This is a genomic window from Cribrihabitans marinus (assembly GCF_900109035.1).
GTDB classification, from domain to species: Bacteria; Pseudomonadota; Alphaproteobacteria; order Rhodobacterales; family Rhodobacteraceae; genus Cribrihabitans; species Cribrihabitans marinus.
On the sequence record NZ_FNYD01000002.1, the window covers coordinates 1 to 56,117 of the forward strand.

At 67.0% G+C, this 56,117-nt stretch carries 54 protein-coding genes and 1 tRNA gene (1 of these 55 running past the window's edge); 22 read left to right on the plus strand and 33 right to left on the minus strand.

Annotated features, from left to right (window positions below; all coding sequences use genetic code 11):
- The 9 genes from BMX57_RS02500 to BMX57_RS02540 all read right to left on the minus strand — a co-directional run.
- Positions 1–325, minus strand: a 325-nt coding sequence (locus BMX57_RS02500; RefSeq protein ID WP_143057869.1) for an IS110 family transposase, incomplete at its 3' end; no start/stop codon positions are given.
- A gap of 436 nt (positions 326–761) precedes the next feature.
- Positions 762–838: transfer RNA gene (locus tag BMX57_RS02505), tRNA-Met, on the minus strand.
- A gap of 72 nt (positions 839–910) precedes the next feature.
- Positions 911–1,906, minus strand: a complete 996-nt coding sequence (locus tag BMX57_RS02510; protein WP_092362242.1) for an alpha/beta fold hydrolase — start codon at positions 1,904–1,906, stop codon at positions 911–913.
- A gap of 16 nt (positions 1,907–1,922) precedes the next feature.
- Positions 1,923–3,410: a flavin-containing monooxygenase gene (locus BMX57_RS02515; RefSeq protein WP_092362244.1), complete on the minus strand. Its 1,488-nt coding sequence runs from the start codon at positions 3,408–3,410 to the stop codon at positions 1,923–1,925.
- Positions 3,411–3,455: 45 nt separating this feature from the next.
- Positions 3,456–4,259, minus strand: coding sequence for a PaaX family transcriptional regulator C-terminal domain-containing protein (locus BMX57_RS02520; protein ID WP_092362246.1), 804 nt, complete (start codon positions 4,257–4,259; stop codon positions 3,456–3,458).
- A 71-nt stretch (positions 4,260–4,330) separates the two neighbouring features.
- Entirely contained in the window at positions 4,331–6,361 is a 2,031-nt protein-coding gene (paaZ, locus tag BMX57_RS02525; RefSeq protein WP_092362248.1) for a phenylacetic acid degradation bifunctional protein PaaZ, read from the minus strand.
- Positions 6,362–6,470: 109 nt separating this feature from the next.
- Positions 6,471–7,823 (minus strand): TRAP transporter large permease, encoded by a 1,353-nt coding sequence (locus BMX57_RS02530; protein ID WP_092362250.1) that lies wholly within the window; start codon positions 7,821–7,823, stop codon positions 6,471–6,473.
- Positions 7,820–8,326, minus strand: coding sequence for a TRAP transporter small permease (locus BMX57_RS02535; RefSeq protein WP_092362252.1), 507 nt, complete (start codon positions 8,324–8,326; stop codon positions 7,820–7,822). The genes BMX57_RS02530 and BMX57_RS02535 overlap by 4 nt, the downstream gene beginning before the upstream one ends.
- Before the next feature lie 67 nt (positions 8,327–8,393).
- Positions 8,394–9,413: a TRAP transporter substrate-binding protein gene (locus BMX57_RS02540; protein ID WP_092362254.1), complete on the minus strand. Its 1,020-nt coding sequence runs from the start codon at positions 9,411–9,413 to the stop codon at positions 8,394–8,396.
- A gap of 230 nt (positions 9,414–9,643) precedes the next feature.
- Between BMX57_RS02540 and paaG the strand changes: the two genes are divergently transcribed.
- From paaG to BMX57_RS02565, 5 genes are all read left to right on the plus strand, one after another.
- Entirely contained in the window at positions 9,644–10,429 is a 786-nt protein-coding gene (gene paaG, locus BMX57_RS02545) for a 2-(1,2-epoxy-1,2-dihydrophenyl)acetyl-CoA isomerase PaaG (RefSeq protein ID WP_092363040.1), read from the plus strand.
- A gap of 2 nt (positions 10,430–10,431) precedes the next feature.
- A complete protein-coding gene (gene paaI, locus BMX57_RS02550) occupies positions 10,432–10,857 on the plus strand; it encodes a hydroxyphenylacetyl-CoA thioesterase PaaI (protein WP_092362256.1) in 426 nt (141 codons plus the stop codon).
- 15 nt (positions 10,858–10,872) lie between these two features.
- Positions 10,873–12,183 (plus strand): phenylacetate--CoA ligase PaaK, encoded by a 1,311-nt coding sequence (gene paaK, locus BMX57_RS02555; RefSeq protein WP_092362258.1) that lies wholly within the window; start codon positions 10,873–10,875, stop codon positions 12,181–12,183.
- 4 nt (positions 12,184–12,187) lie between these two features.
- The gene (locus BMX57_RS02560) at positions 12,188–12,784 is read left to right on the plus strand and encodes a TetR/AcrR family transcriptional regulator (RefSeq protein WP_092362260.1); all 597 of its coding nucleotides are present in this window, start codon (positions 12,188–12,190) and stop codon (positions 12,782–12,784) included.
- Positions 12,785–13,026: 242 nt separating this feature from the next.
- Positions 13,027–13,521 carry a hypothetical protein gene (locus BMX57_RS02565; RefSeq protein WP_092362262.1) on the plus strand — a complete coding sequence of 165 codons (495 nt, stop codon included), beginning with the start codon at positions 13,027–13,029 and terminating at the stop codon, positions 13,519–13,521.
- A gap of 142 nt (positions 13,522–13,663) precedes the next feature.
- Here the strand turns inward: BMX57_RS02565 and BMX57_RS02570 are convergent, their stop codons facing one another.
- From BMX57_RS02570 to pcaF, 7 genes are all read right to left on the minus strand, one after another.
- Complete coding sequence (locus BMX57_RS02570; RefSeq protein WP_092362264.1) at positions 13,664–14,422, minus strand: Phenylacetic acid catabolic protein; 759 nt, start codon at positions 14,420–14,422, stop codon at positions 13,664–13,666.
- 10 nt (positions 14,423–14,432) lie between these two features.
- Complete coding sequence (gene paaE, locus BMX57_RS02575) at positions 14,433–15,506, minus strand: 1,2-phenylacetyl-CoA epoxidase subunit PaaE (RefSeq protein WP_092362265.1); 1,074 nt, start codon at positions 15,504–15,506, stop codon at positions 14,433–14,435.
- 10 nt (positions 15,507–15,516) lie between these two features.
- A complete protein-coding gene (gene paaD / locus BMX57_RS02580; protein WP_092363042.1) occupies positions 15,517–15,990 on the minus strand; it encodes a 1,2-phenylacetyl-CoA epoxidase subunit PaaD in 474 nt (157 codons plus the stop codon).
- A 75-nt stretch (positions 15,991–16,065) separates the two neighbouring features.
- Positions 16,066–16,827, minus strand: coding sequence for a 1,2-phenylacetyl-CoA epoxidase subunit PaaC (paaC, locus tag BMX57_RS02585; RefSeq protein ID WP_092362267.1), 762 nt, complete (start codon positions 16,825–16,827; stop codon positions 16,066–16,068).
- Entirely contained in the window at positions 16,827–17,168 is a 342-nt protein-coding gene (gene paaB, locus BMX57_RS02590) for a 1,2-phenylacetyl-CoA epoxidase subunit PaaB (RefSeq protein WP_092362268.1), read from the minus strand. The genes paaC and paaB overlap by 1 nt, the downstream gene beginning before the upstream one ends.
- Before the next feature lie 118 nt (positions 17,169–17,286).
- Positions 17,287–18,264 carry a 1,2-phenylacetyl-CoA epoxidase subunit PaaA gene (paaA, locus tag BMX57_RS02595; RefSeq protein ID WP_092362270.1) on the minus strand — a complete coding sequence of 326 codons (978 nt, stop codon included), beginning with the start codon at positions 18,262–18,264 and terminating at the stop codon, positions 17,287–17,289.
- A 13-nt stretch (positions 18,265–18,277) separates the two neighbouring features.
- Positions 18,278–19,480 (minus strand): 3-oxoadipyl-CoA thiolase, encoded by a 1,203-nt coding sequence (gene pcaF, locus BMX57_RS02600; RefSeq protein ID WP_092362272.1) that lies wholly within the window; start codon positions 19,478–19,480, stop codon positions 18,278–18,280.
- Positions 19,481–19,712: 232 nt separating this feature from the next.
- Between pcaF and BMX57_RS02605 the strand changes: the two genes are divergently transcribed.
- Positions 19,713–20,363, plus strand: coding sequence for a GntR family transcriptional regulator (locus tag BMX57_RS02605; protein ID WP_092362274.1), 651 nt, complete (start codon positions 19,713–19,715; stop codon positions 20,361–20,363).
- Here the strand turns inward: BMX57_RS02605 and BMX57_RS02610 are convergent.
- Entirely contained in the window at positions 20,335–21,066 is a 732-nt protein-coding gene (locus tag BMX57_RS02610; protein WP_092362276.1) for a type 1 glutamine amidotransferase, read from the minus strand. The genes BMX57_RS02605 and BMX57_RS02610 overlap by 29 nt on opposite strands.
- Before the next feature lie 81 nt (positions 21,067–21,147).
- On the opposite strand from BMX57_RS02610, the gene BMX57_RS02615 reads away from it, so the two are divergent.
- From BMX57_RS02615 to BMX57_RS02625, 3 genes are read left to right on the plus strand one after another with little or no spacing between them, the layout of a single operon-like run.
- On the plus strand, positions 21,148–22,404 hold the full coding sequence (locus BMX57_RS02615) for a cytochrome P450 (RefSeq protein WP_092362278.1): 1,257 nt from the start codon (positions 21,148–21,150) through the stop codon (positions 22,402–22,404).
- Positions 22,405–22,447: 43 nt separating this feature from the next.
- The gene (locus BMX57_RS02620; protein ID WP_092362280.1) at positions 22,448–23,737 is read left to right on the plus strand and encodes a type I glutamate--ammonia ligase; all 1,290 of its coding nucleotides are present in this window, start codon (positions 22,448–22,450) and stop codon (positions 23,735–23,737) included.
- Between the two features lie 9 nt (positions 23,738–23,746).
- A complete protein-coding gene (locus tag BMX57_RS02625) occupies positions 23,747–24,061 on the plus strand; it encodes a 2Fe-2S iron-sulfur cluster-binding protein (RefSeq protein WP_092362282.1) in 315 nt (104 codons plus the stop codon).
- A gap of 39 nt (positions 24,062–24,100) precedes the next feature.
- Here the strand turns inward: BMX57_RS02625 and BMX57_RS02630 are convergent, their stop codons facing one another.
- On the minus strand, positions 24,101–24,724 hold the full coding sequence (locus BMX57_RS02630) for a class I SAM-dependent methyltransferase (protein WP_229724194.1): 624 nt from the start codon (positions 24,722–24,724) through the stop codon (positions 24,101–24,103).
- Between the two features lie 165 nt (positions 24,725–24,889).
- On the opposite strand from BMX57_RS02630, the gene BMX57_RS02635 reads away from it, so the two are divergent.
- Positions 24,890–25,582 (plus strand): FkbM family methyltransferase, encoded by a 693-nt coding sequence (locus BMX57_RS02635; RefSeq protein ID WP_092362284.1) that lies wholly within the window; start codon positions 24,890–24,892, stop codon positions 25,580–25,582.
- Positions 25,583–25,694: 112 nt separating this feature from the next.
- Positions 25,695–26,693 carry a Hint domain-containing protein gene (locus BMX57_RS02640; RefSeq protein WP_092362286.1) on the plus strand — a complete coding sequence of 333 codons (999 nt, stop codon included), beginning with the start codon at positions 25,695–25,697 and terminating at the stop codon, positions 26,691–26,693.
- Between the two features lie 15 nt (positions 26,694–26,708).
- Here the strand turns inward: BMX57_RS02640 and BMX57_RS02645 are convergent, their stop codons facing one another.
- Together BMX57_RS02645 and BMX57_RS02650 are read right to left on the minus strand one after the other, a co-directional pair.
- The gene (locus BMX57_RS02645; RefSeq protein ID WP_092362288.1) at positions 26,709–28,067 is read right to left on the minus strand and encodes an aspartate aminotransferase family protein; all 1,359 of its coding nucleotides are present in this window, start codon (positions 28,065–28,067) and stop codon (positions 26,709–26,711) included.
- 28 nt (positions 28,068–28,095) lie between these two features.
- A complete protein-coding gene (locus BMX57_RS02650; RefSeq protein ID WP_092362289.1) occupies positions 28,096–28,875 on the minus strand; it encodes an IclR family transcriptional regulator in 780 nt (259 codons plus the stop codon).
- A gap of 172 nt (positions 28,876–29,047) precedes the next feature.
- On the opposite strand from BMX57_RS02650, the gene BMX57_RS02655 reads away from it, so the two are divergent.
- The 9 genes from BMX57_RS02655 (at position 29,048) to BMX57_RS02695 (ending at position 39,649) form a co-directional block, all read left to right on the plus strand.
- Positions 29,048–29,992 carry a tripartite tricarboxylate transporter substrate binding protein gene (locus BMX57_RS02655; protein ID WP_092362291.1) on the plus strand — a complete coding sequence of 315 codons (945 nt, stop codon included), beginning with the start codon at positions 29,048–29,050 and terminating at the stop codon, positions 29,990–29,992.
- 69 nt (positions 29,993–30,061) lie between these two features.
- The gene (locus tag BMX57_RS02660) at positions 30,062–30,592 is read left to right on the plus strand and encodes a tripartite tricarboxylate transporter TctB family protein (protein WP_092362293.1); all 531 of its coding nucleotides are present in this window, start codon (positions 30,062–30,064) and stop codon (positions 30,590–30,592) included.
- Positions 30,592–32,211 (plus strand): tripartite tricarboxylate transporter permease, encoded by a 1,620-nt coding sequence (locus BMX57_RS02665; protein WP_092362295.1) that lies wholly within the window; start codon positions 30,592–30,594, stop codon positions 32,209–32,211. Before BMX57_RS02660 ends, BMX57_RS02665 begins: the two co-directional genes overlap by 1 nt.
- A complete protein-coding gene (locus tag BMX57_RS02670) occupies positions 32,094–33,560 on the plus strand; it encodes an aldehyde dehydrogenase (protein ID WP_143057880.1) in 1,467 nt (488 codons plus the stop codon). Before BMX57_RS02665 ends, BMX57_RS02670 begins: the two co-directional genes overlap by 118 nt.
- On the plus strand, positions 33,557–34,846 hold the full coding sequence (locus BMX57_RS02675) for an aspartate aminotransferase family protein (protein ID WP_092362297.1): 1,290 nt from the start codon (positions 33,557–33,559) through the stop codon (positions 34,844–34,846). The genes BMX57_RS02670 and BMX57_RS02675 overlap by 4 nt, the downstream gene beginning before the upstream one ends.
- Positions 34,843–35,787: a phosphotransferase gene (locus BMX57_RS02680; RefSeq protein ID WP_092362299.1), complete on the plus strand. Its 945-nt coding sequence runs from the start codon at positions 34,843–34,845 to the stop codon at positions 35,785–35,787. The genes BMX57_RS02675 and BMX57_RS02680 overlap by 4 nt, the downstream gene beginning before the upstream one ends.
- On the plus strand, positions 35,784–37,013 hold the full coding sequence (locus BMX57_RS02685) for a Tm-1-like ATP-binding domain-containing protein (RefSeq protein ID WP_092362301.1): 1,230 nt from the start codon (positions 35,784–35,786) through the stop codon (positions 37,011–37,013). Before BMX57_RS02680 ends, BMX57_RS02685 begins: the two co-directional genes overlap by 4 nt.
- Positions 37,014–37,133: 120 nt before the next feature.
- On the plus strand, positions 37,134–39,230 hold the full coding sequence (locus BMX57_RS02690) for a 3-hydroxyacyl-CoA dehydrogenase NAD-binding domain-containing protein (RefSeq protein WP_092362303.1): 2,097 nt from the start codon (positions 37,134–37,136) through the stop codon (positions 39,228–39,230).
- A gap of 50 nt (positions 39,231–39,280) precedes the next feature.
- Positions 39,281–39,649: a PaaI family thioesterase gene (locus BMX57_RS02695; RefSeq protein WP_229724186.1), complete on the plus strand. Its 369-nt coding sequence runs from the start codon at positions 39,281–39,283 to the stop codon at positions 39,647–39,649.
- 6 nt (positions 39,650–39,655) lie between these two features.
- Here the strand turns inward: BMX57_RS02695 and rpe are convergent, their stop codons facing one another.
- The gene (rpe, locus tag BMX57_RS02700; protein ID WP_092362307.1) at positions 39,656–40,345 is read right to left on the minus strand and encodes a ribulose-phosphate 3-epimerase; all 690 of its coding nucleotides are present in this window, start codon (positions 40,343–40,345) and stop codon (positions 39,656–39,658) included.
- Between the two features lie 189 nt (positions 40,346–40,534).
- Between rpe and BMX57_RS02705 the strand changes: the two genes are divergently transcribed.
- Entirely contained in the window at positions 40,535–41,380 is an 846-nt protein-coding gene (locus BMX57_RS02705; RefSeq protein WP_092362309.1) for an EamA family transporter, read from the plus strand.
- A 12-nt stretch (positions 41,381–41,392) separates the two neighbouring features.
- Here BMX57_RS02705 and BMX57_RS02710 read toward each other — a convergent pair whose 3' ends face one another.
- From BMX57_RS02710 to BMX57_RS02745, 8 genes are read right to left on the minus strand one after another with little or no spacing between them, the layout of a single operon-like run.
- Positions 41,393–41,869: a class I SAM-dependent methyltransferase gene (locus BMX57_RS02710; protein WP_092362311.1), complete on the minus strand. Its 477-nt coding sequence runs from the start codon at positions 41,867–41,869 to the stop codon at positions 41,393–41,395.
- A gap of 5 nt (positions 41,870–41,874) precedes the next feature.
- The gene (locus tag BMX57_RS02715) at positions 41,875–42,630 is read right to left on the minus strand and encodes a polysaccharide deacetylase family protein (RefSeq protein ID WP_092362313.1); all 756 of its coding nucleotides are present in this window, start codon (positions 42,628–42,630) and stop codon (positions 41,875–41,877) included.
- Positions 42,627–43,769, minus strand: coding sequence for a glycosyltransferase family protein (locus BMX57_RS02720; protein WP_092362315.1), 1,143 nt, complete (start codon positions 43,767–43,769; stop codon positions 42,627–42,629). Before BMX57_RS02720 ends, BMX57_RS02715 begins: the two co-directional genes overlap by 4 nt.
- On the minus strand, positions 43,766–44,335 hold the full coding sequence (locus BMX57_RS02725) for a histidine phosphatase family protein (RefSeq protein ID WP_092362317.1): 570 nt from the start codon (positions 44,333–44,335) through the stop codon (positions 43,766–43,768). The genes BMX57_RS02720 and BMX57_RS02725 overlap by 4 nt, the downstream gene beginning before the upstream one ends.
- A gap of 14 nt (positions 44,336–44,349) precedes the next feature.
- Positions 44,350–45,426, minus strand: coding sequence for a glycosyltransferase family 4 protein (locus BMX57_RS02730; RefSeq protein WP_092362319.1), 1,077 nt, complete (start codon positions 45,424–45,426; stop codon positions 44,350–44,352).
- Between the two features lie 3 nt (positions 45,427–45,429).
- Complete coding sequence (locus BMX57_RS02735) at positions 45,430–46,662, minus strand: glycosyltransferase family 4 protein (RefSeq protein ID WP_092362321.1); 1,233 nt, start codon at positions 46,660–46,662, stop codon at positions 45,430–45,432.
- Positions 46,659–47,876, minus strand: a complete 1,218-nt coding sequence (locus BMX57_RS02740; protein ID WP_229724185.1) for a glycosyltransferase family protein — start codon at positions 47,874–47,876, stop codon at positions 46,659–46,661. Before BMX57_RS02740 ends, BMX57_RS02735 begins: the two co-directional genes overlap by 4 nt.
- A gap of 4 nt (positions 47,877–47,880) precedes the next feature.
- Positions 47,881–49,161: a nucleotide sugar dehydrogenase gene (locus BMX57_RS02745; RefSeq protein ID WP_092362325.1), complete on the minus strand. Its 1,281-nt coding sequence runs from the start codon at positions 49,159–49,161 to the stop codon at positions 47,881–47,883.
- Positions 49,162–49,380: 219 nt separating this feature from the next.
- Here BMX57_RS02745 and BMX57_RS02750 point away from each other — a divergent pair, with 219 nt between their 5' ends.
- Positions 49,381–51,744, plus strand: coding sequence for a mechanosensitive ion channel family protein (locus tag BMX57_RS02750; RefSeq protein WP_092362327.1), 2,364 nt, complete (start codon positions 49,381–49,383; stop codon positions 51,742–51,744).
- Positions 51,745–51,762: 18 nt separating this feature from the next.
- Here BMX57_RS02750 and BMX57_RS02755 read toward each other — a convergent pair whose 3' ends face one another.
- The 4 genes in view from BMX57_RS02755 to BMX57_RS02770 are tightly spaced (at most 24 nt apart) and all read right to left on the minus strand, a layout consistent with a single transcriptional unit that may run on beyond the window.
- Entirely contained in the window at positions 51,763–52,917 is a 1,155-nt protein-coding gene (locus BMX57_RS02755; protein ID WP_092362329.1) for an ABC transporter permease, read from the minus strand.
- A complete protein-coding gene (locus BMX57_RS02760) occupies positions 52,914–53,942 on the minus strand; it encodes an ABC transporter permease (RefSeq protein WP_092362331.1) in 1,029 nt (342 codons plus the stop codon). The genes BMX57_RS02755 and BMX57_RS02760 overlap by 4 nt, the downstream gene beginning before the upstream one ends.
- A gap of 24 nt (positions 53,943–53,966) precedes the next feature.
- Complete coding sequence (locus tag BMX57_RS02765) at positions 53,967–55,883, minus strand: ABC transporter substrate-binding protein (RefSeq protein ID WP_092362333.1); 1,917 nt, start codon at positions 55,881–55,883, stop codon at positions 53,967–53,969.
- A protein-coding gene (locus BMX57_RS02770) for an ABC transporter ATP-binding protein (RefSeq protein WP_092362335.1) crosses the window boundary here: on the minus strand, positions 55,876–56,117 show its final stretch. It continues 1,531 nt past the right edge of the window; 242 of the gene's 1,773 nt are visible here — the last part of the coding sequence; its start codon lies beyond the right edge, outside the window — the gene reads right to left on this strand; it ends in the stop codon at positions 55,876–55,878. The genes BMX57_RS02765 and BMX57_RS02770 overlap by 8 nt, the downstream gene beginning before the upstream one ends.

Here is a 56,117-nt window from a genome sequence, read left to right on the forward strand (position 1 = left end):
CGACAAATGACATCGTCGGACGCGTCGCGGCTTCGGCAATGGCCTCCGCGTCACGGTCGTCGTTCTTGTGAACCTTCACATAGGGACGGACATAGAGTGGCGACATCAGCCGAGGCTCATGCCCGTTCTGAAGACAAAATCGCCCGATGTGATGCGCCCCGCCGCAGGCTTCCATTGCAACGACGCAGCGCGGAAGCGTATCAAGAAAGTCCAGCAGCCGATACCGCTGGAGCCGTTTGCGAAACACGACCGCTCCCTCTTCATTCAGCCCGGCAAGACTGCAAACGGTCTTGCCCAGGTCAATGCCCAGAACCTTGATGTCCATCAGATGCTCCTCTCTCCACCTATGCCCGCCACGGTAGCAGCGGGTTGGTGGGAAGGCAGTTCATCCCATTAGCTTAGTGGTCGTGTATACTGTGAAGCATCTGGCAATGTGGTATTGCCGGATTGCCACAAAGCCGCCCGCGTGGCTGGCGAGAGGAGCCCGAATGATCGAACTCGCGATCTGCACCGGCAGCGAAACTGGCCTTGACAGTTTAAACACGTAACTGAAACGCCCCCAATTGAGCGCCATACTACATATATGGGGATGGCGCGCCAAGGGCACAAGAGCCGCCAGGTTCGTTTTTCGTTCTTTTTAGCGCAGGTTCAGTAGCAGTTCGGTGGGTGCTGAATGATACCCGAGTGATACCCGGCGCCTCCCAAGGCCTTCACGGCTCATGGTCGCCGACGATCAACATACTGACCTGATTAGGAAAATTTGGTAGCGGAGGAGGGACTTGAACCCCCGACACGCGGATTATGATTCCGCTGCTCTAACCGACTGAGCTACTCCGCCACGATGTGTGGCGATTTACGTCAGGCCGTTGGGGGGGTCAAGGGGCATTTTGGGCCGGGTGCCGATTGCCTATCAGGCCTTGCCGGCCCCATGTGTCGGAGGCGATGTCCGGGGTTCTGCGTGTTCGGCTGTGCTGCGAATGAAGGCCTCGCAGTCCTCGGGGGCGGTGAGGGGAATCATGTGGCCGCGTCCCGGAAGAAGGGTTGTGGGCAGGCCGTGGCGGGCCATCGTCGTTCCGTGTGCCGCGGGGGCGAGCACGGTATCTCCGGCCCCGAACAGGATCGCGCCTGGCACGGACAGCTCGTCATAGCGGGCGGCCTGACCGGCGATGCTCTCTCCGGAGGCCACGAGGTCGGCGCAGGCCGCGACATAGGCCTGCGGTCGCAGCCCCAATGCCCCGCCGGCGGCGACCAGGAAATCATCGGGCCAGTCCTCGGGTGCGAAAACCTCGGTCAGCACCGCCTCGGCGGTGCGTTCGCCCACCGGGATTGCGATCGTATGGCCCAGCGCCCGGCGCAGCCAGGCCGAGCGGACCGCCAGCGGGCGGAAGACGTCAGGCACTTCTCCGACCGGGTGCGTGAGCGGCGCCAGCAGCGCCAGCCCGGCCACCCGCTCCGGATGGTCGAGCGCCGTCGCAAGCGCCACCGCGCCGCCCAGAGAATGGCCGACAAGCACCGCGCGGTCGATGCCGCGCGCCTCAAGGAAGGCGGCGATCATCTCGGCCTGCCGGGGCAGGGCGGCCAGGTCATCGCCGTCTCGGGTGGAGTAGCCGCAGCCCGGCCGGTCCAGCGCGATGACATGGAACTCGTTCGACAGGCGGTCCGTGAGGGCGTAGGTGAATTGCTGCAGCTGCCCGGCCAGCCCGTGGATCAGCACCAGCGTCTGTCTTTCCGGGTCGCCGACCTTGACAAAGTGGATCATGCCGCCGGGCACCGGCTGAACCTGCCCGATACGGGGCACAAGACGTTCGGCCCGCGCGGCCAGAACCCGCGTGCGCCAGGCACCGCCGGCAAGGACCGCGAGAATGACGAGCAGAATCGCCAGGGTGATCCAGGCGCCGAGGCTCATGTCGCAGTGTCCGCCATCATTCGATCCCCTCGTATTGCTCCAGCCCGGCGCGTTTCATCCTGCGCCGGAATGCGCCGACCGTGCCGGGCCAGATGGTCGGGTTGCGCCCGGCCGCGTCCTGATACCACGATCTGCATCCGCCGTCCTGCCAGACCGACCCTGCCAGACGGTCGGCCATTTCGGCCTCGAAACCGGCCTGAGCGTCGGCGCAGGGCGCGATCGCCGTGAGGCCTTTCCGCTCCATGTCCGCGAGCAGCCTGCCGACATGGCCGACCTGGGCCTCGATCATCAGGACAACCGAATTGTGGCCCAGGCCCGTATGCGGGCCAAGCAGCAGGAACAGGTTGGGAAAGCCCGCAATCGCGGTTCCCAGATGCGCCTGCATCCCGCCCGACCAGGCCTCGCGCAGGGTCCGGCCGCCGGCGCCGGTGACATCCAGGCGTTCGGCGGCGTCGGTCACGCGGAAGCCGGTGCCCCAGATCAGCACATCCGCGTCGACCCGGCGGCCGTCCTGGGCCACCAGCGTACGCCCCTCGATCCTGTCGACGCCGCTGGCCACAAGGGTCACGTCGTCGCGCGCCAGCGTCGGATACCAGTCGTTCGAGCTGAGAATGCGCTTGCAGCCGATCCGGTAGTCGGGCGTCAGCCGGGCGCGCATATGCGGGTCGGTGATCGCGCGCTCCAGCCCCTTTCGCCACATCTTCATTGCGAAAGTGACCGCGTGGGGCTGGCCGCGAAAGACGGCGTGGCGCATTTCGTAGATCGCGTAGATCAGCGCGCGCCTGAGCTGCCGGAGTGGCGGGACCGCGCGGTAGAGGCGGCGCACCCGCTCCGGGATCGGTCCGTCCGGGCGCGGCAGGACATAGGGCGCCGTGCGCTGGAACACGGTGACATGCGCGGCCGTCCCGGCGATCTCGGGCACGAACTGGACCGCGGACGCTCCGGTCCCGACGACCGCGACCCGCTTGCCCGCGATCCTGGCTGCGTGATCCCATTCGGCGGAGTGGAACGCCGGCCCCGGAAAGGCATCGCGGCCGGGAATGTCCGGCACCAGTGGCACATGCAGCGCCCCGATGGCCGAGACCAGGAAGCGCGTGGACCAGCGGTGCCCGTCCGATGTCTCGACCTGCCAGCGCCCGTTCTGCCACCGGGCGCGGGTCATGGCGCAGTGAAAGCGGCAGAGCTCATAGAGCCCCTCGCGCCGCGCCACGGATTGCAGATAGGCCTGGATCTCGGCGCCGCCGGCATAGGCGCGCGTCCAGTTCGGGTTGGGATGCCCGGCCATGGAATAGAGATGCGAGGGAACGTCGCAGGCAACGCCGGGATAGGTGTTCTCGCGCCAGGTGCCGCCGACATCGCCGGCCCGTTCCAGGATGGTGATCTCCTTCACCCCGCGCCGCCGCGCCTCGATCGCCATCAGAAGGCCGGAGAACCCGGCGCCGATTATCAGCATCTCGGTCTGGTGGTCGGTGGTCACGTCTGCCTCCGGGCGGGTCGGTGCCATGATAGGCCGCAATCCCGGCCTGTGAAGCGTGTTCCGAGCGGCGGGCTAGGCGCTGCTGTCCAGGCGGGCCAGATCGGGGCGGGGCAGGGTGTCGAGCAGGGCAAAGACCTCGCTCCGGCAGGTGGGGCCGGCCCAGTCGGATGGGTGAAACACCGGCGGCAGGTCCGGATGGCGCAGCACCACGCGCCGCCAGCGATGCACAAGCAGCGTGCGCAGGACCGCGATCCTGAGCGGCGTCGGACGCCAGTTCGCCGGCTGGGCGGCGCGCACCGCGCGCACCGCGTCATGCAGGTCGCGGCAGGCGGCGACAAGTTCGGGCGGGAACAGGCGCGAGCGAAGCCAGTCGGGTACCGCCCGTGCCGAAACGTCCAGCGCGAGGAGATCGGCGCAATCCCCCGGCACCGGGCCCGGCCCCAGCGCCGTGTTGCGCCCCAGCGAGATGTAGTTCTCGGCCAGCAGAACCTCGTCCAGCGTGTGGATGCCGGGGCTGTCCTCGGCGACCAGCATGTGCCAGCGCGCCGGCACGTCCGGCGTGCGGGCATAGATTCGCGGTGTGACCGCGGCCGAGAGGCGCCGCCCGTAATCGGTCAGCGAATGGACCGAGGCCCGGCCCGATCGGCTGCTGTCGATCCAGCCGTCCTTGCGCAGCCGGTGCAGGGCCACGCGCATTGCCTCGGGGCGGATGCCCATCGGCTGTACGATCCGGGTCAGCGCCCCGCCCGAGATCCTGTCGCCCGGTTTCTGCGCCAGGTCCCCGAACAGCGAGACGATGACCGACCAGACCCGCTGGTTCTGCGGATCGGTCAGCCTTTCGGTCGCCATCGCGAACCATGTTTCGGCCTTGTCCATGCGTCAAGCCTAAGGGGCCGGGCCGCCGAGGGGAATCCGGAAAATGCGGGCCCGGGCCGGGGGGTGGCCGGTCAGTAGGCGTTCATGGTCAGCAATTCGTATTCGGCGACCTTCTCGTCCTTCTGGTTGGTCAGCGTGACGTGCCAACGCACCTCGCCATAATCCTCGGTGCGGCGGGTCTTGGCCTTGACCGTCAGGCGCACCTTGATGCTGTCGCCGGCCACGACCGGCTGCATGAAGCGCAGGTTGTCCAGCCCGGTATTGGCCAGCACCGGCCCCTCGTCGGGTTCCACGAACAGGCCTGCGGCAAAGGAGATCAGCAGGTAGCCATGTGCCACGCGGCCGGGAAAGAACGGATTTCGCGCAGCCGCGTCCTCGTCCATATGGGCATAGAACGTGTCGCCGGTGAATTCGGCGAAATGCGCGATGTCGTCCAGCGTGACGGTGCGCGACGCGGTGTTCAGCGTGTCGCCGATCTCCAACTCGCCGAAGCGCCGGGTGAACGGGTGCGCGCCCTTGTCGGCCTCGGCCGCGCCCGGCACCCAGCGTCCACCAATGGCCGCCAGCATCTCGGGCGAGCCCTGGATGGCGGTGCGCTGCATGTAGTGTTTCACGCCGCGCACGCCGCCCATCTCCTCGCCGCCGCCGGCGCGGCCCGGTCCGCCATGCACCATATGCGGCAGGGGCGAGCCATGCCCGGTGGATTCCTTCATCGAGGTCCGGTCGTTGATATAGATCCGGCCATGCCAGGCCGCGGCGCCCAGGACCACCTCGCTGGCAACCGCGCTGTCATGGGTGATGACCGACGTCACCAGCGAACCGCCGCCGCGGTTGGCGATGTCGATCGCATGGTTCAGGTCGCGATATCCCATGACGGTCGAGACCGGCCCGAAGGCTTCGGTGTCATGTACGCGTCGTGCGCGGTCGGGATCGGCACAATGGAACAGCATCGGCGGCACGAAGGCCCCCTTGTCGGCATCGGCGCCGTGGACGTCGAACGCGTCGGGATCGCCGAAGACGCGCTCGGCCTCCTGTCCGAGGATCGCGGCCTTCTCCAGCACGTCGCGTTTCTGACCCTCCGAGACCAGAGCGCCCATGCGTGTCGTCTCCAGCCGTGGATCTCCGATCACCGTCTTGGCCAGGCGCGCCGACAGCGCCTCGATCACCGCCGGCACCTGTGCCTCGGGGGCGATGATGCGGCGGATCGCGGTGCATTTCTGCCCGGCCTTCGCGGTCATCTCGCGGCTGACCTCCTTGACGAACAGGTCAAACTCGGGCGTGCCCGGCTGCGCGTCGGGACCGAGGATCGAGGCGTTCAGGCTGTCCTGTTCGGCCACGAAGCGCACCGCGTTCTCGACGATTGCCGGCGTCCGGCGCAGCTTGAGCGCGGTGTCGGCCGACCCGGTGAAGCTGACCACATCCTGCGCGCCCAGCCGGTCCAGCATGTCGCCCAGCCCGCCCGAAACCAGTTGCAGCGCGCCGTCGGGCAGCAGGCCGCTCTCCACCATGATCCGCACGGCCAGTTCGGTGACGTAGCAGCTGTTTGTGGCCGGTTTCACGATCGCCGGCACGCCGGCAAGAAGGGTGGGGGCCAACTTCTCCAGCATGCCCCAGACCGGGAAGTTGAAAGCGTTGATATGCACCGCGACGCCGTGCAGCGGGGTGCAGATATGCTGTCCCAGGAAAGTGCCGTTGCGGCTGAGCTGCTCGACATCGCCATCGAGATAGACATGCCCGTCGGGCATTTCGCGGCGCCCCTTCGAGGCGAAGACGAATACCGTGCCGATGCCGCCGTCGATATCGATCAGGTGGTCGCTCTGCGTGGCGCCTGTGTCGAAACTGACCTGGTAGAGTTTGGACTTGCGCGCATCCAGCGCCTGCGCCAGCGCCTTGAGCATCCGCGCCCGGTCGTGAAAGCCCATCCGGCGCAGGGCCGGCCCGCCGACACTGCGGGCATGGTCCAGCATCGCCTGCACGTCCAGCGCGCTGTTGCCCGCGGTTGCCAGCGGCGCGCCGGTGATGGCGCTGGCGATGGTGCGTGCGCCGTCACCGGGGGCGACCCATTCACCGGCGGCGAAGCTGGAGATCTGCAGAAGGCTCATGTCGGATCCTTTCGGTTCGGTTTCGGGGGCGCCGGCCGGCCGGTGGCGCGGCGCGCGTGACGTGCCGTGGCCCTGCGGCGTCGGGTCCGCAGGGCGCCGCTCCGGCGGGTCAGTGACCCAGCGCGCCCATCTTTTCGGGCAGGTAGAGCACCACGATGGGCACCAGGACGATCAGCGCCAGGCGGAAGATGTCGGCAATCCAGAACGGGGTCACGCCGCGAAAGATCGTTCCGGTCGTGACATCGCCCACGACCCCCTTGAGGATGAACACGTTCAGTCCCACCGGTGGCGTGATCAGCGAGATTTCGGTCACCACCACGACGACGATGCCGAACCAGATCGGGTCATAGCCCAGCGACGTCACCAGCGGAAAGAAGATCGGCACGGTCAGCAGCAGCATCGACAGGGATTCGAACACGCAGCCGAGGATGATGTAGATGCCCAGGATCATCAGGATCACCACGAAGGGCGACACGTCATAGGCGGTGACCAGCGAGATCAGCGCCTCGGGCAGGCCCGCGAGGTTGATGAAGTTGGAAAACACCTGCGCCCCGATCAGCACCGCGAAAAGGGCCGACGCGGTAAAACAGGTCTCCTTGAGCACTTCGAAGGTCGAGCCCAGCGTCAGACCGCCGCGCATCAGCGCGATCACGAAGGCGCCCGCCGCACCCATGCCCGCGGCCTCGGTCGGCGAGAAGGTCAGGTTGAGCGGTTCGATGTCGAACACGCCGTAAAGCCCGCCGATCACCAGGAAGAACAGCAGCAGCACCGCCCAGACGGATCCCAGTGCCTGGAACCGCGCGCGCCAGTCCGCGCGCTCTCCGGCCGGGCCGGCATCGGGGTTGCGCCAGACGGTCCAGCGCACCGCGAAGAGGTAGAACAGGATGCCCAGCAGACCGGGCACGATGCCGGCCATGAACAGCTTGCCGATCGAGGTCTCGGTCAGCAGGCCATAGATCACCAGGATCACCGAAGGCGGGATCAGGATGCCAAGCGTGCCGCCGGCGGCGATGGAGGCGGTGCTCAACTCATCGGAATAGCCATAGCGGCGCATTTGCGGCATGGCGACCTTGGACATGGTGGCCGCGGTGGCCAGCGACGAGCCGCAGATGGCCGAGAACCCGCCGCAGGCCGCTACGGTGGCCATGGCGATGCCGCCGCGCATATGGCCCAGAAAGGCGTTGGACACGGCATAGAGCTCGCGCGCCATGCCGCCCTTGTTCACGAAAAGGCCCATCAGGATGAAAAGCGGCACGACCGACAGCCCGTAGTCCTGCGCGGTGTCGGTGATCTGGCGGCCGACCATCGACATGGCGGCCTTCAGCCCACGCTCGTCGAAGATCGACCCGCCGCGCTCGTAGGCGAAGCCCAGCGTGCCGACCAGCCCCATCGCAAAGACGATGGGCAGGCGCAGAAGAACCAGCACAAGGACAAGGGCGAACCCGATCAGCGCTGCGGTCATGGGGCGGTCTCCCTGAGGTAGTGCGGGGCGAAGAGGTGCAAAAGGCCGGTGACCACCATCGCGATGGCGGAGATGGCGATGGCGATGGCGATGAACCAGCCGACATAGAAGGTGGGGATGGCCAGGTATTCGGTTACGTCACCGTAGTCGCGTGACCGTTCGGCCAGCACCAGAACGCGCCGCACGGGCCAGAACATCAGGACACCGCTCAGCAGGTGGATGACCCCGTCCCGCACGCGGCTCAGATGCAGCCGGTGAAACAGCCCGTCGGTCAGGTCGACGGCGATATGGCCGTTGGTAACCGAGATGATCGGCAGAACCGAAAACACCAGCACGGCCATCAGGATCCGCGTCAGCTCGGTCGCGGCCTCGATCGGGTTGTTGAACACCGATCGCAGGATCACGTCGAAAAAGGTCATCACCATCAGGATGAACAGGGCGATGCAGGCCACGAGGACGGGCACGGCGCTGGCGCGTCGCGCAAGGCGGATGAGTGCTGTCATGGGGCTCCTCCTGCGGGCAGGAACGGGTCCGGCGGCATGTGGCGCCGCCGCCGGACCCGGGATGCGATCAGTTGGCGCTCAGGTCCGACTTGATCTGCTCGTATGCGGCCTGGGCTTCCACGCCGGTTTCGGCGATCTCGGCCAGCACCTTCTCGCGGACCTCTGCCGCGATGGTCGAGAACTGTTCGAGATCCGAGTCGCTTGCGGCGTTGATGGCGTTATCATCCGCGTTTTCCGTCGCCTCGCGGCCGATGGTGTCGATCTCGTCCCAGATCTTGCCGATCTCGCGGCTGAGCGGTTCACCGAACACGTTCTCTTCCAATGCGGCCTGCAGATCCTCGGGCAGGTCGGCGAAGGTGCCCTCGTTCATGATGAAGGCGAAGGAGCCGCGATAGAGGCCGCCGGGCAGTTCATAGACGTTCTTGGCGACCTCGGTCAGCTTGAACCCCTGGCGCGATTCCATCGGCATGACCACGCCGTCGGCCGCGTTCGAGGCCAGCGTTTCATAGACCTTGGGGGCCGGAACCTGGATGCCGGTGGCGCCCAGGGCGTTGCCGACATCGCCGCCGACACCGCCGGGGATCCGCACCTTGAGGCCCGAGATCTGGTCCAGCGAGGTGACCGGCGTGTTCGAATGCAGCTGCGCCGGGCCGTGCGTGTGCAGGGCGATCACCTTGACGCCGCGGTGCTCGTCGGCCTCGGAGAGGTATTTCTCGTAGGCGCGCCAATAGGCCACCGAGGCCTCTTCGGCCGAACCCTCATAGCCCGGCAGTTCGATGATCTTGGTGGTGATGAACCGACCCGGCTGGTAGCCGTGGAAGATGATCGAGGCATCAGCGGCGGCGTCCTGGATCAGGTCCATCTGCGCCTGCGGCGGGGCCAGGCCCAGCTTCAGCTCGGCGGTGACCTTTCCGTCGGTGGCCTCTTCGACCATCTCGATGAACTTGGGCCACATCTTGGCGTTGATGCCGTGCGTCGGCGGCGCCCAGCTGGAAATGGTCAGCGTGTAGTCGGCGGCAAAGGCCGCGGCGCCCGATACGGCCAATGCGGCCGAGGCGAGCAGCGTGGACAGTCTGGTAAGCTTCATGGGTTCTTGTCCTCCCTCAGTGTCTTGTCCCGGGTCCCGTTGCGATAATGGTCCGATTTGCAACTATCAACGGTCGAATTCCTCGAGCTCTCTGCCGACGGGTCCATGCCCGATGCGTTAGAAGGCCCGCGCCGCGCGAAACCCGGGAATCGCTACGGATGAATAATTTATTGACCAACCGTTCGGTTTATGCAAGGGATTTGTCGTAAGAATTGGAAAGCGGGCTGATCATGACCGACACGATTGTTGCGCGAAACCATGGGAATTGGGTGGAAATCACCCTCAACCGCCCCGAGCGGCTCAACAGCTTCACCGACGAGATGCACCGTGCGCTGCGGGCCGCGCTCGAATCGGCGCGCGACGGCGGCGCGCGGGCGGTTCTGCTGACCGGAGCGGGGCGGGGTTTCTGCGCCGGGCAGGACCTGGGCGACCGCGATCCGTCGAAAACGGACGGCCCGCCCGACCTGGGAAACACGGTGCGCACATTCTATGCGCCGCTGGTGCGGCTGATCCGGGCGCTGGACATGCCGGTGATCTGCGCCGTGAACGGTGTCGCCGCCGGGGCCGGGGCCAACCTGGCGCTGGCCTGCGACATCGTCCTGGCCGCCGAGAGCGCGAAGTTCATCCAGTCATTCTCGAAGGTCGGGCTGATCCCTGATACCGGTGGCAGCTGGCACCTGCCGCGCCTGCTGGGCGAGGCGCGGGCCAAGGGGCTGGCGCTGACCGCCGAGCCGATCTCTGCGGCGCAGGCCGCCGATTGGGGGCTGATCTGGAAGGCGCTGCCGGATGACGACCTGATGCCCGAGGCGCGCGCGCTGGCCGAACGCTTCGCCGCCGGCCCGACGCTGGGCTATGCCCAGACCAAGCGGGCGATCCAGGCGGCAGCCACCAACACGCTGAGCGACCATCTCGAACTCGAAGCCGACGCGATGAAGCTCTGCGGCGAAAGCGCCGACTATGCCGAGGGCGTGTCCGCCTTCCTCGAGAAGCGCGCGCCGGTGTTTCGGGGCAAATGACGATGACGCCGAAGGATCGGGCCGAAAAGGCCGCCGCCGCCATGTGGGCCGGGGATGCCGCCTCGAAATGGGCGGGGATGGAGATCACGCGGATCGACGCGGGCACCGCGACGCTGGAGATGACGGTCGAGGCGCATCACTGCAACGGCCACGGCATCTGTCACGGCGGCGTGACCTTCATGCTGGCCGACAGCGCCTTCGCCTTCGCCTGCAACAGCCGCAACCAGTCCACCGTTGCCCAGCACAACGTGATCAGCTTCGTCAGTCCGGGCCGTCTGGGCGACCGCATGACCGCCACCGCGCGCGAGGTCTCGCTGACCGGGCGCAGCGGCATCTACGACGTGACCGTGACCGATCAGGACGGCCGGACGATCGCGGAATTCCGGGGCATGTCCCGCGCGATCAAGGGCCAACTGTTCGACGAATGAGGTGAGGAGACCGCCGTGAAAGACCTGACCCCCAACAAGGCCGACCTGGACCCGATCGAGATCGCCTCGGTCGACGAGATCCGCGCCCTGCAACTCGACCGGCTGAAATGGTCGGTGCGCCACGCCTATGACAACGTGCCGATGTACAAGGCCCGGTTCGACGAGGCGGGCGTGAGCCCTGACGATCTGCAGACGCTCGCCGATCTGGCGAAGTTCCCGTTCACCTACAAGAACGATCTGCGCGACAACTATCCCTTCGGCCTCTTTGCCGTGCCGCGCAGCCAGATCATCCGGCTGCACGCCTCGTCCGGCACCACCGGCAAGCCGACGGTGGTGGGCTATACGCAGAACGATATCGACAACTGGGCCGATCTGGTCGCCCGCAGCCTGCGCGCCAGCGGCCTGCGCCGCGGCGACATGGTGCACAACGCCTATGGCTATGGCCTGTTCACCGGCGGCCTCGGCGCGCATTACGGGATCGAGCGGCTGGGCTGCACCGTGGTGCCGATGTCCGGCGGGCAGACCGAGAAACAGGTGGGCCTGATCACCGACTTCAAGCCCGACGGGATCATGGTCACCCCGTCCTACATGCTCAATATCCTCGAGGGGTTCCACAAGGCCGGTCTCGATCCACGGCAGAGTTCGCTCAACGTGGGCATCTTCGGCGCCGAACCCTGGACCGACGCCATGCGGCGCGAAGTCGAAGAGGCGTTCGACATGCACGCGGTCGACATCTACGGCCTCAGCGAGATCATGGGGCCGGGCGTGGCCAACGAATGCGTCGAGACCAAGGACGGCCCGGTGATCTGGGAGGACCATTTCCTGCCCGAAATCATCGACCCCGCCACCGGCGAGGTGCTGCCCGATGGCGAGTTGGGCGAGCTGGTGTTCACCACGCTGACCAAGGAAGGCCTGCCGATGATCCGCTATCGCACCCGCGACCTGACGCGGCTGTTGCCGGGCACGGCGCGCACGATGCGGCGGATGGAAAAGATCACCGGCCGCTCCGACGACATGATCATCCTGCGCGGCGTCAACGTCTTCCCGACCCAGGTCGAGGAACAGGTGATGGCCACCGGCGGCATCGCCCCGCATTTCCAGATCGAGCTCTATACCTCGGGCCGCATGGACGCGATGCGGGTCTATGTCGAGGCCGACCCCGACGCTGCCGACGAGCTGAGCAAGACCGCGGCCGCGCGGATGCTGACCAAGCGGATCAAGGACATGGTCGGCGTCTCGACCGAGATCGTCGTCGGCGACCCCGGCGAGGTCGAGCGCAGCCAGGGCAAGGCCAAGCGCGTGGTCGACAACCGCGAGCGGGGTTGAACGGATGGCCCGCACCATCGCCAAGGACCACGACGAGAAACGCGGCCAGATCCTGAAATCCGCTGCGCGCGTCTTTGCGCGCGAGGGGTTCGACCGCGCGTCCATGTCGCAGCTGGCCAAGGAGTGCGGCATCTCGAAGGCCAATATCTACCACTATTACGGCGGCAAGGATGCGATCCTCTACGACATCCTCGAAACCTACCTGCGCGAGTTGCGCGACCTGATCTGCGGCATCGAGATCGCCGGGCTGGACCCCGCCGAACGCCTGCACCGCGTGGTCGAGGAGATCCTTCTGGCCTATCAGGGCGTCGATGACGAACACCGGGTCCAGTCCAGCGGGCTGGCCGCGCTGCCGCCCGAGCAGCAGAAGATCCTGCGCGGATACCAGCGCGACATGGTCGAATTCGTCTCGGGCATCATCGCCGAGAATGCCGGCGCCCGCGTCGAGAACGACCCCGCCAAGCTGCGCGCCGCCACGATGTCGGTCTTCGGCATGCTGAACTGGTACTACATGTGGAATACCGGTGCCGGTACCCAGGCCCGCCGCGACTATGCTCGCCTGGTCAGCAACCTGACGTTGGGCGGGTTGCAACGGATCTAGCCCGGGAGAAGGTCCAATTGGATGCCGCAGGTCCGTTTTGAGCCCATGACCTGCTTGGATATCGTCACGCTGCAAAAACCCGCTTTAGGGATGAGGCAGGTTGGTCAGCCCGTAAGTCAGGAGGCAGCCGACTCTGAAAACCAGTGGCCGGCATGCAAGGAGATTGACCTGTATCAAGAGTATTCAGTTCGAATTCAAGTATACTGTCCCCAGTAATCTTTGGGCCCAGGGATGCTCGGAAAATGACACGTTTCAAGAGTATTGGCCTATCAGTCGGCGTTGTGTTCTGGGCGGTATCCGCGACCGCCCAGCAGGTTGATCCCCATGTGGTCTACGAGCAGAAATGTGCAGCTTGTCACACGCCGCATGCCGGAGAATTTGTCGCTGATAGCTTGGTTGCAACCAATGGCGGCCTCGCCGGGAAGAGTTCGGGGCGCCTGGTTCGTGACTCTCTGAAAGCGGGGCACGGCAGGCTGTCAGACACGGAAATCGACGTTCTGATAGAACAGTTCGAGTTTATTAATGAGTCTGGGGGCCTCTTCAAAGAAAAGTGCATTATTTGCCATGATAACGCAGCCAAGTTTGCGCGTCTCAATTTGATTCTGCGCGATAACGTACTGACAGGACGCTACTCGGGCAAAGACGTCGCAGAATTTCTACTGACTCACGGACGGCTTGATGCGTCCGAGGCTCAAAGGATGGTCGAGGTTCTAACCCGGCAACTCTTGATACAGTAATCAAGCCAGGCATTTGCACGCGCAAATATCCAGACGCCTTTGCACCTGTTCAATGATAGCATGCTAAACGCCGTGCGCTCTACCCATTTGGATAGGTGGTGACCTGCTTCCCTAGGAGTCCGTGTTTACAAGTAAGCTCTGTTCAGGGCCGTGCCAGCCCCAGCTCCTCCAGCACCTTCGCCGCGTTGCGCTCCCAGCGCTCGCGCAGATCTCCGGTCGGCATCTTGCGCAGCCCCATCGCCTGCAGGGCCTCAGACCGGCGCGGGTCGGTGCCGCCGAAGCTTTGGGCGACCCGGGGCCACCAGTAGTCCGCCGAGGTCTGCAGGTCGTCCGACCGGCCCTGATCGGCCAGCTTTGCGGCGCCTTCCCGGCCCAGTTCGGCATGGCGCGCCTCGATCGGTGCGATGGCGCGGAAGGCCTCGGCCAGGGGCTGATAGGATACCGTCTGGAACTCGGCCAGCTGCTCGTTCACCGCCAGACCCATCAGCAGGTTCATCATCACCGCGTCGGCCCAGCCCTGCAGCGGGTAGTTGAACACCGCCAGCCGCATGTCATGCTCGGACCGGGAGGCGCCGATATCGGCGTCGCGGTCCAGGCGCGCGGTCCACGGGTGGTGGTTGACATAGCGGTCGGTATCCGCGCCGAATTCGCCCATCAGTTTCAGCACCTTGCCGGCATTGTCGGTCTTTTCCAGCACGATCTTGGCCGCCGCGATCCGCTCCTTGATGCCGGGGCCTGCGTTGATCGTGTCGGCAAAGCCGGCGGCGCCGGCCAACTCGCTGTCGACGAAGGTTGCCATCAGTTTCAGCAACTCGGCGCGATAGCGTGGCGGCACGTTGGCCGGGCTGGTCAGCTTGCCGCCCTCGGCCAGGTAGCTTTCGATCGTCATCTCTTCGGACATGGTACTCTCCTCACTGGTCGTAATCGACGACGAGCTTGTCGGTCAGCGGATAGGACTGGCAGCTGAGCACATAGCCCTTGGCGACCTCGTAATCCTCGAGCGCGTGGTTGGCGGCCATCTCGACCTCGCCTTCCAGCACCCGGCAGCGGCAGGTCGAGCAGACCCCGGCCTTGCAGGCAAAGGGCGCGTCCATCGCGTTTTCCAGCGCGGCGTCCAGAACCGACCGGTCCTTGGGCATGGTCAGCGTCTGCGTCGCGCCGTCCAGCGTGATCGTGGCCGTGGTCTGGTTGGCGCTGCTGGCCGCGTCCGCCGCCACCGCCTTGCGCCTGGCGCGGCCGGGCTGGGCGCTGGCGAACAGCTCGAACTTGATCTGGCTGTCGGTCATGCCATGCGCCCGCAAGGCCGAGGCGATGCCCAGCATCATCGGCTCCGGCCCGCAGATGAACGCCGTGTCGACGTCCTCGATGTCGATCCAGTGCTGGAACAGCTGGGCGCATTTCTCGGCCGTCACCAAGCCGGTGAACAGCTCGATCTCCTGCGCGTCGGTTTCCAGGACATGGATGACGTTGAGCCGGCCCATGTAGAGGTTCTTGAGATCCTCCAACTCCTCGCGGAACATGATCGAGTTCACGCCCGTGTTGGCATAGACCAGCGTGAAGCGCGACCGCGGCTCGCGCGCCAGAGTGGTTTTGAGGATCGACAGCACCGGGGTGATCCCGGACCCCCCGGCGAATCCCAGGTAGTGACGTTCGGCCCGCGGGTCGAGCGCCGTGTGGAACCCGCCCATCGGTGGCATCGCTTGCAGCGTGTCGCCCGGCTTCAGGTCGGTATTGGCCCAGGTCGAGAAGGCGCCGCCCTCGACCCGCTTGATGCCGACCTGAAGGATGCCGTCATCCTTGCCCGCGCAGATCGAATAGGACCGGCGCAACTCTTCGCCGTCGAACTCGCGGCGGAAGGTCAGGTATTGCCCCTGGATGAAGTCGAATTCCCCGGCCGCGCCGTTGGCGGGCTTGAGTGTCACCACCACCGCGTCGCGGATCGTTTTCTTGACGTCGGTGACGTGCAGATCGTGAAAGCGTGCCATCCGGTCCTCCTCAGATGCACTTGAAATAGTCGAACGGTTCCAGGCAGTCAGTGCAGCGCCAATGCGCCTTGCACGGGGTCGAACCGAACTGGCTGACCTTTTCCACCGCCGCGCTGCCGCACCGTGGACAGCGTTCGGGGCCGCCTGCGGGCTGGGGCGGCGCGATGCCGTATTCCTCCAGCCGGGCGCGGCCCTTCTCGCTCAGCCAGTCGGTCGTCCAGGCGGGCGAAATCTGCGTCTTCAGCGCCACTTTGCCGATGCCCCGGTCGCGCAGCGCGGTCTCGATATCCATCGCGATCACGCTGGTGGCGGGGCAGCCCGAATAGGTCGGCGTGACCGTCACCTCCAGCGTGTCGCCGGCCCAGGCCACGTCGCGCACGATGCCCAGATCCACGACCGAGATCACCGGGATCTCGGGGTCCGGCACGCCGTCCAGCCAGTGCCAGATCCGCTCTGTCGTCGGTTTGTGTTCGGTTGTCGTCACGTTCGACTCCACTGACCTTCTATTGCCGCGCCTGCGCCGGAGGCCCCGGGTCAGGCCCGGGGCGGGAAGAGCCTGCTACCAGGTCGCGCCTGGATAGGCGCGTTGCAGCCATTGCATCTGCGTCAGCAGGTGGCCCAGATGCTCGGTATGCATGCGCCCGTTGCGGCCGCCCTTGTGGGCGAAGCGGCTGTCGGGAATTGTCAGCGTCGCCTTGGCCAGCACCCGGCCGACCAGGGCGTCGTAGTCCGCGCGCAGGCCGGACGGGTCGGGCGCGATGCCGGCCTCGGCCATTTCCGCATCGACCGCGTCGCCTTCGAACATCTCGCCGACATAGGGCCAGAGGTAATCCAGCGCCTCCTGCATCCGCGCATGGCTCTCGTCGGTGCCATCGCCCAGGCCGATCACGGTGTCGCCCGAGCGTTCCAGGTGATAGGTGACCTCCTTGCCCGCCTTCTCGGCAATTGCCGCGACACGCGCGTCCTTGGAGTCGCGCAGGCGGGTCAGCATGATCGAATGCCAGGCATCGAACAGGAACTGGCGCATCAGGGTCCGGCCGAAATCGCCGTTGGGCATTTCGACCAGCAGCACGTTGCGGAAATCCCAGGCGTCGCGCAGAAAGGCCAGGTCGTCGGCCGACTTGCCCTCGCCCTGCACCTCGCCGGCCAGCCCCAGCCACATCTGCGTCTGGCCGATCAGGTCCAGCGCGGTGTTGGCCAACGCGATATCCTCTTCCAGCACCGGCGCATGGCCGCACCATTCGCTGACGCGATGGCCCAGGATCAGGGTGTTGTCGCCCATCCGCAGCAGAAACTGAAAGAACGCCTCGTCACGGGTCATCACATGGCCCCCACTTCGTCGGGAATGTCGAAGAATGTCGGGTGGCGGTACACCTTGCTCTCGCTCGGCTCATAGAGCGGGCCCTTGTCGCTGGGCGACGAGGCTGTGATGTCGTTGGCCTCGACCACCCAGATCGAAACGCCCTCGTTGCGGCGGGTATAGACGTCGCGGGCGTTCTTGATCGCCATTTCGGCGTCGGGCGCGTGCAGGCTGCCCACATGGCGGTGGCTCAGCCCGTGCTGTCCGCGGATGAACACCTCCCACAGGGGCCATTCGTGGCGCTTGGGCGGTTTGTCTTCGGTCTGCGGCGTATCGGGATATGCGGCGTTCGGTGAACTCATCTGGGCACCTCTTGATGGCTTGCCTTGACTGTCGCGCGGCGGAAACCTGGGTTCCGGGCGGCGCTGCGATTTCCGGCGATCCGATGCCGGCCTCTCTGGCGCGGCATCGGATCGAAGGTTATTCCGCGGCCACTTTCGCGGCCTTGCGTTTCTGCGCGTGGGCCAGCAGTCCGTCGCGCACCCATTTGCCGTCGTCCCACGCCTTGTTGCGCGCGGCCAGACGGTCGACATTGCAGGGGCCGTTGCCCTTGATCACGTCGAAGAACTCGGACCAGTCCGGCTCGGAAAAGTCGTAGTGACCGCTTTCCTCGTTCCACTTCAGGTCGGGATCGGGGATGGTCAGGCCCAGGTATTCGGCCTGCGGCACGGTCTGGTCGACGAATTTCTGGCGCAGCTCGTCATTGGTGTTGATCTTGATCTTCCACGCCATCGACTGCTCGGAATGAACCGAGTCCTTGTCGGACGGGCCGAACATCATCAGCGACGGATACCAGAAGCGGTTGAGCGCATCCTGCGCCATCTTCTTCTGTTCCGGCGTGCCCTCGGCCATCTTGCGGATCGCGTCATAGCCCTGCCGCTGGTGAAAGCTCTCTTCCTTGCAGATGCGGATCATCGCGCGGGAATAGGGGCCGAACGAGGTGCGCTGCAGCGGCACCTGGTTCATGATCGCCGCACCATCGACCAGCCAGCCCACCGCGCCGATATCGGCCCAGTTGAGCGTCGGGTAGTTGAAGATCGAGGAATACTTCATCCGCCCGTCCAGCAGCATCTCGGTCAGTTCGTCGCGGCTGACGCCCAGCGTCTCGGCGGCGCAATAGAGGTAGAGCCCATGCCCGGCCTCGTCCTGCACCTTGGCCAGCAGGATCGCCTTGCGCTCCAGCGTCGGTGCGCGGGTGATCCAGTTGCCCTCGGGCAGTTGGCCGACGATTTCTGAATGCGCGTGCTGGCCGATCTGGCGGATCAGCGTCTTTCGATACCCCTCGGGCATCCAGTCCTTGGGTTCGATCTTTTCATCCGCGTCGATGCGCGCCTGGAAGGCGACAAGCTTCTCCGGATCGTCCTTGGTCGCCTCGGACTTGATCATCTGTGCATACATCGGGTGTCCTCCCTTACACGCGTTCGAGAATGAGGGCGGCGCCCTGGCCCACGCCCACGCACATGGTGCAAAGCGCATAGCGCCCGCCGGTGCGTTTCAACTGATAGGCCGCCGCCATCACCAGCCGCGCCCCCGACATGCCCAGCGGATGGCCCATCGCGATGGCGCCGCCATTGGGATTAACATGGGGTGCATCATCGGCCACGCCAAGCTCTCTCAACGTCGCAAGCCCCTGCGAGGCAAAGGCCTCGTTGAGTTCGATCAGGTCCATCTGCTCGATGGTGAGGCCGGCGCGGTCCAGAACCTTGCGGCTGGCCGGCACCGGGCCGATGCCCATCACGCGCGGCGCGACACCGGCGACCGACATGCCGACAACGCGGGCGATGGGGGTCAGTCCGTGCCGGGTCATGGCGTTCTCGCCGGCCAGCAACAGCGCCGCAGCGCCGTCATTGACGCCGCTGGCATTGCCCGCGGTCACGGTCTTGTCGGTGCCGTTCACACCCTTGAGCCCCGCCAGTTTCTCGGCGCTGGTGCCGGGGCGGGGATGCTCGTCGGTGTCGACCACCAGCGGATCGCCCTTGCGCTGCGGGATGGTGACGGGGGTGATCTCGTCGGCGAAGACGCCGGCCTCGTGCGCGGCGGCCCAGCGGGCCTGGCTGCGGGCGGCAAAGGCGTCCTGGTCCTCGCGGCTGATGCCGTAATCCTCGGCCACGTTGTCGGCGGTCTGTGGCATCGAGTCGATACCATAGGCCTTTTCCATCTTCGGGTTCACGAAGCGCCAGCCGATGGTCGTGTCATAGACGGTATTGGCACGAGAGAAGGCGGCGGTGGCCTTGGGCATCACAAAGGGCGCGCGGCTCATGCTCTCGACGCCACCGGCGATCGCCAGGTCATAGTCGCCCGCCTTTATGCCTCGCGCAGCCATGCCCACCGCGTCCATGCCGCTGGCACAGAGGCGGTTGATCGTGGTGCCCGGCACCTCGATCGGCAGGCCCGCCAGCAGCGCCGCCATGCGCGCCACGTTGCGGTTGCTTTCGCCGGCCTGGTTGGCATCGCCAAGGATCACGTCGTCGACCAGCGCCCAGTCCACATCCGGGTTGCGCGCCTTGAGCGCGGCCAGCGGGATAGCCGCCAGATCGTCGGTCCGCACCTGGGACAACGCGCCGCCATAGCGTCCGATAGGTGTGCGCTGTGCATCGCAGATGAAAGCTTGCATTCCGGCTCCTCGCTGGTTTCGTGTGCGCAAATATACGACCGCTCGGTCGGGTAATACGCAGAAAATGCGATTCGCAGCAAGAGAAATGTAACAAGATAAGAAACACTCCGCAAAACTCGTAACGTATGCTGGGGGTCGATCCGCCGCCTACTTACGCCGACTGCCGGGCCGCGTTGCGAAACCCCGGGCGAGCCCCTAGTCTGCGCGGCGGCAGGACACCCAGGGGCAGCAGATGGCCGGACAGACGGAACAGGTTCTGAATGCCGTGCTGGCGGATATCGACGCCGGGCGGCTGAACCCCGGCGACGTGCTCGAGGAACCGGCGCTGATGTCCGCGCACGGGGTGTCGCGCACGCCGGTCCGCGAGGCGTTCCTGCAACTCGAGTCGGTCGGCCTGATCCGGCGTCTGCCGCGCAAGGGGGCTGTCCTGTTCAAGCCGACGCTTGAGGAGTTCCTGGCCATCCTCGAAGTGCATGCCAAGCTGGAGGGCCAGGCCGCGGGGCTGGCGGCGCGGCGCATGTCAGCGGATCTGCACGCCAGGCTGGAAGAGGTCGTTTCAGCCTGCGAGGCGCATGCCCGCGACAAGGGCAATGGAGACCCCGACGGCTATTACCAGCTGAACCTGGCGTTCCACGAAACCGTGGCGCTGGGCGCCGGCAATCCCTTCCTGGTCGAGATGATCAAGACCAACGCGCGCAAACTGCTGGCCTATTACCGGGCGCGCTACCGCTATCCCGGGTCCATCGCCACCTCGGCGCGCGAACACCGCGAACTGGCCCGCCTGATCGCAGAGCACCGCAGCGACGAGGCCGAGGCGCGGATGGTCCGGCACGTGCAGTTCGATCAGGTCACGGTCATGGATCTGCTGGCCGCGCTGGGCTGAACGCCTGTTCAAAGAACCGCGCCACGCTTTCGGCAAAGGCGCCCTGGTCGGCCGGTTCCGACAGGGACACCATCGCTCGTGCATGCACCTCTGCACCAAGTTCGGACGCCATCTCGTCGGTCAGGGCGGCGATGAAGCCCGGCTCCATCTCGGGGTGATGCTGGGTGGTGTAGATATGCCGCCCGATGGCGAAACCCGAAGTCTCGCAGCCCTCGGAACGGGCCAGGTTGACCGCGCCCGGGGGCAGGGCGGTGACCTGTTCCTTGTGCGAGGCGTATAGCCGCCAGGGATCCGGCAGCCCGTCCATCCAGTCCATCCGCGCCAGGGCGGTGTTCCGCGTCAGCCCATGCACCCAGCCGCCCGGGTTCTCTCCCACCTGACCGCCCAACGCCAGCGCGACCGCCTGGTGGCCGAAGCACGCGGCGAACATCGGTTGCCGGCGGCGATCCATCGCCCGGATCAGTTCCAACAGCTGCGCCACCCAGGGCTCCCCGCTTCGGACCGAGGCGGGGCTGCCGGTGATCATCGCCCCGTCGAACCGGCCCATGTCGTCGGGAAACGCGCCGTCCTTGACGCTGAAAGCCTCGACCGTCCAGTCGGGCCGCGCCAGGTGGATCAGGTCGGCGAATTTCTCACCGTCCTCCGGGTGGGCCTGCGCAAAGGCGCTTTCATCCGTGTTGGTGATCAGAATGGCCAAGTGCATAAATTGCCGCGGTTCTTTTTCGTTTACATATTTATAGCTTTTTATAATATACACATGTTAACGGATGCGGGAAAGCTGAAAATGACGGTCTGGACGCCCACCGACGACGGATATGCCGATCTGAGCAGTCACGATGCCTTCGTGAACGGCGCGCCGCACAACACCTTCGCCCGGCTGCGCCGGGAGGATCCGCTGCACTGGACGGAATATGACGGCGGGCAGGATTTCTGGTCGGTCACGCGCCATGCCGACATCGCCGCGATGAACCGCAACACCGAGGTGTTCTCGTCGGCGCGCGGGATCCGGATGGAGGATCAGAGCTATGAGGAATACCTGGCGCGCCGTACCTTTCAGGAAACCGACCCGCCGGAGCATTCCAAGACCCGCATGAAGCTGATGAAGGCGTTTTCACGCACCACGATGGACCAGTACGAAGAGGATATCCGCCGGATCTGCGCCGATATCCTCGGCGACGTGCTGGATCGTGGCACCTTCGACGCGACAAAGGAGATCGCGCGGCAATTGCCGATGCGGATGCTGGGCCGGATCGTCGGACTGCCCGACGAGGATCTGCCCTGGCTGGTGGAAAAGGGCGATGCGCTGATTGCCAATACCGACCCGGATTTCACCGCGCATGTGCTGGACAAGCTCGACACCGACGAATTCCGCATGATGCCGTTCAATTCGCCCGCGGGCGCCGAGCTTTATGCCTATGCCAAGGAGCTTATGGCCGCAAAGGACAAGGCGGGCGACACATCCGGCGTGTTGCATATGATCCTGCAGCCGGCCAAGGACGGCTCGGTCATCACCGATACCGAGTTCCGCAACTTCTTCTGCCTCGTGGTGGCCGCGGGCAACGACACCACACGCTATTCCATCGCCGCGGGCATCCAGGCCATGTGTCACCAGCCGGAACTGCTGGCGCAGATGCAGACCGGCGAGGTCTGGGACACCGCGCCGGACGAGATCATCCGCTGGGCCACGCCCGCGCTCTATTTCCGGCGCACGGCGACACGCGACCACGAGATGCACGGCAAGACGATCCGTGAGGGCGACAAGGTGCTCTATTGGTTCGCCTCGGCCAATCGCGACGAGACTGTGTTCGACGACCCGTTCCGCGTCGACCTGGTGCGCAGCCCCAACCGCCATCTGTCCTTCGGGCAGGGCGGGCCGCATGTCTGCCTGGGCATGTGGCTGGCGCGGCTCGAGGTGCGGGTGTTGTTCCAGGAATTGGCCAAACGGATCCAGGCGATCGAGCCGGCCGGGCCGCACAAGTTCTTGCGCTCGAATTTCGTCGGCGGCATCAAGGAACTGCCGGTCACGGTGACGCCCGCCTGAATGCGGCGCGATCACGGCTGGCGACGAGGGAGGAAGCCCGGCCATGAAGGAAAGACTGCGCGCGCTCTATTGCGACCATCTGAGCATCATGCGGGGCAAGTACCTTCCGCAAACCAAGATCGGCGACGGCAGCACGCGGTTCTGCCGCTCGACTTTTGGCGTGCATTACGACCGCGACCTGCTGAACGCGCCGGGAGCGATGACCTATGAAGGCCTGCCGGATATGGAACTGGTCTGGCGCCATGACGACATCCGCGACAGCTGGCACGCGGATACGCGGATCGTGCTGGGGGACCTCTATGACGATCACGGCGCGCCGCTGCCGCTCTGTCCGCGCGGGGCGCTGAAACGGTCGGTCGAGGCCTGGAAGGCCCGCGGCCTGTCACCCAAGGTGGGGATCGAGCTGGAGGCCTTTGCGCTGCAGGCCGACGAGAAGGGGCGGCTGGTGCCCTATGACACGCCGGGAGGCGTGGTCTATGGCACCGGGCCCTATGCCGATCCGTTGCGCATCAACGACCGGATCTGGGCGGTGGCCGACGAGATGGGTTTTGCGCTCGACATGATCACCGCCGAGTTCGACAGCCCGCAATTCGAATACACGCTGACCTTCGACGATGCGGTCAAGGCGGTGGACGACATCGTGCTGTTCCGCCTGATGGCGCGCGAGGTGGCGCTGGAATACGGGATCGTGCTGACCTTCATGCCCAAGCCCGTGGCCGAGGCCGGCGGGTCGGGGATGCACATCAACTTCTCCTTTGTCGATGAAACCGGTGGCAACGCGCTGTCCTCGGGGCCGCGCGGCGGGCCGGATCACATGAACGACCTGGCGCGTGGCTGTCTGGGCGGGCTTTTGCACCATCACAAGGGGCTGGCGGGGCTTATCGCGCCCACGGCCAATTCCTACATGCGGCTGCAACCCGGCTCTCTGTCCGGCTATTGGCGCAACTGGGGCGGTGATCACCGCAATGTCACCACCCGCATCAGCTCCGAGGGCGGGGCCAAGGCGCGGCTGGAGCACCGCATGGCCGATGCCTGCTCCAACCCCTACACGGCTGTGGCCGCCGTACTGCACGCCGCGCGGCTGGGGGTCGAGCACGGCCACGACCTGCCACCGATCGAGACCGGCGACGGGTTCGAGAACACCGATGCCAAGGAGGGCACCGCCATCGACCTCAAGGGCGCGATTGCCGACCTGGAGCGCGACACCGAGTTGAGCGAGGCGGTGGGGGCCGAACTGGTGGCGAACCACGTCTTCATGAAGCGCAAGGAGGTCGCCAAGACGCGCGACCTCGAGGGTGACGCCCTGCGCGATTTCTATGTCTATTTCGTCTGAGGAGGTCCGATGCGCGTAACCTGGAAGACCACCGAGCGCGGCGAGATCACCGCCGAGGTCGCCGAGGGCCAAAGCCTGATGGAGGCCGCCGTCGCCAATGACGTGCCCGGCGTCATCGGCGAATGCGGCGGCTGCCTGAGCTGCGCTACCTGCCATGTCTACGTGGCCCCCGGCTGGCTGGAGCGCACCGGCCGGGTCGAGGAGTTCGAAGACGCGATGCTGGACGTCACCGCTGCCGAGCGCCGCCCGAACAGCCGGCTGAGCTGCCAGATCGAGGCAACGCCCGAGTTGGACGGGCTGGTGTTGGAGGTGCCGGACGCGTGAGCGGTCGCTTGACTGGATGTGTCGGATAAGGCGCGGTGCTCAACCCGGCCGGCTGGCGACGATACCCCGGCTTGTCCGCGAGGGCGGTCCTGACGGGAAGCGATAGATGCTTTCCACCTCAAGACCGGCTTTCTGGATGAGGGTCACGATCTCGCCTTCCTGAAACGTGCGGTGGCGCCATTGCCACCAGATGATCGCATTGCACCAATGTGGTTTCGACACAACGAGGCGCAGCTTTCCGCCCGGACGCAATAGGTCGCGCATCTGTCTCAGCGCGACCAATGGGTCGGCGCAATGCTCGATGACATGTGCCGCCAGGACCACGTCGAAAGGCGCGAGGTCAGCATCCCCCAGCAACGCTTGAACGAGCCACGGTTCGACCCCGCGCCCTTGCAGCGCAGCGCGACCGCGTTCCAGCATCGCGCGGCTGGGCTCCAGCAGCGTCGTTTGGCGCGGTGGCCCGTGGATCGCCACCCAGGCTTCGGCGAAGGACGCGGTGCCGGCGCCAACGTCGACGACGCGCACGTCTCGGCGCACCGTTTCTTGCGGCGCCGAGAGAAACCCCAGATAGGCGTCATAATACCCGAGCGCCCGCATCTTGTCGCGCCATCGGGGTGCGGCCGCGTCATAGCGGGCCTTGGCGCTTGCGGTTGCGTCTGCCATGGCCAAAGAGTGGCATGCCGCCGGGCGCATTGCCAGTAGGACACATCCGCAGCCGTACCCTGTCCCGTTCATCATCAGATCCCGCAGGGCGACAGCCGTCCAAGGCTTGCCTTTTGCCGTGGCGCCACACAGGATGCCGGCAACGAGAGAAGAAGGGGCAGGGCCTTGTCGGACACGATTACCGTCGCCGCGGAATGCCTGGGGGTCAAGGTTCCGGCATCGCGGTTTCTCAACGAGACCCGCATCCGGCGCATCAACGCCGCCCGCTACGAGGGGCAGGAGATCGCCGGTGCGCTGCATGTGGTGACACCGGAGGACACGGTCCTGGAAATCGGTGCCGGTCTGGGCATCGTCGGTGCGGTCGTGGCCCGCAACGCCGAACCGCGCGCGATACGCTCCTTCGAGGCCAATCCCGAGTTGATCCCCGAGATCGAGGCGCTCTATGCGCTCAACGGGTTGGAGGACCGGATCTCGGTACAGAACACCGTCCTGTTCACTGGCCCGGATCGACCCGACACCGTGCCCTTCCACCTGCGCAACAGTTTCCTGGGGTCTTCGCTGATCAACCGCTCGGGCCGCCCCTCGCGCACAGTCGACGTGCCCACCGCCGATTTCGGTGCGGTCTGCGCCGTGGTAGGGCCGACCGTCCTGGTCATGGATATCGAGGGCGGCGAGATGGACCTGCTGCGTCATGCCGACCTGTCCGGCTTTCGGGCCCTCGTGATCGAGTTCCACCCCGAGGCCTATGGCATCGACGGAATGCGCGCCTGCAAGACTATCCTGCGCGAGGCGGGGTTCGAAAGGGTGGACGAGGTGTCCACCCGGACGGTCTGGACCTGCGTGCGGCCCGAGGCCTGAAAGCGCGTTCAGCGGCCCGGTCGTCGATTGGGGAAAGTCACCCGACACGCATAAGCTGTGCTAGGATCGCCTGATACCACCGATTCCCGACGCAAGCGGAGAAGGGCCGGTCATGGCAACCATCACGATCTTCGAGATCGACGTCGATCCGCTTAGCAGTGCGGATGTCGTGGTGCTGGCCGCCTACACGGTCGATATCGTTGACAATGACGATTTCCTGCAAGACCCGGACGCCGATAGCGGCCTGCAGCTCGATGTCAGCGCGGTGCCGGGGTTTCTGGGGAATTCCACCAACTTCCAGACCTTCGAGATCTACAATGGGGATGTCGGCGGAGCGCCGGTGACATTCACCCTCCTGCAGTTTTCCGACCCGCAATACATCGTCGTCACATCCGGCGACGTGTCGGTCGGCGACACGATCGAGAACACCAACAACACGATCGTCACGGCGCCGCCGTCGGAATACGACACGCTTCCGTCCTTTGTCTGTTTCACCGCCGGATCCCTGATCCGGACGCCGGTCGGCCTGCGTGCGATCGAGACCCTGCGGCCGGGCGATCCCGTTGCCGTGGCCGGTGGCGGAAGCCGGCCCGTGCGCTGGATCGGCCGGCGGCATCTGTCGGCGGCCGAGCTTGCGCGGAACCGGCGCTTCTGCCCCGTCCGGATCCGGGCGGGTGCATTCGGGGAAGGCTGCCCGCATCGCGACCTGCTCTTGTCGCCGCAGCACCGCATCGCAATCACCTCGCCGCTTTTGGAACTCTACTTTTGCGACCCGATGGTGCTGGCGCCCGCCAAGGGTCTGGTGAACGGTGACACTATAGCACCGGTCTCGCCGGCCAAGGGGGTGGAGTACGTCCATCTGCTGTTCGACCGGCACGAGTTGGTGAATGTCGAGGGCCTGTGGTCCGAGTCCTTCTTTCCGGGCGATTGCGCGATGGGCGCCATGGCGGCCGAGACCCGGCGCGAGCTTTTCGGGCTGTTTCCCGAGCTGCGCACGGACGAGGACAGCTATGGCGATACCGTGCTGCCTGTCCTGAAACCATATGAACTGCGCGTGCTGCGGTCGGGCCTGGACGTTCCGCATGAGACCCGGTTTGCGCTGGCCGGATAGGCGGCCGTTCCGGAACTATCCCTCGACCGTTGCAAGCCCCGCATCGAGCGCCGACAGGATCGTGTCCACATCGGCGGCGTCCAGGACAAGCGGCGGCGACAGGATGATGTTGGGGCCCGAGACCCGCACCATCGCGCCGGCCTCGTAGGCGACTTCCTGCACCTTGCCGATGGCGCGCTTGTCGATGGGCGCCTTGGTGGCGCGATTACCGACCAGCTCCAGCGCGCACATCAGCCCGTGGCCGCCGCGCACATCGCCGATGACCGCGTGCCGCTCCTGCAGGGCCAGCAATCCCTTGTGCATCTGCGCCCCGCGCGCGGCGGCGTTTACGGGCACGTTCAGGCGGATGGTCTCGGACAGGCAGGCCAGCGCGGCGGCGGCGCCGACCGGGTGGCCGGAATAGGTGTATCCGTGGCCGATGGCGGCGCGGCCGCTCTCGTCCTTCTCGAAGGTCTGGGCCACCTCTTCGGCGATCATCACCGCGCCGAATGGGAAATACCCATTGGTAATCGCCTTGGCGGTACAGGACATGTCCGGCCGCACGCCCCAATGCCGGCATCCCGACCAGCTGCCGGTGCGGCCGAAGGCGGTGATCACCTCGTCGGCAATCAGCAGGATCCCGTGTTTCGAACAGATCTCGCGCACGCCGGGCATGAAGCTTTCATGCGGCGGGATCACTCCGCCCGCGCCCAGGATCGGCTCCATGATGAAGGCGGCGATGGTGCCCGCGCCCTGGAAGGCGATCTCGTCCTCCAGCGCCGCCAGGCAGAACTGCGCCAGCCGCTCGGGGTCGGTCTCGTTGAACGGGTTGCGATAGGCATAGGGGGCGGGGATCTGGTGGCACCCGGCCAGGAGCGGCTCATAGGCGGTTCGGAAATTGGCGTTGCCGTTGACCGAGGCGGCGCCGAAATGGGTGCCGTGATAGCCCTTCTTGAGGCTCAGGAACTTCACCCGTCCGGCCTCGCCGCGGATCTTGTGGTATTGCCGCGCCAGGCGCAGCGCGGTTTCCACCGAATCCGATCCGCCTGAGGTGAAGAAGGCGCGGGTCAGCCCATCGGGTGCAAAGAAGTCGCGCAGCTCTTCGGCCAGCTGGATCACCGCGTCGTTGGAGGTGCCGCGGAAGATCGAGTAGTAGGGCAGCCGGTCCATCTGCGCGGTGATCGCGTCCTTCACCGGCTGGCAGGAGAACCCCAGGTTCACGTTCCACAGCCCGCCCACGCCGTCGACCACCTCATGCCCATCGATATCGGTGATCCGGACCCCCTGAGCCCCGGTCACGATGGTCGGCGGGTTGGCCAGGCTGTCGGCCGGATGGGTCATCGGATGCCAGAGCGAGCGGGCATTGTGTTCCTTCAGGAAGTTGCTGTCTTTCATCGGATCGAATCCTCGGGTTGGGTCCGGGTCAGGCGGCCTGCTCGGCCGGGTAGTCGTCGGGGCAGAAGCCGCCGATGCGCTGCGTCAGGTCCAGTGCGGCGGATTTCAGCTCGGCGCGGATCAGGGATGTAAGGGCGGGCGTCATGCGCGAGACCGGCGCGGCCACCGCCAGCGCGCCGATGGGCTGCCGGTCGGCGCCAAAGATCGGCGCGGCGTGCGAATGCACATCCGCCTCGAACCCGCCCACCGCCTCGGCGATGCCCGAGGCGCGCACCTTGGCCAGCGATTGCCGCAGGGCGGCGGGATCGGTCGGGGTCTGTTCGGTGAACCGCTCCAGCGGTTGCGACAACACGCGGTCCACGAAATCGGGCGGTGCGAAGGCCAGGAAGGCCAGGCCGGAGCCGGTCGCGTGAAAGGCCAGAACCTCGGCATCCTCCATCGTCACCCGCGTGCCGTGCTGCTGGCTGTAGGCATGGGTCAGCGTGTTCAGCCGGTCGCCCTGCAGGATGGACATATGCGCGGTCTCGCCGGTGCGGTCGCACAGCTGCCGCAGCACCGCGCGCGAGACCGACAGCAGCGGCACCGACGCCTCGCGGAGCGCCGCCAGACGCAGCACCTCGGCACCCAGCCGATAGGCGCGGTCGCCGCCGACCTGCTCGACGAATCCGGCCTGCTGCAGCTCGGTCATCAGGCGATAGACCGTGGCCTTGTTCATGCCCGAGAGCCGCGTGAGATCGCTCAGCCCGATCTCCAGCCGGCCATGACTGAACAGGCTCAGCAGTGACAGGGCTTTCGAGACCGTTCCCATGACTGGATTTCCGTCCTTTTCTTGCGCGCTTGCGATCCGGGGCGCAATATTCCTGCATCCGGCTTGCGGAAAGAGTTGACAGATGGCGACCTCACCTGTCAATGTAAATTTAAACCAATGGTTCGAATAATGAACCAATCACGACCGAAAGACTGCGACAGGGAGAAATTGCATGTCCAAGACAACCAAGATCGCCGGGGCGCTTGCCACGGCCGCGCTGGCCCTGACGGCCGGAATGGCGGTGGCCGAGTATCCCGAAAAGCCCGTCAACTTCATCGTGCCCTGGCCTCCGGGCGATCTGGAGGACGTGCTGACGCGCATGATCGCCGAGGATTTCCAGGAGGAATACGGCGTCGCCGCGGCGGTGGTGAACAAGCCCGGCGGCGGCGGCGGCCCGTTCCCCGGCGCCATCGAAGTGGCGATGGCCCCGCCGGACGGCTATACCGTGGGATCCTTCGTCATCGGCGTACCGGTGATGGGCCACCAGATCGGCATCGAGCCGCTGACGCCCGAGAAATTCGATCCGCTGGGGATCTTCCTGACCTATCCCTTCGTCATCGCCACCAGCGGCGACGCGCCCTATTCCACGATGGAGGAACTGGCCGCGCACGCGCAGGAGAACGACGTGGCGCTGGGCCATTTCGGCGATGTCCTGACACCGACGCAGGTGACCAAGGCCTATGCCAAGAATGCGGGCTTCGAATGGGGCTCGGACGCGGCATTCGACGCGCTCGACTGCAACACGCTGGCTTCGGGTGATGCGGATGTGATCAACACCACGCTGCAGCTGATCCTGCCCTGCCTGGACGACATCAAGGTGCTGGTCTCGATCACCGACGAGCGGATTCCGCTGGTGCCCGATGCGCCGACGATCGGCGAGCTGGACGAGAACCTGGACATCGCGCTGTGGAACGGTCTGTTCGTGACCAAAGACACCCCGCAGGACGTGCGCGACAAGATCGTTGCTGTCGCCAAGGAGACGGTGATGAGCGAGCGCGCCCAGAAGGTGGCCGATGAGACCGGCGCGCTGGTCTACTGGCAGGACGCCGAGGAAAGCGCCGCCCGCGTCGCAAGCGACATCGAGACGATGGCGCGCATCGGCGGGCTGCTGCAATAGAGCCCGCGTGGCGGGGCGGCCGCGTGCCGCCTCGACCACTCGTTTCCCTGCTTCGCGATAGGTTCGCCCATGCCCACCGAACGTGAACGCCGCTTCGTCGGCCCGCGCCGCGGCCAGTTCGTCTTTGCCGTTGGGTTCCTGGCCTTCTCGGCGCTGCTGCTGGGCCAGATCGGCAGCCAGACGAAATGGACCGACAACACCGCCCTGTTCGCGCAGCCGCGGTTCTGGCCCGGCGTCGGGCTGTTCGGCATGGCGGTTCTGGGCGGGCTGCACCTGTGGCGGCTGCCCTGGCGGCACGCCACCCGCTACGACCTCTGGGAAGTGCGCAAATGGGCCACCGTGCTGGAATTCGCCGGCTGGTTCATGGCCTATGTGTTCCTGGTGCCGCTGCTGGGCTATCTGCCGGTGACGCTGGTCTTCGTGCCGGCGCTGGCCTGGCGGATGGGATATCGCGACCGGCGGATGCTGATGATCTGCGCCGCCTTCGCGGTGGTCGTCGTGCTGCTGTTCAAGACGTTCCTCGGGGTCAAGATCCCCGGCGGCGCGGTGTATGAAATCCTGCCCGGCCCGCTGCGCAGCTTTGCGATCCTGTACCTGTGATGGAGCTCATTCTCTCCGCCATCGAGATCCTGATGCGCTGGGACGTGGCGCTGGCGCTGCTGACCGGCTCGGTCGGCGGGGTGCTGATCGGGGCCATTCCCGGCGTCGGACCGGCGGTTGCCATCGCGATCCTGCTTCCGGCCACCTTTTCCATGGACCCCATCGTCGGGCTGACCGTGCTGCTGGGGATCTACGGCAGCTCGATGTATGGCGGGTCGATCCCCGCCATCCTGATCAACACGCCCGGCACGGCGGTGAACGCGCTCACCACCTATGACGGCTATCCCATGACCACCCGGGGCGAGCCGCGCCGCGCGCTGAGCCTCGCCTATTCCGCGTCCTTCTTCGGCGGTATCTTCTCGGTGATCTGCCTGATCCTGTTCGCGCCGGTACTGGCCAAGATCGCGCCGATGTTCGGCTCGCGCGAGATCTTCCTGGCCGCCCTTCTGGGCATCATCCTGGTGATCGTGGCCCATCGCGGCCAGTCGCTGATCGCGGGCGCGCTGGCGTGTTTCGGCATCTTCCTGAACACCATCGGGCTGGAGCCGGTCAAATACACCTCGCGCTACACGTTCGATCAGCCATTCCTGTCCAGCGGCGTGAACCTGATCGTGGTGGTGCTGGGCCTCTTCGCGATCAGCCAGGCCTTCGTGCTGCTTACCTCGGACGACGAGCGCGTCCGCCTGACCAAACTGCGCGGCGGCATGTTCCAGGGGCTGCGCGAACTGGCCCGCCACCCACGCGTGGCCGGTGTTGCGGCCAGTTTCGGCGTGGTGATGGGGATGATCCCGGGCGTGGGAGAATTCACCGCCCAGTTCATGTCCTACACCTATGCGCAGAAAAGCTCGAAACGACCGCAGGATTTCGGCCACGGCTCCTCCGAGGGGCTGATCGCCGCCGAGACCGCCAACAACGCGGTGCCCGCCGCCGCCATGGTGCCGCTGCTGGCGCTGGGCATTCCGGGCGAGGCGCTGACGGCGATGATGCTGTCGGTGTTCTATGTGCACAACGTCGTGCCGGGGCCGGGCCTGTTCCAGAACGACATGGATTTCGTGGTCGCGCTCTATCTGGCGCTGCTCATCCTCAACGTGCTGGTTCTGGCCTTTCTGCTCTTCGCCACAAAGTCGCTGATCCAGGTGGTCCGCATTCCCAACCGGTTCCTCGGGGTCTGCATCCTGACGCTGAGCTTCGTGGGGGTCTATTCCCTGCGCAACTCGGCCACCGACTGCCTGCTGGCGGCGGTGTTCGGGGTCGTCGGCTACATCCTCAAGCGCCTGTCGCTGCCCTCGGTGCCGATCATCCTGGGCATGGTCCTGGGCGGCATCATGGAGGTCAAGCTGCGCGCCGGCATGGCGCGGGTGAAGGAGCCGTTCGACTTCATCGACCGCCCCGTCGCGTTCATCCTGTTTCTCATCATCATCATCGTTCTGACGGTCCACATCCTGCGGGTTCTGAAGGACCGGAAAGAGCTGAAGGAGGCCGAATGGCAGACCAAACGCTCATCGACACGCTTCGGCGTGCTGATGTCCCGCCGCAGAAACTCTTTCTTGAAGGATCGTGGCAGGACGGTTCGGGCGCGCCACTCGAAGTTGCTTCGCCGATTGACGGATCTCATCTGACCACTCTGGCCGGTGCCTCGGCGGCGGATGTGGACCGGGCCGTGGCATCGGCGCGCGCCGCCTTCGACGATGGCTGCTGGTCGCGGCTGGCGCCTGCCGCGCGCAAGAAGGTGCTGCACGCCATCGCCGACCGGATCGCGGCCGAGGCGGTGGAACTGGCGGTTCTCGGCGTGCGCGACAACGGCACCGAGATGGCGATGGCGCTCAAGGCGGAACCGGAATCGGCCGCGGCTACCTTCCGCTACTATGCCGAGGCGCTGGACAAGGTGCCGGGCGAGGTTGCGCCCACCGCGCCCGACATCCTGGGCCTGGTGCACCGGGTGCCCGTCGGGGTGGTCGGCGCCATCGTGCCTTGGAACTTCCCGCTGATGATCGGCGCGTGGAAGATTGCGCCGGCGCTGGCGACGGGCAATTCCGTGGTGCTGAAACCCGCCGAGACGGCATCGCTGTCGCTGCTGCGGCTGGCGCAGATCTGCGCCGAATGCGGCCTGCCGGACGGCGTGTTGAATGTGGTCACCGGCACCGGCGCCGAGACTGGCGCGGCGCTGGCGCGGTCGATGGACGTCGATGTTCTGACCTTCACCGGCTCGGGCGAGACCGGGCGGCGGCTCCTGCAGGCGTCGGCGGAGTCGAACCTGAAACGGGTGTATCTTGAGCTGGGCGGCAAGTCGCCCAACATCGTCTTTGCCGATGCGCCCGATCTGGACAAGGCGGCCAAGGTCTCGGCCATGGGGATCTTCCGCAACTCTGGGCAGGTCTGCGTCGCCGGCTCTCGCCTGCTGGTCGAGGCGTCGATTCACGACCGTTTCGTCGAACGCCTGACCGCCGAGGCCGAGGCGCTGCGCGTGGGCGACCCGCTGGATGCGGGCACGCAGGTGGGCGCGGTCAATTCCGAGGAGCAACTGCGCCGCAACCTGTCCTTCATGGACGTGGCGCAATCCGAGGGCGGGCGGATCGTCACAGGCGGCAGGCGCATCCTGGAGGAGAGCGGGGGCACCTATATGGCGCCCACCATCGTCACTGGCGTCACCCGCGATGCCGTGCTGTTCCAGCGCGAGGTGTTTGGCCCGGTTCTGGCGGTCACCCCGTTCGAGACCGAGGCCGAGGCGATGGCGCTCGCCAACGCCACCGATTACGGGCTGGCCGCCGGGGTCTGGACCTCGGATCTCGGCCGGGCGCACCGGATGGTGGCCGGCATCCGCGCCGGAGTGGTGCATGTGAACACCTATGGCGGCCCGGACATGACGGTGCCGCTGGGCGGGGTCGGCCAGTCCGGCAACGGCCATGACAAATCCCTGCATGCGCTGGACAAGTTCACCGACCTGAAAACCGCGTGGATCCAGCTGTGACGCCCGAGGTCCAGGCCCTGCTGGACCGCCGGGCGCGCCTGCTCGGTCCCAACCTGCCGACATTCTACGACGAGCCGGTGCACCTGGTGCGGGGGCAGGGGGTCCACCTCTGGGACGCCGAGGGGCGGCGATACCTGGATTGCTACAACAACGTGCCGCATGTGGGGCATTGCCATCCCAGGGTGGTCGAGGCGATTGCCGATCAGGCGGCCACGCTCAACACCCATACACGTTACCTGCACGAGACCCTGCTCGATTATGTCGAGGCCCTGACGGCCACTTTCGCCGCACCGCTCGACACCGCGATCCTGACCTGCACCGGGTCCGAGGCCAACGACATCGCCCTGCGCATGGCCCAGGCGGTGACGGGCCATACCGGCGTGATCGCCACCGACCACACCTATCACGGCAACACGATGGCGGTCAGCCAGCTGTCGCGCACCAACCCGCCGCCGGGCGGGACATGGGACAGCCTGGCCTTCGTGCCGGCGCCCGACAGCTATCGCCAACCGGACGCGGCCGCCCATGCCGCCGGTTTCGCACAGGCGGTGCAGGACCGGATCGATGCGCTGGCCGAGCGGGGGCATGGCCTGTCCTGCCTGATCCTGTGCCCCTATTTCGCCAACGAGGGGTTTCCCGCGCTCGAGGCGGGGTGGCTCGACCCCGCCATCGCCGCGGTCCGCAAGGCCGGCGGCATCGTCATCGCAGACGAGGTGCAGCCGGGTTTCGGCCGTCTCGGCACGCATTTCTGGGGCCACCAGAGGGCGGGTATCGCTCCGGACGTGGTGACGCTGGGCAAGCCGATGGCCAACGGCCACCCGGTCGGCGGCGTCGTGACCCGGCCCGAGATCATGGCCGCCTTCCGCGAGCGGTTCCGCTATTTCAACACGTTCGGCGGCAACCCGGTCTCGGCCGCCGCCGCCCTGGCGACGCTTCGGGTCGTGCAGGAGGACGGGTTGATGGAGAATGCGCGCATTGTGGGCGAGCATGCGCGCGAGGGGCTGCGGCGGCTGGCCGAACGGCACGCCTCGATCGGGGATGTGCGTGGCTCGGGCCTGTTCTTCGGCGCCGAGCTGGTTCTGGACCGCGCGGCAAGAACCCCGGCCACCGCCTTCGCCCGGCGTGTGGCCAACGCGATGCGCGACCGGGGCGTGTTGCTGAACTTTCTGGGCATTCACTACAACGTCCTCAAGATCCGGCCGCCGCTGCCCTTCTCGCGCGGGAACGCGGACGAGATGCTGGACACGCTGGACCGCGTGCTGACGGAAACGCCGCTGGAGCCATGAGCGTCTCGGTCCCTTCAGCCCTGTCCCAATGGGGACTCGCTGAGGCGCACGCCGAGTTCGTCGCGCAACGCGAGAACGAGGTCTGGAAGGTCGTGCAGGGGCCGGATGCCTATGCCCTGCGGTTTCATCGCCCCGGCTATCGCTCTGATGCGGAACTGATCTCGGAACTGGCCTGGATGTCGATGCTGGCCGTCAACGGCCTGCGCGTGCCGCGCCCGGTGCCGTGTTCGGATGGCGCGTTTTTGGGCCAGGCGGGCGGGCGGCGGGTCAGCCTTCTGACCTGGCTCGACGGTGCGCCGATCGGGGCGGTGGGGCACCTGTCGGACGGGGCCGATCCGCGCAGGCTGTGCCGGCAAATCGGGCGGGCGATGGCCGAGCTGCATGACCGGACCGACGCCTGGGAGCCGCCGGAAGGCTTCACCCGGCCGGATTGGCGTGCCGAGGGCTTGTTGGGCGACAGCCCGCTCTGGGGACGGTTCTGGGCGCATCCGGACCTGGAAACGACCGAGCGCGACCTGTTGCTGCGGGTCCGCGCCCACGCGCGGCGCGATCTCCAGAGGCTCGGGGAGACACTGGACCGGGGGCTGATCCATGCCGACCTGCTGGCCGAGAACATCCTGGCCGATGGCGCGCAAATCGCCTTCATCGATTTCGACGACGCCGCCTGGGGATACCGCGATTTCGAGCTGGCGACCCTGCTGCTCAAGTTCCGCGACCGGCCCTATTTCGCCGAGATGCGCGCCGGGCTTTGTGAAGGCTATGCGCGGCGTCGCGCCGTGTCGCCCGAGACGCTTGATTTCATGCTGCTTCTGCGCGCGCTCACCTATCCCGGCTGGATCGCGGCCCGGATGGACGAGCCGGGTGCAACCGAGCGGTCGCGCCGGGCCATCGCAACCGCATTGACACTTGCCAATGACTATCTGGAGGGGACGCCACGATGACCGACAAGACGATCCTGATCGCCGGCACCTATGACACCAAGGATGACGAGCTGCTGTACCTGGCCGACGTGATCCGCGGGCAGGGCGGCGGCGTGCTGACGATGGATGTCAGCGTTCTGGGCGATCCCTCGCGTCCCACGGACATCTCGAAACACGCGGTGGCCGAGGCGGGCGGAAGCTCGATCCAGGCCGCCATCGACAGCGGTGACGAGAACGTCGCCATGCAGATCATGGCGCGCGGCGCGGCGGCAAAGGCACTGGAGCTCTATCGCGCCGGGCGCATCGATGGGGTGATCGTGCTGGGCGGGACCATGGGCACGGACCTGGCGCTGGATCTCTGCGCGGCGCTGCCGCTGGGGGTGCCGAAATACGTGGTCTCGACCGTGTCATTCTCGCCGCTCTTGCCGCCCGAGCGGATCCCGGCGGATGTGCAGATGATCCTGTGGGCCGGGGGTCTCTACGGCCTCAACTCGATCTGCAAGGCATCGCTCAGCCAGGCGGCGGGCGCGGTGCTGGGCGCGGCCCGCTCGGTCGAGCCGCCCAAGCGTGACCGGCCGCTGATCGGCATGACCAGCTTCGGCAAGACCGTGCTGCGCTACATGGTGGCGCTGAAACCCGCGCTCGAGGCGCGCGGTTTCGAGGTTGCGGTGTTCCACGCCACCGGAATGGGCGGCCGCGCCTTCGAAAGCCTGGCCGCCGAGGGTGCCTTTGCCGCAGTCATGGATTTCGCACCGCAGGAGGTCGCCAATCACCTGTTCGGCGGCTTGTCGGCGGGCGAGGACCGGATGACCGCCGCCGGCCGGGCCGGCATACCGCAACTGGTCGCGCCGGGCTGTTATGACCTGGTCGATTTCGTGGGCTGGCAGCCCGCACCCGCGCCGCTGGCCGGGCGACCGACCCATGCGCATAACCGCCTGCTGACCTCGGCCGTGCTGGAGCTGGAGGAGCGGCGCCAGGTGGCCCGTGCGATCTGCGGCAAGCTGGCCGGTGCCACGGCACCGGTTGCGCTGATGCTGCCCCGGGGCGGCTGCAACGAATGGGACCGGCCGGGCGCGGACCTGCACGACGCAGAGGGGCTGGCGGCGTTCTGTGACGAGATCACGGCGCAGGTGCCCGAGGCGGTCGAGCTGCATGCGCTGGACGCCCATATCAACGATGCCGAATTCTGCGCCGCGGTTCTTGCGGTGTTCGACCGATGGGTCGCCGAGGGGATCGTCCGCGCCTGAAGCGTTTCCATCCCGGCGGCATGCCACCGATATCGTAACATTTGGGCTTGATCGGGCCTTGCATCTGCGGTCTGTGTGCGGCCATCTCGGGACAGGGATCTGCAAGGAAAGGGCGCCGTCATGACCGAAGCCATCCGTTACGAGCGTGTCGGGGACATTGCCGTTCTGGCCGTCGACAATCCACCGGTCAACGCGCTGGGCCGGGATGTCCGGGTCGGACTGGCCGCCGGCATGGACCGGGCCGAGGCCGAAGGGGCGCGGGCGGTGCTGATTCACGGCACCGGGCGGACCTTTCCCGCCGGTGCGGATATCCGCGAGTTCGGCAAGCCGCCGACCGAGCCCTTCCTGCCGGACCTGTGCAACCGGATCGAGGCCTCGCCGCTGCTGGTGGTCAGCGCCATCCACGGCACAGCGCTTGGCGGCGGGCTGGAAGTGGCCCTGTCGACCCACTACCGGATCGCCACGCCCTCGGCCAAGGTCGGCCTGCCCGAGGTCAACCTGGGCATCCTGCCCGGCGCGGGCGGCACCCAGCGCCTGCCGCGGGTCGCCGGGAGCGAGGCCGCGCTCGACCTGATCACCTCGGCCCGGCATGTGGGGGCCGAAGAGGCGCTGAAGCTGGGGATCCTCGACCGGATCGCGGAAGGCGAGGCGCGCGAGATCGGGCTGGCCCATGCGCAGGCGCTGCTGGACGAGGGCGCGCCGCGGCGGCCGGTGGGTGAGATGCCGGCGCCCGAACCGGTCGATTTCGACGCCCGCTACGACGCGGTTCTGAAAAAGGGGCGGGGCCAGTTGTCGCCCGCCGTGGCGGTGCGCGCGGTCCAGGCCGCCTGCGAACTTCCGTTCGAGCAAGGCATGGCGCGCGAGCGCGAGCTTTTCACCGAGTTGATGCAGTCGGACCAGCGCCAGGGCCTGATCCATGCCTTTTTCGCCGAGCGCGCGGTGGGCAAGCTGCCCGAGCTCGATGGCGTGACCCCGCGCGAGGTCGCCTCGATCGGGGTGATCGGTGGCGGCACGATGGGGGCGGGGATCGCCACGGCGGCGCTGCTGGCGGGGTTGCCGGTGACGCTGCTGGAGATGACCGACAAGGCCGCCGCCGCCGCGCGGGGCCGGATCGAGCACAACCTGGAAGGCGCGCTGAAGCGCGGAAAGATCAGCAAGGCGCGGTTCGAACGGCTGGCCGGGCAGGACCTGAGGATTGCGACAAGCTATGCCGCGCTCTCGGGGTCCGACCTGGTGATCGAGGCGGTGTTCGAGGACATAGAGGTGAAGAAGCAGGTTTTTGCCCAGCTCGATGCCAGCTGCAAGCCGGGCGCGGTGCTGGCGTCGAACACCTCCTACCTGGACCTGAACGAGATCGCGGCCGCCACGTCGCGTCCGCAGGACGTGATCGGGCTGCATTTCTTCTCGCCCGCGCATGTGATGAAGCTGCTCGAGATCGTGGTTGCCGACCGCACCGCGCCAGAGGTGGTGGCGACCGGTTTCGCGCTGGGCAAGCGGCTGGGCAAGGTCTCGGTCCGGGCGGGGGTTTGCGACGGGTTCATCGGCAACCGCATCCTGGCCGCCTATCGCGCCTGCGCCGAGCACATGGTGCTGGACGGCGCGACGCCGTTCCAGATCGACGCGGCGGTGCGCGGTTTCGGCTTTGCGATGGGACCCTACGAGGTGTCGGACCTGGCCGGGCTGGACATCGGCTGGGCCTCGCGCAAGCGAAAGCGCGCCGCCGGCCTTGACCCCAAGGCGCGCGATGTGACCTATGCCGACAGGCTGTGCGAGGCGGGGCATTTCGGACGCAAGACCGGCAAGGGCTACTACATCTACGGGCCGGGCAAATCCGGCGCCGAGCCCAATCCCGAGGTGATGGAGCTGGTCGCCGCCGAACGCGCGGAAAAGGGCATCACGCCGCGGGAGTTCACCGATCAGGAGATCCTGCGCCGCTACATGGCGGCGATGGTGAACGAGGCCGCCCGTGTGGTCGGCGAGGGGATCGCGCGCCGTCCGCTGGACGTCGACGTGACCCTTCTGCACGGCTACGGCTTTCCCCGCTATCGCGGCGGCCCGATGAAATGGGCCGACATGGATGGTCTGGACGGGTTGCTGGAGGATATCCGCGGCTATGCGCGCGAGGACGATTTCTTCTGGTCGCCGGCGCCGCTGCTTGAGGAGCTGGTGGCCGAGGGGCGCAAGTTCGACGACCTGAACACCCCGGCGGGCGACTGAGCGTGCCGGGCGAGGGCCCACGGCCGGCGCGATCCGGCTGTCAGGACCATGTGGGTTATGAGATCGAGCGCGGCGGCGAGAACGGGTGCGCGCGCTGCGTTCTTCGGGTCGGTCCCGAGCATCTGAACCGTCACGGGATCCTGCATGGCGGGGTCGCGGCGATGCTGCTGGACGTGGCCTGCGGCAACACCGCCGGCGCGATGTTCGACGCCGGGGATCCGCCGCTGGTCCTGACGGTATCGCTGAGCACGCAATTCGTGGCGCCGGCGCGCGCGGGCCAAGTGGTTGCGACCGGAAGACCGGCCGGCGGCGGCGCAAGGCTGGCGTATGTGACCGGCGAACTGCGCGACGATCGCGACCGGCTGATCGCCACGGCGGCGGGGGTTTTCAAGCGCGGGCCGAAGGACCGTGCCGGCTGAATCCACTCAGGCGGGAACGCCGTCGGCGGCCGTGCGGATCGCCCGGATATTGTCGCCATAGACCCGCGGCTGCGCGACCGAGCCACCACGGAACACCGCCGAGCCGGCGACCAGCACATCGGCGCCGGCCTGCACCACCAGCGGCGCGGTTTTTGGGTCGACCCCGCCATCGACCTCGATATGCACCGGCCGGTCTCCGATCATGGCGCGCAGCTGTCGGATCTTGCCGGTCATGTCGATGAAGGACTGCCCGCCGAAGCCGGGGTTCACCGTCATCACGCAGACCAGATCGGCCAGGTCCAGCAGATGCGCCACCGCCTCGGCCGGCGTGCCGGGGTTGAGCGCCACGCCGGCCTTCATCCCCGCCGCGCGGATCGCCTGAAGCGTACGATGGATATGCGGGCCGGCCTCGACATGCGCGGTCAGGATATCGGCGCCGGCCTGGGCATAGGCGTCGATATAGGGGTCGACCGGCGCGATCATCAGGTGCACGTCCATCACCGTCTTCACATGCGGGCGGAACGCTTTTACCGCCGGCGGACCGAAGGTCAGGTTGGGCACGAAATGGCCGTCCATCACGTCCACATGCACCCAATCGGCGCCCTGCTCCTCGATGGCGCGGATCTCGGCACCGAAATTGGCGAAGTCGGCGGACAGGATCGAGGGTGCGATCCGGGTCTTTCTGTCGAAGGTCATGGGCGGGCACCGGGTTTGGACATGTCGTTTCGCGCCATATAGCCGCTCCGGGCGGCAAGGAACAGCCCCGCACGGGTGCCTATGGCGCCGAAACGGTTTGCCGGAGGCGGGCCAAGCGCCTAGGGATTGTCTGGCTGCAGCTAATCGCGACCAAAAGGCGGGGAGGGGTTTCATGAGCCGGCGCGCGCGATGAGCGGAACGGTCTTTGCCGTCGTGCTGCTGGCCGCGGCCCTGCATGCCGGGTGGAATGCGCTGGTCAAGGGCGGCGCGGACAAGGCGGCGGCGATGGCCGCGGTGGTCATCGGGCAGGGGTCGGCCGCGATTCTGTTGCTGCCCTTCGCACCGATCCCCGATCCGGCCTGCTGGCCTTATCTTCTCGGCGGTGTCCTGCTGCATCTGGGCTATCAGCTCTTCCTGATGAAATCCTACAGCATCGGCGATCTCACCCAAGTCTATCCGATCGCGCGCGGTGTCGCGCCGCTGATCGTGGCGGGGGTCTCGGTCCTGTTGCTGGGCGTCCGGTTCAGCCAGGTCGAACTGCTGGCGATGGGCCTGATCTCGGTCGGCATCGCCTCGATCAGCCTGACCCGGCGCGCCGACGGGCTGTTCCAGGTCAAGGCGGCGGGGCTGGCGCTGATCACCGGGATGTTCATCGCCTCCTATTCGCTGGTCGACGGGCAGGGCGCGCGGATCGCGGGCACCGCACTGGGGTTCTTCGCGCTGCTATCGATCCTCAATACCGTGGGGTTTGTGCTGGTGGCGGCGGTGGCGCGTCCGGGGCTGGTGCGGCGTGGCCTGGCGATGCGGCGCACGGCGCTGTTCGGCGGCGGCGCATCCTTTCTGGCCTATCTGCTGGTGGTCTGGGGCTTCACCCAGGCGCCCATCGCGCTGGTCACGGCGCTGCGCGAGGTGTCGATCGTCTTTGCGCTGATCCTGGGCGTCACGATCCTGCGCGAGCCGGTCAACCTGGCCAAGGTCGCCTCGACCGCGCTGACCCTCTCCGGGGCGCTCTTGCTGCGGCTGGGGCGCAGCTGACGCCCCCTCGCGTCAGGCGCGGTAGAACAGATAGCGGTCACGCGCGATGGTTTCCGGGCCCGGCACCTGTTCGAATCCGGTCAGCGGCTGGCCCGACACCAGCAGCCCGCCGGGGGCCATGACGCGGGCGATGCGCGGGCTCAACCGAGCGGCCTCGGCCACGTCGTCGGCCTTGATCCCCTGGCCGAAATCGTAGTGCGCCAGCGCAAAGCGCGCGCCCTCGTCGGCCAGCCGGTCCAGCATCTCCTCGGCCTCGCCCATCAGGAAATCCGCCTCGGGCGGGACGCAGGACGGATGGCATTGCAGCACCCGGTCCATCACCCGGATGCGGCGGTCGGGCAGGATCTCGCGCAGGTGATCATAGGTCCGGCCATTGCCCAGCCCCATGTCCAGCACATCGCCGGGCAGGTCCGCGATCTGCCCGGCGGCCCAGTTCAGGCCGTCGCGTTGGGCGCTCAGGCGGCGCAGCATGGAATCCAGTCGGCTCATGTCGGTCAGTCCTCGGTCGGGGCGGTCCAGGGGCGGGCGGGCCCGTCCAGAAGGCGGGTCAGAACCGCGCGGGAGAAGGCCCAGATGTCCTCATCATGGACGAGGTGGTGGGTCAACAGCCCGTAGGGCTCGTCGGGATCGGTCCGGCCGGTGCGCCGGTCGCGCAGATCGGCGGTCAGCTGTGCGATCAGGGATTCGGCGGGCAGCAAACCGCGGGTGCCGTGCCAGTCGATCGGATCGAGATGGGTGTTCACCTGCGCCAGGCCCGGCGCCGCCTCGGGCAGCGGGCGCGGCCTGGCGGTGGAGAGGACGCGAAAGCCCAGAGCGGGCAGCCCCACGGTGACGTCGCCGGCGATCCGGTTCCAGGGCGGCACAAAGACCGGCCGCAGCGCGGGACCGAAGAGATCGCGCAGCCGGCGCAGCCCCGAGGCGGCGTCCTCCAGTGCCAGGCCTGCCAGGCGATGCGCGCCGAACTCGGCTTTCTTGTCGCCGGCCGGCGCGTGGTTTTCATGGGCCCAGCCATGCACCAGCGGGATCAGCTGCGGATGCTGCGCCACGTGACGGGCAAGCGCGGGATCTGCGCGGGCGGGAATTACCGCGAGATGCACCGGCATGTCTAAAGCGCGCGACAGGACCGACAGCCGCTCCAGCGCCGGGCTGGGCGCCACCGCATCGTCGTCCCGCCACCAGAGCGGCAGGGTCAGCCCGCCCCGCCGCCACAGCGCAAGTTCGGCATCCAGCTCTCGCCATTCCGCGATCATCGCACCCCCTCCGCCAGGTTGGTGGCGATGCGCACGGTCTCGGCCGCGCCGGCGAAGTTGAGATCGCACGCGGGTTGGCGGCCGGCGGCGATCACCCGGCGCAGCGCATCGGTCAGGGCCGCCGGCTGCGCCGCATCGCTGCGCAGGACGGCGATGTTCGGGCGCCGCGCCAAGCTCTCGGCGCGCAGGCCCTGCTCGACCTCGTTGCCGGCATCGAAGGGGACAAGGACGGCCGGAACACCGCTTTGCAGAAGGTCCATGGCGGTATTGTAGCCGCACATGCTGACCGAGGCCGCCGCGACATGCAGCATCTGCCGGAACTCCGGGCGCGCCGTCTCGACCGTCACCGGCAGGCCGTTTGCCTCCGCGCTCAGTGTGTCGACAAGGGGGCCTGCCCCGGCGCCGCCGACCAGTAGCCGCCAGGGTGTTTCGGGCATGCGCCGCGCCGCGCCAATCGCCGCCCGGAACAGTGGTGCGCCGACCGGGCCGCCGCCGGCGCTGACCAGGATCTCTCCGGCGCCCGGCCCGGCCGGGTCCGGCGCAGCGGCGGGCGGTGCGACATAGCCGGTATAGACCAGCTTGCCCGCCGCGTCCGGCGTCACCGGCCAACTCTGCTCCAGGCGGGTGATCGCGGGGTCTGAATGCACCAGAACGGCGTCATAGAACCGCGCGATCAGGTCCGCGGCCTGTGCCGCCTTGGCGGGTTTCGACGGCGGCGCGAGGATGTCGCGGACCGAGGACAGGATCACGGGCGACCGGGTCATGGCGCGCGCCGCCTCCAGCAGCGCGGTGAACTCGGCCCCCAGGCTGCGGCGGCCGAAGGGGAAGAGCTCGGTGACCAGGATCTGCGGGGCGATCTTGTCCAGCGCGGTCAGCAGCGTCGCGCGCCGGTCATCGAGATACCGTGCATCGGCCGGCTCGCCGGCCTCGGTCAGAAGCCGGGTGAAATCGGTGCCGTCCGAGCGCAGCGGCGGCAATGGCACAAGATCGACGCCGGAAAGGTCGAGCTGCGGCGCCGGCATCCCGCCGCTGACCAGCGTGACCCGGTGCCCGGCACCTGAGAAGGCGCGGGCCAGCGTGGCGGCGCGGCTCAGATGGCCGGTGCCCAGCAGATGCGTGACGACGATCATCACCCTCATGGCGCGGCCTTGCGCGGGATCAGGCGCAGCGGGTCCGGATCCGGCGTCATGCTGTCCAGCTCGACGACATAGAGCCGGTTGCGCTTGATCCGGAACGGTGCGGGGCCGGAGAAATCCCAGCCATGCGCGCGCGCAAGAACGACCCGCATGATGCCGATATGACAGACCGCGACCGCATCGCCGCGCAGATGGTCCAGCCAGGGGGCAAGCCGGTCCCAAAGCTCGGCGGGGCTTTCGCCGCCCGGGGCGCGATACTGCCAGCCCCAGTCCTCGATATGGCGAAAGCCGCTGCCCGGCTCGGCCAGCAGGTCGGTGCCGTGCCGGCCTTCCCAATCGCCCCAGTTCATCTCGGTCAGTTCCGGCGCGGTGCGCGGTGCGCACCCGGCCACCAGTTCCGCGGTCTCGCGGGCGCGGGACAGGGGGCTGGACCACAGCGCGGCGCGTTCCCAGGGCGCCGGCAGGGCAAGGCCGGACAGTTCTTGCCGCGCGGCCTCGTCCAGCGCGATGTCGCTGCGGCCCTGGATCCGCCCGGCGCGGTTCCAGGCGGTATGGCCGTGGCGCAGCATGGCGATCCGGCGCCTCACGGCTGGGTCTCCAGCAGCGGGGCGACGGCGGCGGCGAAGATGTTTGTGGCGGCCGGCAGCAGGTGGTCCCGTTCGATCATCTTGCGCGCCGCGGCACCGCGCGCAAGGCGGGTGTCGGGATCGGCGAGCAGGCGGCGGATCATGCTGGCCAGCGCAGGCGGGCCGGCATCGGGCGCCGGGTAGTGGCCCGACAGCAGCACGTCGCGTACGCCGGGCCGGTCCTGGGCCACCACCGGCAATCCGGCGGCCTGCGCCTCGAGATAGACCATGCCGAAGGCCTCGTTCACGCCGGGCCACAGGAACAACGCGGCGCGGCCATAGGCGGCCTGCATTCGGGCCGGATCCAGCTCGCCCAGGAACCGCACCTTGTCGCCATAGGGGGCCATCAGGTCCTCGACCCGGGCGCGGGCCGGGCCGTCGCCGGCGATCTCAAGCCGCCAGTCACCACCCAGATGTGCCAGCGTCTCGGCGATGATCCGGTAGGAGGCCAGCTTGTCGCCCTCGCGCATCATGCCGGCGCACAGCATCGGTCCGTTGCGCGGCCCGGCCGGCGGCAGGCCCGTGCGCGGCAGGAAGGGCGGCAGATGCACCAGGGCCTGATCCCCGAACCGTTCGCGTTGCAGGGTGATCAGGTCGTTCTGCGTGAGGTAGAAAATCACCTCGGCCGCGTCGCAGGCGGTATGCGCATCGCGGGCAAAGCCGGACCAGGCGCCGTCCAGCCGGCTGGTGGCGCGGGTGCTTTCGACCTGAACATAGGGGATGTTCCGGGCCCGGCAGATCGCCGGGCCGATGAGGTCCGGGGCCTTGTAGTAGTTGTGATAGGTGATCCACAGCGCGGTGTCCTGCGGCAGCTCCTCCGTCAATCGGTCGACCTCGGACCGGGCCGAGGCGCGCAGCCCCGATTGCAGCGCCGGGTCGCCCGTGCGGTCGTAGATCCGCAGTTCCGAGGCCAGCGACACTTCCAGGCCGGCCTCGTGGATCACCGTCATCAGGTTGCGCGCCATCTCGCGGTCGCCCGACGGCACCGGGTTGCGCGGCGATTTCATCGGGGCGTAGAAGGCGACCCGCCGCACCGCTCAGGTTCCGCAGAGCGCGGTCAGCCGCGCCGACAGGTGGGCGATGCCGGGCGGCATGGTGAACTCGGCCAGCAGCCGCACGCGGGCGGCCTCGGCCATGCGGGTCCGCGCGGCGGGGTCGGCGGCAAGCTCGGCCATCGCGTTGGCCTGGGCTTGCGGGTCGTCGCTGACCAGCACGCCGTGGGTGCCGCTGTCGATGAATTCGGGGATTGCCGATACCGGTGTCGACAGGATCGGCAGCAGTTGCGAGGCCGCCTCCATCAACACGTTGGGCAGCCCGTCGCGGTCGCCGTCCGCGGCCACGCGGCTGGGCAGCACGAACAGATCCGCAGCCCGCATCGCGTCGATCACCTCGGGCTGGTCGCAGGCGCCGCGCCAGGTGATGCGATGGGCCACGCCCGCCGCCTCGGCCTGCGCGCGCAGGGTGTCGCCCAATTCGCCGCCGCCGATATGGGTCCAGTGCCAGTCCAGGCCGACAGGCAGCAGGGCCAGCGCGGCGATCAGCCGGTCAAAGCCCTTCTTCTCGACCAGCCGGCCGACCGAGAGCATCCCGAACCGGGAACCGGGCGCTCGCCGGGGCGGGTCGGGAAAACGGCTCAGGTCCAGCCCGTGATAGACCAGATCGACACGCCCCGGATCATCGGCCAGTTGCCGCAGGTGCTCTGCCCCGAAAGCGGTGCAGGTGGCGCCGAACGCGGCGCCGTGGGTGCCGGCCTGCAGCTTTTCGCGGATCTCCCATTCCGGCGAGGTCCAGATGTCCTTGGCGTGGGCGGAAAAGCTCCAGGGCAGGCCGCGCATGATCGCGGCGTAGCGCGCGACCGAGGACGGCGTGTGCAGGAAATGCGCATAGAGCGCCTCGGTGCCCGGCGGCAACTCGGCGGCCAGCACGCAGGCTTGTCCGAACCGCCGGATGCGGTTGTGGCTGCGGTCGCGGGCCAGGTCGGCGCGCCATGTCCGGTAGGCAAGCGTATAGCCCGGCAAGGCCCGCGCCGCTGCCCGGGCGCGCCAGACGCGGTCGGTTTCCTGGTAGAGGTATTCCGGCAGATATCGCACCCGCGCCCGCAACCTGTCATGCAGCGGGTGGCGCTTGGTGTCCGTGGGGTGGCGCAGCGACCATATGTCGAAATGGTGCCCGGCTTCCTCCAGCGCGACCAGTTCCTGAGCGATGAAGGTCTCGGACAGCCTCGGCCAGCCCTTGACCACGACCGCCAGCGCCGGATCCCGCACCGTCATTCGGCGGCCTGTTCCGAGGGCGTGCGCAGCAGGGCCGCGACGCGCCGGGTCACGTGATCCAGCCCGTCCAGAAGCCCGTCGGCGTTCATCTGCGAGGGCAAAGGCTGGGCGGGAAGCTCGCGGATCGCCCGGATCATCGTCTGCGGTGTCAGACCGTCGCGGCTTTCCTCGAGCATGCGCACCAGGCCGAGGTCCTCGGCGCGCGAGGCGCGCAGCCATTGCTCCAGGCGCGGCACAGTGCGCGGAACGATGACCGCCCGCTTGTCGAAGGAGAGCACCTCGCAGAACGTGTTGTAGCCGCCCATGCACACGACGCCCTGCGCGCCGGCGAAAAGCGTTTCGATCTGGCTCTCGAACCCGACCGCCGTGACCCGGCCCTGCAGGGCAGCGACGCGGGTCTCGAACTCGGCGCGGGTGTCGCCCGACAGGAACGGGCCATAGACCAGCACCGCGCGCGGCTCCAGCGTGGGATCGGTCTCGTAGGCGCGCAGCACCAGGTCGACCAGCGCCTGGCCGTCGCCACCACCGCCGGGCGTGATCAGCACATAAGGCTGCTCGGGCGGCGCATCCTCGCTGCCCAGGGCGCGGCGCAGATAGCCGGTCCACTGCATCCGCGCCCGCGTCTCGGGCGACAGCGCAAGCCCCTCGGTCGGATCGTAGATCGAGCTGACCCCGTAGACCCAGATCTCGTGGTAGAAGCGTTCGGTGGCCGCGATGGCGCCCTTGCGGTCCCATTCGGCGGCCAGAACGTCCGGCTCGTCCAGCACGTCGCGCAGGCCAAGCACCAGCTTGGTGCGGCCCTCGGCCTGCAGCATGTCGAGTGTCGGAAGCAACTCGCCGCGAAAGCCGGTCGGTTCCTTGTCCACGATCAGGATGTCGGGGGCGTATTGGCGGGCGCTTGTGCGGATCAGCCCGGAGCGCAGCTCGGTGACCTCGTCGATCCCCATGCCCATGCCGCGCGCGGCATAACTGCCGTCGCGCAGCTTGGTCACGCCGGGCAGGCGCACGTGATCGACCCGGCGCGGAAAGGTGAAGCGGCCAGCCACAGGCGACCCGGTCAGGATCAGCGCCGAGGCGCGCGGATCGGCATCGGTGATCGCCGCCGCCAGCGCCCGCGAGCGCCTGAGATGGCCCAGCCCGAACGTGTCGTGGCTGTAGAGCATGATCCGCGGATCGCGGGCCGATGTGTCGGATATGCCGTGTCGCGCTTGCATGCCCCTAGAGTCTCAGATCCGAGTCCGATTTGCCGAAAATGCCCTTGATGTCATAAAGGACGGCGCCGGGTTTGCCAAAGGCCCGCAATTCCGCCGGGCCCATCCGCCGGAATTCGTCATGGGCCACCGCCACCAGGATGGCGTCATACCCGCCGGGCTGCGGCGCCACGGTCACCTCGACCCCGTATTCCGTGGCGACCGAGTCGGGATCGACCCAGGGGTCGTGCAGGTCGGCGGCGACCGAGTAATCGGCCAGCTCGGTCAGGATGTCGGCGACGCGGGTGTTGCGGACGTCCGAGCAGTTCTCCTTGAATGCGAAGCCCAGCACCAGAACACGGGCGCCGCTGGGGTCGATTCTGTTCTTCAGCAGCGTCTTGACCAGTTCGCGCGCCACGTGCCGGCCCATGTTGTCGTTGATGCGCCGCCCGGCCAGGATCACCTCGGGGTGATAGCCCAGCTGCTCGGCCCGGTAGGTCAGGTAATAGGGATCGACGCCGATGCAGTGCCCGCCGACCAGACCGGGCTTGAACGGCAGGAAGTTCCATTTCGTTCCGGCCGCCTCGAGCACCTCGAGCGTGTCCAGCCCCAGCCGCGAGAAGATCAGCGAGAACTCGTTGACCAGGGCGATGTTAAGGTCGCGCTGGGTGTTCTCGATCACCTTGGCGGCCTCGGCGGTCTTGATCGAGCTTGCGCGATGTACGCCGGCCTTGACCACCGGGGCATAGATCGCCGCCACCCGGTCCAGCGTCTCGTCATCCTGGGCGGAGATGATCTTGACCACGTTTTCCATCGAGTGTTCGGCATCGCCGGGGTTCACCCGTTCGGGCGAGTAGGCCAGCTTGATCTGATCGAACAGGCGCAGGCCGCTGGCCTGGGCCAGGACCGGGCCGCAGACCTCTTCGGTGACGCCGGGATAGACCGTGCTTTCGACGATGACCAAGGCGCCGGGCCGCAGATGCGGGGCAATGGCCCGGCAGGCCTCGCGCAGCGGGCGCAGGTCGGGCGTACGCGCATCGGTGATGGGTGTGGGCACGCCGATGATGAAGACGCTGCGCCCGGCCAGGGCATCGGTCTCGGACGCAAACCGGGCCTGCGTGTCGCGCAGCGATGCCTCGGTCACCTCGCCATTGCGGTCATGGTCCCGCCGCAGCGCCTCGACATGGGCCGCATCGGTATCGAACCCCAGCGTGTCGAACCCGGCCCTGGCCAGGCCCAGGGTCAGGGGCAGCCCGACATAGCCAAGGCCCAGAACTGCAATGGTATCCCTGCGTTTGGGGTCGGGCATCCGGGGTCTCTCTGGCTGTCGGTCCGGTCCTGCGGATCCGCGCCCGGACCACGCTGTGCGGCCCGTCCTAGTCAAATCGCGGCGGGATGGAAACATCAAACTGGGCGTCGGCCGGCATTGTGGCATCAATACCCGCTCTCGAAAGCCTGTTTGCATGTCATTTGAACCGGTTGCGCGCCTCCTGTAACGTGTCCGAAACAATGGACGGAGCAGGGGCCAATGGGTCGGATCCTTTTGTGGCTGGCGGTCGGGGTCTGGCTGTCCCTGGTGGCCGGCGGCCCGCTGTCGGCACAGAGCGTGCTGCCGGGGCTGGGCGGCGGATCGTCCGCGTCGGAACCGGCCGCCGAGAACGACCTCTCCAGCGCCATCCGCGCCGCGACCGAGGCCGGCGCCAGCGTCATCGTCATCGACAGCACCGGGCGCCTGGTCTCGACCCAGGGCGGCGACCCGGACGGGGGCGGCCCGGACGGTGCGGCCGAGGACAGCAGCTCTCAGTTGATGAAGGCGCAGACCCGGTTCGAGGAGTTCCGGGCCACACTGAACACCAGGTTGCAGGCCCTGCCTGGCTCGATCTTCGAGGTTCAATACATCCTGCGCCAGACCAGCCCGGACGGGCGGATCATGACCTATGTCGAGGTCCTGGCCTGGAGCCTGGTGCTGTTGCTGGTGGGGCGGTGGATGTCGATCGAGATCTACGGCAAGCGCATCGCCAAGCGATATGTCGTCTCGCGGATCAAGGCGGCGCCCGAAGGCTATCGCGAGAAGATGCCCTTCCTGGTCTTCCGCTTCGTCATGGGCCTCGGCGCCACGATCTTCGCGATGATCTTCGCCTGGATCGTGGGCCTGCTGATCTTCGGCCGGTCCGAGGACATCTCGGTTCAGTTCACGGCAACGGCGGTGTTCACGGCCTTCTTCCTGGCGCGCACAATCTCGGATCTGTGGCGCATGGTGCTGTCGCCCTATCTCAGCCAGTACCGGCTGCCGCCGTTTTCCGACCGGGCGGCCAAGCGGCTCTATCTCTGGGCCTCGGTGCTGGCCACCTATGACATCTCGGTGGTGCTGTTCTCGACCTGGGTCGCGGATTTCGGGCTGAACTACAACGTCTACGCGATGGTCTATGGCGTGTTGTCGCTGCTGGGTGCCGTGGGCAACATGGCGCTGGTGGTGTTCAACGCATCGGCGATCAGCAACGCGATACGGGGCGGGCGGAGCCCGGCGCAGGTCTCGTGGCTGCTGCGCTTCGTGTCCTATGCCTGGGCGCCGTTCATCCTGCTTTATATCCTGTTCGGCTGGTTCGAACTGGCGCTCGACCTGGTTCTGGAAACCCCGATCTCGATCCCGCTGGTGGCCGGCACCTACGGCATCTTCATGTCGGTCGTCATCGCCTATGGCGCGATGAACTACGTCCTGGAACGCTATTTCACCCGTGCGCGGCAGGTCCGGCGCATCAACGACGACATGGCCGAGGCCGAGCGCGCCGAGGATGAGGCCGGTGAAGAGGACGACCAGCCGACGGTGCGGACGCAGCATCCGATCAGCACGTTTGAGGATCTCGCCCGCCGGGTCGCCGGCATCCTGTCCTTCGTGGTGGGCATCTACGCGCTGTTGCTGGTGTGGTTCCCGGAATCGGCCTGGGCCGAGGATCTGCTGATCGGCCGGGCGCTGGACGTGGTGGTGATCGTGTTCATCGGCTACATCCTCTACCACGTCTTCCGGATCTGGATCGACAGCCGGATCGCCGACGAGACCGCCGACACCGAGGAGGGCGAGCTGGGCGACGAGGGTGGCGGATCCAGCGCCAGCCGTCTGGCGACGCTGCTGCCGCTCTTCCGCGGCGCGATCCTGGCGGTTGTCGTGGTGACGATCACGCTGATCGCGCTGATGGAGATCGGTATCAATGTCAGCCCGCTTTTCGCCGGTGCCGGGGTGGTCGGCCTCGCCATCGGCTTCGGCGCGCAGACCCTGGTGCGCGACATTTTCTCGGGCGCGTTTTTCTTGGTCGACGACGCGTTCCGCAAGGGCGAGTATATCGACATCGGCGACGTGAAGGGCACGGTCGAGAAGATCTCGGTGCGCTCGTTCCAGCTGCGCCACCACCTGGGCGCGCTCAACACCATCCCGTTCGGCGAGATCAAGGTGCTGACCAACTATTCCCGCGACTGGGTGATCATGAAGCTGCCGCTGCGCGTGACCTACGACACCGATGTCGAGAAGGTGCGCAAGCTGATCAAGAAGCTGGGGCAGGAGCTGCTGGAGGATCCGGTGATCGGCGACAATTTCATCCAGCCGCTCAAGAGCCAGGGCGTGATCGAGATGCAGGACAGCGCGATGATCATCCGGGTCAAGTTCATGACCAAGCCCGGCGACCAGTGGCTGGTGCGCAAGAAGGTCTATCAGGACATTCGCGAGCTGTTCGCGCGCGAGGGCATCAAGTTCGCCCATCGCGAAGTGACCGTGCGGATCGCGGATGAGCAAGCCGAGGACATGAGCGACCGGCAGCGCGAAGCGATCACCGGTGCGGTCGAGGCGGCCATCGACGAGGATTACCTGGACGATATCGGCCCCGGCGGCGACGACCGTTGAGCGGGCCGGGCGGCCGGGTTACTGCTGATAGGGATCGAGGCTGTCGCGCAACCCGTCGCCGAGGAAGTTGAAGGCCAGCACGACCACGATGATCGGCAGCATCGGGATCGCGGTCCAGGGGTAGATCTCGATCGAGGCCAGGTTCTGCGCATCGTTCAGCATCACCCCCCAGCTGACCGCCGGGGCCCGCAGGCCGAGGCCGAGGAAGCTGAGCGCGGTTTCGCCCAGGATCATGGCGGGGATCGACAGGGTGGCGCTGGCGATCAGGTGCGACATGAAATTCGGCAGCAGGTGCTTGCGGATGACCCGGCCGGACCCGGCCCCCATCATCTCGGCCGCGCGCACGTATTCCTCTTCGCGCAGGGACAGGAACTTGGCCCGCACCGCCCGCGCCAGCCCGGGCCAGTCGAGAATGCCCAGGATCACAGAGATGATGAAGAACACCGCCACCGGCGACCAGTTCGACGGCACGGCCGCCGACAGAGCCAGCCACAGCGGCAGTTCCGGCAGCGAGCGCAGGATCTCGATCACCCGGTTGATGAACCAGTCGGTGCGCCCGCCGAAATAGCCCGCCAGAGAGCCGAAGAAGATGCCCAGCGTGAAGGACACGGTGATGCCGATCAGGCCCACGGTCAGGGACAGCTGCGCGCCATAGAGGATGCGGCTGAACACGTCCCGGCCCAGCCGGTCCGAGCCCCACAGGAACACCGTCGCGCCCTCGGGCGCGCAGAACAGGTGCGTGTCGGTCGGGATCAGGCCGGCCAGCCGGTAGTCCCCGGCCTCGCAGAAGAACTCCAGCGGGCGCGGCGTGGTGGTGTCCTCGACGAAGACCCATTGGAAGGTCTCCATATCCGCCTCGGCCACGATGGGATAGACGAAGGGGCCGACGAATTCGCCCTCGTGGAACCAGTTGACCGATTGCGGCGGCGCATAGAGGTGGTCGCCATTGCGCTCGTTCGCGGTATAGGGCGCGATGAACCCCGCAAAGGGCAGCATCAGATAGCTCAGGAGCAGGAAGATCCCCGACACCAGGCCCAGCTTGTGGGTCTTGAACTTGCGCCAGACCAGCACCCAGTTCGGTGCGTCCAGGTCGCGGCGCTCGGGCTGCTGCAGCGCCGCCTTCGGATCATAGGGCGCGTCGTCCACATAGCGTCCGTCGGGCAGCTGCGTCATGTCTCGCGCCCCTCATAGCGTATGCGCGGGTCTAGCAGCACCAGCAGCACGTCCGAGATCATCGTGCCCATCAGCGTTAGCAGGGCGACGAACATCAACACGAAGGCCGACAGGAACTGGTCCTGCGTCTTGAGCGCGGTCAGCAGGGTCGGGCCGATGGTCTGCAGGCCCAGCACCACCGAGACCAGGACCGAGCCCGACACCATGGACGGCAGCAGGTTGCCGATATCGGCCACGAACGGGTTGAAGGCGACCCGCAGCGGATATTTGGTCAGCATCCGCGCCGGGGCCATGCCCTTGGCGATGGCGGTCTCGACATAGGGCTTGCCCAGCTCGTCCAGCATGTTCGCACGAAGCCGCTGCATCATCGCCGAGGCGCCCGAGGTACCGATCACGAAGGTGGGCACGATCAGGTGGATGAGCACCGACTTGACCTTTTCCCAGGTCCAGGGCTGGCCTTCGAAGGTCGGGTCCATCAGCCCGCCGATCGGCAGGTCGAAATAGCGGTGGCCATAGTAGAACAGGATCAGCGCCAGCAGGAAATTCGGCGTCGCCAGGCCCAGATAGCCGACGAAGGCCGAGGTATAGTCGACCCAGGTGCGCGACCGCGCCGCCGCCAGCACGCCCAGCGGCAGGGCCACGACATAGACGAACAGGACCGCGGCCAGGTTGACCAGCACGGTCAGCCACAGGCTTTCGCCGACGATCTCGGCGACCGGCCGGTCGAACTCGAAGGACCAGCCGAAATTGCCGTGGATCAGGCCGGAAAACCCGTGCGGGCCGGGCATGAAGCCCATCCAGATCATGTATTGTTCCCACAGCGGCCGGTCGAGCGCGTATTCGCGCCGCAGGAACTCGGCCTTTTCCACGCCGGCCGACTGGCCGCTGGCGCGCAGCTCGGCGATCTGGTTGGACAGGTAGTCGCCGGGCGGCAGGTTGATGATCACGAAGACCAGCACCGACACGACAAGAAGCGTCAGCAGCATGGTGAAGAACCGGTAGACTGCGTAACGCAGGATGCTCATGCTGCGGGGCCTGTCATCGTTTGGTCACTCGGCAAGAAAGAACTCGTCCATGCGGTGCACGCCGAAATGCGCGCCGGGCTCCCAGGCCCACATCGCCTTTTCCGGCACGTTGCGCAGACGGTTCGAGACCACGATGGGTTGCGGCGCGCCGGCCAGGATGCCGATGCCATAGACCTGGTCGGCATGGATCGCCAGCATTTCGCGCCAGACGCGCGACCGCTCTTCCGTGGTCGTTGCCACTTCCCACTCATGCGCCAGCTCCAGCAGGCGCTGCGCCTCGGGCAGGTCGGGCGGCTCGCCGGCCTCGCCCCCGGTCTGGTAGTGCTGGCCCCATTTCGGCCAGGCAAAGAACACCTGGTCGGTGGGGGCAAGGTAGGCCGGCGAGGTATAGGGTTGCGGAATGCCGTTGTCCCAGCCGAACCAGACTGCCGCCATCGTGTTTCCGGCGAACACCCGGTTGCGCAGGATGTCGCGATCAAGCGGGCGCATCACCAGCTTGACGCCGATGTCGCGCCAAGTGTCGGTGACGATCTGCAGCGCGTTCTCGACCTCCTGGCGTTCGCCGGCGGTCTCGATCACCAGCTCAAAAGGCCTTCCGTCGGGCAGCAGGCGGATGCCGTTGGCGCCGCGCTTGTCGAGACCAGCCTCGTCCAGCAGGCGGTTGGCCTCTTCGGGATCGAATTCTGCCCAGGCATCGCGGTTGGCCTCGTCGAAGAACGGGCTGGACGGCAGCACCGACATCGCGCCCGGCTGGCCCAGCTTGAAATAGAGCGCCTGGTTGATGGTCTGCCGGTCGATGCCCAGCGATAGCGCCCGGCGCACGCGCACGTCGCGCAGCACCTCGCGCCAGGTTTCGTCGGTATAGTTCAGGTTGGGGTAGATCGCGATCTGCGAGGCCACGCCGGTCTGCCACAGGTAGGTCTTGTAGCCGCCTTCGGCCTCGCCCTTCTTCAGGATCGAGACATCACGGAAATCCAGCCCGCGGCCCTGCAGGTCGCTTTCGCCGGCGTTGGACTTGGCGGCGACCAGGCCCGGCGCCACGATCTCCATCTCGACGATGTCGATATAGGGCAGTTGCACGCCGCGGCTGTCGATGCGGTGGAAATACGGGTTGCGCACGAAGTTGTGGCGGATCTTCTTGCCTGAACTGGCATTGATCCAGGGTTGCAGCGTCGGCAGTTCGTGATTGTCGAACTTGCCCATGTTGTCGAGCTTGTTGTGCAGCGCCGCCCAGCTGCGCACCCGCGTCTCCTCGATTGCCGCGTCGAGCACGGCCTGGTCGGCATAGGCCTTGTGATACTCTTTCAGGTAGTGGGCGGGCCGGTAGAGGAAGGGTGGCAGCGCCTGGGCCAGCGTCTGCAGGAACAGCGCGTTGGGGTTGGACCACTCGTAGATCACCGTGGTTTCGTCGGGAAAACTGACCTTGGGCAACTCGCCCTCGACGATCAGGAAGTCGGGCGGGCCGGCCGGGCGCAGTTCCTCGTTGTTGGCCACATCCTCCCAGTAGTAGCGGAAATCATCGGACGTGAAGGGCGTGCCGTCGGACCACTTGTGCCCCTTGCGCAGGCGCAGGGTGAACTTGCGGCCCTCCTCGACCTCGACATCCGCCAGCAGGTCGGGCTGGATCTCGTAGTTGGAGTCATATCCGACCAGCCGTGCATAACCGTAGACCACCATCTGCCGGATGTCCTTGGAGCGCGTGACCATCGTGCGCAGCACGCCGCCCTGCTGGCCGAATTCGCGCCCCTTGGCGGCCAGGTCCACGACCAGCGGATCCTCGGGGAGGCGTTCGGCGATCGGCGGCAGGTCGCCGGCATCGACCTCCTGGCGCCAGAAGTCGCCCTCCTGCAGGGTCGGCAGTCCGGTGGCGGCGGCCGGCAATACCCCGGCCAACGCCAGCGCGGCGGCAAGCAGGAAGGTTCGGAGGGGTGTGTCAAACATGGCAGCGTACCTTGTGACCGGGTTCCATTTCCACGAGGGAAGGTATCACGCTCTCGGTAAAACGAAAGGCTTGGGCCCAGCTGTCCGGCGCGCCGGCGCCTTGCGCCACCAGTTTCAGGTCGATGGGGCGTTCGATGTCGGGCTCGGGCTGGGCGGCGATCAGGGCCTTGGTATAGGGGTGCTGGGGATTGTGGAACAGGGTCTCGGGCGGGGCCTGCTCGACCACCAGCCCCT

Bases quoted from the DNA above. Each gene is read 5' to 3' on its own strand.
- BMX57_RS02510 (WP_092362242.1), bottom strand. From the start codon at position 1,906: ATGAGCCTCGGCGCCTGGATCACCCTGGCGATTCTGCTCGTCATTCTC.
- BMX57_RS02515 (WP_092362244.1), bottom strand. From the start codon at position 3,410: ATGGCACCGACCCGCCCGGAGGCAGACGTGACCACCGACCACCAGACC.
- BMX57_RS02520 (WP_092362246.1), bottom strand. From the start codon at position 4,259: ATGGACAAGGCCGAAACATGGTTCGCGATGGCGACCGAAAGGCTGACC.
- paaZ (WP_092362248.1), bottom strand. From the start codon at position 6,361: ATGAGCCTTCTGCAGATCTCCAGCTTCGCCGCCGGTGAATGGGTCGCC.
- BMX57_RS02530 (WP_092362250.1), bottom strand. From the start codon at position 7,823: ATGACCGCAGCGCTGATCGGGTTCGCCCTTGTCCTTGTGCTGGTTCTT.
- BMX57_RS02535 (WP_092362252.1), bottom strand. From the start codon at position 8,326: ATGACAGCACTCATCCGCCTTGCGCGACGCGCCAGCGCCGTGCCCGTC.
- BMX57_RS02540 (WP_092362254.1), bottom strand. From the start codon at position 9,413: ATGAAGCTTACCAGACTGTCCACGCTGCTCGCCTCGGCCGCATTGGCC.
- paaG (WP_092363040.1), top strand. From the start codon at position 9,644: ATGACCGACACGATTGTTGCGCGAAACCATGGGAATTGGGTGGAAATC.
- paaI (WP_092362256.1), top strand. From the start codon at position 10,432: ATGACGCCGAAGGATCGGGCCGAAAAGGCCGCCGCCGCCATGTGGGCC.
- BMX57_RS02560 (WP_092362260.1), top strand. From the start codon at position 12,188: ATGGCCCGCACCATCGCCAAGGACCACGACGAGAAACGCGGCCAGATC.
- BMX57_RS02565 (WP_092362262.1), top strand. From the start codon at position 13,027: ATGACACGTTTCAAGAGTATTGGCCTATCAGTCGGCGTTGTGTTCTGG.
- BMX57_RS02570 (WP_092362264.1), bottom strand. From the start codon at position 14,422: ATGTCCGAAGAGATGACGATCGAAAGCTACCTGGCCGAGGGCGGCAAG.
- paaE (WP_092362265.1), bottom strand. From the start codon at position 15,506: ATGGCACGCTTTCACGATCTGCACGTCACCGACGTCAAGAAAACGATC.
- paaC (WP_092362267.1), bottom strand. From the start codon at position 16,827: ATGACCCGTGACGAGGCGTTCTTTCAGTTTCTGCTGCGGATGGGCGAC.
- paaB (WP_092362268.1), bottom strand. From the start codon at position 17,168: ATGAGTTCACCGAACGCCGCATATCCCGATACGCCGCAGACCGAAGAC.
- paaA (WP_092362270.1), bottom strand. From the start codon at position 18,264: ATGTATGCACAGATGATCAAGTCCGAGGCGACCAAGGACGATCCGGAG.
- pcaF (WP_092362272.1), bottom strand. From the start codon at position 19,480: ATGCAAGCTTTCATCTGCGATGCACAGCGCACACCTATCGGACGCTAT.
- BMX57_RS02605 (WP_092362274.1), top strand. From the start codon at position 19,713: ATGGCCGGACAGACGGAACAGGTTCTGAATGCCGTGCTGGCGGATATC.
- BMX57_RS02610 (WP_092362276.1), bottom strand. From the start codon at position 21,066: ATGCACTTGGCCATTCTGATCACCAACACGGATGAAAGCGCCTTTGCG.
- BMX57_RS02615 (WP_092362278.1), top strand. From the start codon at position 21,148: ATGACGGTCTGGACGCCCACCGACGACGGATATGCCGATCTGAGCAGT.
- BMX57_RS02620 (WP_092362280.1), top strand. From the start codon at position 22,448: ATGAAGGAAAGACTGCGCGCGCTCTATTGCGACCATCTGAGCATCATG.
- BMX57_RS02625 (WP_092362282.1), top strand. From the start codon at position 23,747: ATGCGCGTAACCTGGAAGACCACCGAGCGCGGCGAGATCACCGCCGAG.
- BMX57_RS02630 (WP_229724194.1), bottom strand. From the start codon at position 24,724: ATGGCAGACGCAACCGCAAGCGCCAAGGCCCGCTATGACGCGGCCGCA.
- BMX57_RS02640 (WP_092362286.1), top strand. From the start codon at position 25,695: ATGGCAACCATCACGATCTTCGAGATCGACGTCGATCCGCTTAGCAGT.
- BMX57_RS02645 (WP_092362288.1), bottom strand. From the start codon at position 28,067: ATGAAAGACAGCAACTTCCTGAAGGAACACAATGCCCGCTCGCTCTGG.
- BMX57_RS02650 (WP_092362289.1), bottom strand. From the start codon at position 28,875: ATGGGAACGGTCTCGAAAGCCCTGTCACTGCTGAGCCTGTTCAGTCAT.
- BMX57_RS02655 (WP_092362291.1), top strand. From the start codon at position 29,048: ATGTCCAAGACAACCAAGATCGCCGGGGCGCTTGCCACGGCCGCGCTG.
- BMX57_RS02660 (WP_092362293.1), top strand. From the start codon at position 30,062: ATGCCCACCGAACGTGAACGCCGCTTCGTCGGCCCGCGCCGCGGCCAG.
- BMX57_RS02665 (WP_092362295.1), top strand. From the start codon at position 30,592: ATGGAGCTCATTCTCTCCGCCATCGAGATCCTGATGCGCTGGGACGTG.
- BMX57_RS02680 (WP_092362299.1), top strand. From the start codon at position 34,843: ATGAGCGTCTCGGTCCCTTCAGCCCTGTCCCAATGGGGACTCGCTGAG.
- BMX57_RS02685 (WP_092362301.1), top strand. From the start codon at position 35,784: ATGACCGACAAGACGATCCTGATCGCCGGCACCTATGACACCAAGGAT.
- BMX57_RS02690 (WP_092362303.1), top strand. From the start codon at position 37,134: ATGACCGAAGCCATCCGTTACGAGCGTGTCGGGGACATTGCCGTTCTG.
- rpe (WP_092362307.1), bottom strand. From the start codon at position 40,345: ATGACCTTCGACAGAAAGACCCGGATCGCACCCTCGATCCTGTCCGCC.
- BMX57_RS02705 (WP_092362309.1), top strand. From the start codon at position 40,535: ATGAGCGGAACGGTCTTTGCCGTCGTGCTGCTGGCCGCGGCCCTGCAT.
- BMX57_RS02710 (WP_092362311.1), bottom strand. From the start codon at position 41,869: ATGAGCCGACTGGATTCCATGCTGCGCCGCCTGAGCGCCCAACGCGAC.
- BMX57_RS02715 (WP_092362313.1), bottom strand. From the start codon at position 42,630: ATGATCGCGGAATGGCGAGAGCTGGATGCCGAACTTGCGCTGTGGCGG.
- BMX57_RS02720 (WP_092362315.1), bottom strand. From the start codon at position 43,769: ATGAGGGTGATGATCGTCGTCACGCATCTGCTGGGCACCGGCCATCTG.
- BMX57_RS02725 (WP_092362317.1), bottom strand. From the start codon at position 44,335: ATGCTGCGCCACGGCCATACCGCCTGGAACCGCGCCGGGCGGATCCAG.
- BMX57_RS02735 (WP_092362321.1), bottom strand. From the start codon at position 46,662: ATGACGGTGCGGGATCCGGCGCTGGCGGTCGTGGTCAAGGGCTGGCCG.
- BMX57_RS02740 (WP_229724185.1), bottom strand. From the start codon at position 47,876: ATGCAAGCGCGACACGGCATATCCGACACATCGGCCCGCGATCCGCGG.
- BMX57_RS02745 (WP_092362325.1), bottom strand. From the start codon at position 49,161: ATGCCCGACCCCAAACGCAGGGATACCATTGCAGTTCTGGGCCTTGGC.
- BMX57_RS02750 (WP_092362327.1), top strand. From the start codon at position 49,381: ATGGGTCGGATCCTTTTGTGGCTGGCGGTCGGGGTCTGGCTGTCCCTG.
- BMX57_RS02755 (WP_092362329.1), bottom strand. From the start codon at position 52,917: ATGACGCAGCTGCCCGACGGACGCTATGTGGACGACGCGCCCTATGAT.
- BMX57_RS02760 (WP_092362331.1), bottom strand. From the start codon at position 53,942: ATGAGCATCCTGCGTTACGCAGTCTACCGGTTCTTCACCATGCTGCTG.
- BMX57_RS02765 (WP_092362333.1), bottom strand. From the start codon at position 55,883: ATGTTTGACACACCCCTCCGAACCTTCCTGCTTGCCGCCGCGCTGGCG.